42 protein-coding genes and 1 tRNA gene are annotated in these 53,201 nt (G+C 38.6%); 20 read left to right on the forward strand and 23 right to left on the reverse strand.

Features of this window, described 5'->3' with window-relative positions:
• Positions 1–1,067: 1,067 nt before the first annotated feature.
• Both HDE68_RS06035 and prfH read left to right on the forward strand, forming a co-directional pair.
• Entirely contained in the window at positions 1,068–2,468 is a 1,401-nt protein-coding gene (locus HDE68_RS06035) for an RtcB family protein (protein ID WP_183880002.1), read from the forward strand.
• On the forward strand, positions 2,468–3,082 hold the full coding sequence (gene prfH / locus HDE68_RS06040; RefSeq protein ID WP_183880004.1) for a peptide chain release factor H: 615 nt from the start codon (positions 2,468–2,470) through the stop codon (positions 3,080–3,082). Before HDE68_RS06035 ends, prfH begins: the two co-directional genes overlap by 1 nt.
• Positions 3,083–3,119: 37 nt before the next feature.
• Here prfH and HDE68_RS06045 read toward each other — a convergent pair whose 3' ends face one another.
• The 4 genes from HDE68_RS06045 to HDE68_RS06060 form a co-directional block, all read right to left on the reverse strand.
• Positions 3,120–5,429 carry a Tex family protein gene (locus HDE68_RS06045; RefSeq protein ID WP_183880006.1) on the reverse strand — a complete coding sequence of 770 codons (2,310 nt, stop codon included), beginning with the start codon at positions 5,427–5,429 and terminating at the stop codon, positions 3,120–3,122.
• Between the two features lie 141 nt (positions 5,430–5,570).
• Positions 5,571–6,557 (reverse strand): pyruvate dehydrogenase complex E1 component subunit beta, encoded by a 987-nt coding sequence (locus HDE68_RS06050; protein WP_183880008.1) that lies wholly within the window; start codon positions 6,555–6,557, stop codon positions 5,571–5,573.
• Between the two features lie 105 nt (positions 6,558–6,662).
• Complete coding sequence (locus HDE68_RS06055) at positions 6,663–9,572, reverse strand: PD-(D/E)XK nuclease family protein (RefSeq protein WP_183880010.1); 2,910 nt, start codon at positions 9,570–9,572, stop codon at positions 6,663–6,665.
• Position 9,573: 1 nt separating this feature from the next.
• Positions 9,574–12,837 (reverse strand): UvrD-helicase domain-containing protein, encoded by a 3,264-nt coding sequence (locus HDE68_RS06060; RefSeq protein ID WP_183880012.1) that lies wholly within the window; start codon positions 12,835–12,837, stop codon positions 9,574–9,576.
• Between the two features lie 137 nt (positions 12,838–12,974).
• On the opposite strand from HDE68_RS06060, the gene HDE68_RS06065 reads away from it, so the two are divergent.
• On the forward strand, positions 12,975–13,523 hold the full coding sequence (locus HDE68_RS06065) for a thioredoxin family protein (RefSeq protein WP_183880014.1): 549 nt from the start codon (positions 12,975–12,977) through the stop codon (positions 13,521–13,523).
• Between the two features lies 1 nt (position 13,524).
• Here the strand turns inward: HDE68_RS06065 and HDE68_RS06070 are convergent, their stop codons facing one another.
• Entirely contained in the window at positions 13,525–13,965 is a 441-nt protein-coding gene (locus HDE68_RS06070; protein WP_183880016.1) for an RrF2 family transcriptional regulator, read from the reverse strand.
• A gap of 214 nt (positions 13,966–14,179) precedes the next feature.
• Between HDE68_RS06070 and hmpA the strand changes: the two genes are divergently transcribed.
• On the forward strand, positions 14,180–15,391 hold the full coding sequence (gene hmpA / locus HDE68_RS06075) for an NO-inducible flavohemoprotein (protein WP_183880018.1): 1,212 nt from the start codon (positions 14,180–14,182) through the stop codon (positions 15,389–15,391).
• Between the two features lie 246 nt (positions 15,392–15,637).
• On the opposite strand, the gene HDE68_RS06080 is transcribed toward hmpA, so the two are convergent.
• Positions 15,638–17,344, reverse strand: coding sequence for a glycoside hydrolase family 3 protein (locus tag HDE68_RS06080; RefSeq protein WP_183880020.1), 1,707 nt, complete (start codon positions 17,342–17,344; stop codon positions 15,638–15,640).
• Between the two features lie 337 nt (positions 17,345–17,681).
• Between HDE68_RS06080 and HDE68_RS06085 the strand changes: the two genes are divergently transcribed.
• On the forward strand, positions 17,682–18,293 hold the full coding sequence (locus tag HDE68_RS06085) for a porin family protein (RefSeq protein WP_183880023.1): 612 nt from the start codon (positions 17,682–17,684) through the stop codon (positions 18,291–18,293).
• 67 nt (positions 18,294–18,360) lie between these two features.
• Here the strand turns inward: HDE68_RS06085 and HDE68_RS06090 are convergent, their stop codons facing one another.
• From HDE68_RS06090 to HDE68_RS06115, 6 genes are all read right to left on the reverse strand, one after another.
• A complete protein-coding gene (locus tag HDE68_RS06090; RefSeq protein ID WP_183880025.1) occupies positions 18,361–19,671 on the reverse strand; it encodes a carbohydrate porin in 1,311 nt (436 codons plus the stop codon).
• A 100-nt stretch (positions 19,672–19,771) separates the two neighbouring features.
• Positions 19,772–20,359, reverse strand: a complete 588-nt coding sequence (locus HDE68_RS06095; RefSeq protein WP_183880027.1) for a lactate utilization protein C — start codon at positions 20,357–20,359, stop codon at positions 19,772–19,774.
• A 2-nt stretch (positions 20,360–20,361) separates the two neighbouring features.
• Positions 20,362–21,735 (reverse strand): lactate utilization protein B, encoded by a 1,374-nt coding sequence (locus HDE68_RS06100; RefSeq protein ID WP_183880029.1) that lies wholly within the window; start codon positions 21,733–21,735, stop codon positions 20,362–20,364.
• 9 nt (positions 21,736–21,744) lie between these two features.
• Positions 21,745–22,482: a (Fe-S)-binding protein gene (locus HDE68_RS06105; protein ID WP_183880031.1), complete on the reverse strand. Its 738-nt coding sequence runs from the start codon at positions 22,480–22,482 to the stop codon at positions 21,745–21,747.
• Between the two features lie 222 nt (positions 22,483–22,704).
• Positions 22,705–23,292: a TMEM175 family protein gene (locus tag HDE68_RS06110; protein ID WP_260171658.1), complete on the reverse strand. Its 588-nt coding sequence runs from the start codon at positions 23,290–23,292 to the stop codon at positions 22,705–22,707.
• A 34-nt stretch (positions 23,293–23,326) separates the two neighbouring features.
• Complete coding sequence (locus tag HDE68_RS06115) at positions 23,327–24,286, reverse strand: quinone oxidoreductase family protein (RefSeq protein WP_183880033.1); 960 nt, start codon at positions 24,284–24,286, stop codon at positions 23,327–23,329.
• A gap of 175 nt (positions 24,287–24,461) precedes the next feature.
• On the opposite strand from HDE68_RS06115, the gene HDE68_RS06120 reads away from it, so the two are divergent.
• From HDE68_RS06120 to HDE68_RS06150, 7 genes are all read left to right on the forward strand, one after another.
• A complete protein-coding gene (locus tag HDE68_RS06120; RefSeq protein ID WP_183880035.1) occupies positions 24,462–25,211 on the forward strand; it encodes a LytR/AlgR family response regulator transcription factor in 750 nt (249 codons plus the stop codon).
• 375 nt (positions 25,212–25,586) lie between these two features.
• Positions 25,587–26,309 carry a histidine kinase gene (locus tag HDE68_RS06125; RefSeq protein WP_183880037.1) on the forward strand — a complete coding sequence of 241 codons (723 nt, stop codon included), beginning with the start codon at positions 25,587–25,589 and terminating at the stop codon, positions 26,307–26,309.
• Positions 26,310–26,312: 3 nt separating this feature from the next.
• Positions 26,313–27,395, forward strand: coding sequence for a sensor histidine kinase (locus tag HDE68_RS06130; RefSeq protein WP_183880039.1), 1,083 nt, complete (start codon positions 26,313–26,315; stop codon positions 27,393–27,395).
• A 13-nt stretch (positions 27,396–27,408) separates the two neighbouring features.
• Positions 27,409–28,491, forward strand: coding sequence for a sensor histidine kinase (locus HDE68_RS06135; protein WP_183880041.1), 1,083 nt, complete (start codon positions 27,409–27,411; stop codon positions 28,489–28,491).
• A complete protein-coding gene (locus tag HDE68_RS06140; RefSeq protein ID WP_183880043.1) occupies positions 28,491–29,570 on the forward strand; it encodes a sensor histidine kinase in 1,080 nt (359 codons plus the stop codon). Before HDE68_RS06135 ends, HDE68_RS06140 begins: the two co-directional genes overlap by 1 nt.
• A 20-nt stretch (positions 29,571–29,590) precedes the next feature.
• Positions 29,591–30,667 carry a histidine kinase gene (locus tag HDE68_RS06145; protein ID WP_183880045.1) on the forward strand — a complete coding sequence of 359 codons (1,077 nt, stop codon included), beginning with the start codon at positions 29,591–29,593 and terminating at the stop codon, positions 30,665–30,667.
• Positions 30,668–30,694: 27 nt separating this feature from the next.
• Positions 30,695–31,801, forward strand: a complete 1,107-nt coding sequence (locus HDE68_RS06150) for a sensor histidine kinase (protein ID WP_183880047.1) — start codon at positions 30,695–30,697, stop codon at positions 31,799–31,801.
• A gap of 382 nt (positions 31,802–32,183) precedes the next feature.
• Here HDE68_RS06150 and HDE68_RS06155 read toward each other — a convergent pair whose 3' ends face one another.
• From HDE68_RS06155 to HDE68_RS06180, 6 genes are read right to left on the reverse strand one after another with little or no spacing between them, the layout of a single operon-like run.
• On the reverse strand, positions 32,184–33,128 hold the full coding sequence (locus tag HDE68_RS06155) for a hypothetical protein (protein WP_183880049.1): 945 nt from the start codon (positions 33,126–33,128) through the stop codon (positions 32,184–32,186).
• Positions 33,129–33,157: 29 nt separating this feature from the next.
• Positions 33,158–36,550 carry a PAAR-like protein gene (locus HDE68_RS06160; RefSeq protein WP_183880051.1) on the reverse strand — a complete coding sequence of 1,131 codons (3,393 nt, stop codon included), beginning with the start codon at positions 36,548–36,550 and terminating at the stop codon, positions 33,158–33,160.
• A gap of 11 nt (positions 36,551–36,561) precedes the next feature.
• The gene (locus HDE68_RS06165) at positions 36,562–37,386 is read right to left on the reverse strand and encodes a hypothetical protein (RefSeq protein ID WP_183880053.1); all 825 of its coding nucleotides are present in this window, start codon (positions 37,384–37,386) and stop codon (positions 36,562–36,564) included.
• Between the two features lie 6 nt (positions 37,387–37,392).
• A complete protein-coding gene (locus HDE68_RS06170) occupies positions 37,393–37,905 on the reverse strand; it encodes a hypothetical protein (protein WP_183880055.1) in 513 nt (170 codons plus the stop codon).
• Positions 37,880–39,160, reverse strand: coding sequence for a hypothetical protein (locus tag HDE68_RS06175; RefSeq protein WP_183880057.1), 1,281 nt, complete (start codon positions 39,158–39,160; stop codon positions 37,880–37,882). The genes HDE68_RS06170 and HDE68_RS06175 overlap by 26 nt, the downstream gene beginning before the upstream one ends.
• 9 nt (positions 39,161–39,169) lie before the next feature.
• Positions 39,170–40,978 carry a type VI secretion system Vgr family protein gene (locus HDE68_RS06180; RefSeq protein ID WP_183880059.1) on the reverse strand — a complete coding sequence of 603 codons (1,809 nt, stop codon included), beginning with the start codon at positions 40,976–40,978 and terminating at the stop codon, positions 39,170–39,172.
• A gap of 1,161 nt (positions 40,979–42,139) precedes the next feature.
• Between HDE68_RS06180 and HDE68_RS06185 the strand changes: the two genes are divergently transcribed.
• On the forward strand, positions 42,140–43,288 hold the full coding sequence (locus tag HDE68_RS06185; RefSeq protein WP_183880061.1) for a serine hydrolase domain-containing protein: 1,149 nt from the start codon (positions 42,140–42,142) through the stop codon (positions 43,286–43,288).
• A 170-nt stretch (positions 43,289–43,458) separates the two neighbouring features.
• Here HDE68_RS06185 and HDE68_RS06190 read toward each other — a convergent pair.
• The 3 genes from HDE68_RS06190 to HDE68_RS06200 form a co-directional block, all read right to left on the reverse strand.
• Positions 43,459–43,546: transfer RNA gene (locus tag HDE68_RS06190), tRNA-Ser, on the reverse strand.
• Positions 43,547–43,613: 67 nt separating this feature from the next.
• Positions 43,614–45,044: a pyruvate kinase gene (gene pyk, locus HDE68_RS06195; protein ID WP_183880063.1), complete on the reverse strand. Its 1,431-nt coding sequence runs from the start codon at positions 45,042–45,044 to the stop codon at positions 43,614–43,616.
• A gap of 139 nt (positions 45,045–45,183) precedes the next feature.
• Positions 45,184–45,603, reverse strand: coding sequence for an IPExxxVDY family protein (locus HDE68_RS06200; RefSeq protein ID WP_183880065.1), 420 nt, complete (start codon positions 45,601–45,603; stop codon positions 45,184–45,186).
• A gap of 165 nt (positions 45,604–45,768) precedes the next feature.
• Between HDE68_RS06200 and HDE68_RS06205 the strand changes: the two genes are divergently transcribed.
• The 3 genes from HDE68_RS06205 to rnc are packed head-to-tail and all read left to right on the forward strand — an operon-like array spanning position 45,769 to position 48,050.
• Positions 45,769–46,005 (forward strand): acyl carrier protein, encoded by a 237-nt coding sequence (locus HDE68_RS06205; RefSeq protein WP_008508386.1) that lies wholly within the window; start codon positions 45,769–45,771, stop codon positions 46,003–46,005.
• A 29-nt stretch (positions 46,006–46,034) separates the two neighbouring features.
• Complete coding sequence (gene fabF / locus HDE68_RS06210; protein ID WP_183880067.1) at positions 46,035–47,288, forward strand: beta-ketoacyl-ACP synthase II; 1,254 nt, start codon at positions 46,035–46,037, stop codon at positions 47,286–47,288.
• Between the two features lie 33 nt (positions 47,289–47,321).
• Complete coding sequence (gene rnc / locus HDE68_RS06215; RefSeq protein WP_183880069.1) at positions 47,322–48,050, forward strand: ribonuclease III; 729 nt, start codon at positions 47,322–47,324, stop codon at positions 48,048–48,050.
• 10 nt (positions 48,051–48,060) lie between these two features.
• Here the strand turns inward: rnc and HDE68_RS06220 are convergent, their stop codons facing one another.
• Positions 48,061–48,780, reverse strand: a complete 720-nt coding sequence (locus HDE68_RS06220) for a hypothetical protein (RefSeq protein WP_183880071.1) — start codon at positions 48,778–48,780, stop codon at positions 48,061–48,063.
• 178 nt (positions 48,781–48,958) lie between these two features.
• On the opposite strand from HDE68_RS06220, the gene HDE68_RS06225 reads away from it, so the two are divergent.
• Genes HDE68_RS06225 through nadD form a run of 3 tightly spaced genes read left to right on the forward strand, consistent with a single transcriptional unit; the run spans position 48,959 to position 51,008 of the window.
• Positions 48,959–49,822, forward strand: coding sequence for a YicC/YloC family endoribonuclease (locus tag HDE68_RS06225; RefSeq protein ID WP_183881704.1), 864 nt, complete (start codon positions 48,959–48,961; stop codon positions 49,820–49,822).
• Between the two features lie 24 nt (positions 49,823–49,846).
• Positions 49,847–50,416, forward strand: coding sequence for a guanylate kinase (gene gmk / locus HDE68_RS06230; protein ID WP_183880073.1), 570 nt, complete (start codon positions 49,847–49,849; stop codon positions 50,414–50,416).
• Positions 50,417–50,432: 16 nt separating this feature from the next.
• A complete protein-coding gene (gene nadD, locus HDE68_RS06235) occupies positions 50,433–51,008 on the forward strand; it encodes a nicotinate (nicotinamide) nucleotide adenylyltransferase (RefSeq protein ID WP_183880075.1) in 576 nt (191 codons plus the stop codon).
• 22 nt (positions 51,009–51,030) lie between these two features.
• Here the strand turns inward: nadD and HDE68_RS06240 are convergent, their stop codons facing one another.
• A complete protein-coding gene (locus HDE68_RS06240; RefSeq protein WP_183880077.1) occupies positions 51,031–51,738 on the reverse strand; it encodes an SAM-dependent methyltransferase in 708 nt (235 codons plus the stop codon).
• Between the two features lie 352 nt (positions 51,739–52,090).
• Between HDE68_RS06240 and HDE68_RS06245 the strand changes: the two genes are divergently transcribed.
• Positions 52,091–53,201: DUF6600 domain-containing protein (locus HDE68_RS06245; protein ID WP_260171659.1), on the forward strand; the 1,111-nt coding region annotated here is incomplete at its 3' end.

The raw sequence follows: 53,201 nt of genomic DNA on the forward strand, positions 1-53,201 counted from the left end.
CACAATCCTACTTTACAGCCTTTCAATCCTCAGCACTCATCTTTTTCACTGTTTCCCTTCCTCCGAAGCGGGATGCAAATGTAGGAAAATTTAACCACAAGCCAAACAATATCCCACTATTAATTGTATGCTTAACCTAACTGCATGGTTTACAACCATAAAAACTTTAAACCAATTCAACAAAGAAAGAATATTTAATCGAATACCCGTATTCGACCTTGCAAATTCTTATACCATGCTATTTAAATCGCATAATTTATACCAAATACCATTCTGGTATAATTAACTCAAAAATCTTAATCAGATCCAATAGGGGCCAAAATTACAAGCACTATATTCAAGTTATGCCTAACAAATACCAGAAACAATGTTTAACCAATATTAAACCTATACACTCCTTATCATTGATACGGGGTTGAAACATAGTCACAATATAGTCTAAGAATACCTTTAACATTGCCTTCCCTATTGCCTGACCCCGATTCTACCTGACTTGATTACGGTTTTGTACTGATTTTGCTTTACCTCATTATCTGATATTCCCTGATCTGTTTTACCTGATCAAATCCTATTTCTCATTCTGCCTTATATACTATCTATAAATACTCTAGCTAAAACCCCACTGAACACCTCTGTACTTCGTTAATTAAATCCATTATCTGATCCACTGTCAAACAATAAAAAAATAAATTGGGCGCAATCAATTTTCTTATGATACCTTTGTACCAATTCCTTATGGTTTAATCATTTTAAAATTAGGAATCATGACAGAACAACACTACATATCGCCCCTATCGCTCATTGCCTAAATCAGGCTGACGTTTATTCCTATAATTAATATTTTCCGGAATGATACAATTGATTATAAAAACATAGTCAACGCAATTCGTCTGCCTTAGATTCAGGTATTTCATCGAAATTCTAAAGGGGAATTATCCTTTAACAGGATCAACTTTGAGTTTTACCAGGTATCAACAGGGAAATTCAACTCATATCAATATCAAAGCCGCACAAAATCAGGAATTTTTATTCCCCGTTTCCGGCAATAAGCAACAATTTAAAACGCAATGAGCAATTTAAAGACAAAAGAACTCAGTAAAATGGGCTATACCAATGATCAAGCGAGAAGTCTGGTCATTAATACCATATCTAAACACTATAAACATCATTCCATAGCTGCCATTACTGAACTATTAACCCATATTATAAATAACCCGAAAGATTACCTTAATCATGAACATCTGGGCAAGATTGCCGAAACACTTACAGGAAAAACAAAATCACGTGATTTTGAAGCATTTTCCCTTTTACCACAACCTGGTCCCTATAAAGTTTATGGGACTAACGAAATAGATACAGGCGCAAAAAAACAAATGCAACTCGCTATGTCACTCCCTATAGCTTTGCAGGGAGCATTAATGCCAGATGCACATACAGGCTATGGCCTGCCAATTGGAGGGGTTATAGCGACTGACAATGCAATTATCCCCTATGCCGTTGGTGTAGATATAGGCTGCAGGATGTCACTTTCTATTATTGATGAGCCTGCCAGCTTCTTTATGCGCTATAGCCATCAGCTTAAACAAGCACTTAAAAACCACACCCATTTTGGAATGGAGGGATCACTGGATGTTCAGCCCTACCATGAAATACTGGATAGTCCTGTTTTTAATGAAACAGAATTTTTAAAACGCCTGCAGGGAAAAGCCGCCAGACAACTGGGAACTTCAGGCAGTGGAAATCACTTTGTCGAATTTGGGGAAATTGAATTATTCGAAAATAACTCCATGAAACTGCCTGCAAAGAAATACATGGCGCTGCTTTCACACTCTGGCAGCAGAGGTCTGGGCGCTAATATTGCAGGTCATTATACGCAGATTGCAGTAGAAAGATGCAGACTTCCAGGGGAAGTACAAAAGCTGGCATGGCTGGATTTAACAACAGAAGCAGGAATCGAATACTGGATCAGCATGAACCTTGCAGGAGAATACGCAAAGGCATGCCATGATACAATTCATCAGACGCTGCTAAAATCTCTTGGGCTGCAAACTTTAGTGAACATTGAAAATCATCACAACTTCGCCTGGAAAGAAAAACTGGCAAATGGACACGAAATGATTATTCACCGTAAAGGAGCAACACCAGCACATGAAGGAGAAATGGGAATTATTCCTGGAAGCATGACTACCCCAGCTTATCTCGTATCCGGAAAAGGAGCCAGTTTATCACTTAACTCTGCATCACATGGTGCCGGCAGAGCAATGAGCAGAACAAAAGCAAAGCAGAATATGACAGCTTCGTCCCTTAAAAAAATACTGAACAATGCAGGAGTAACATTAATTGGCGGTAGTGTTGAAGAAAGTCCAATGGCTTATAAGGACATAGAAAGAGTCATAGCGGCACAAAAAGACCTCATTGAGGTACAAGGTAAGTTTTTACCAAAAATTGTTAGAATGAACAGAGACTAATGAAAAGCATTATCATACAAATTTCCTCAGGGCAAGGTCCTGAGGAATGCTGCAGAGTCGTAGCAAAAGTACAGGAAATGCTGATCAGGCAGGCAAAACAGTTAAATATACAGATTGAAGTACTTGAAAATATTAAAGGTGAACTCAACGGAACCTTACGTTCTGCTGTTTTACTGGCAAAAGCCGAAGAACTATCTGACTTCATCAAAGAATGGCGCGGATCAATTTTATGGATCGCAAAAAGCCCGTACCGCAGTTTTCATAAACGTAAAAACTGGTTTGTTGGCGTAGAAATCTTTGAAAGTCAGGAAAAACTGAAATGGAACCCTAAAGTAATAACCATAGAAACACTCAGAGCTTCAGGACCAGGCGGACAAAACGTAAATAAGGTAGAAAGTGCGATAAGAGCGACACACAAACCCTCAGGTTTGCAGGTATTAGCTATGGATACCCGGTCACAACTTCAAAACAAAAAACTTTGTCTCGAAAGACTGGAAAAGAAAATAATGGCATGGCAAACAAGCCAACTGATTGATGAACAGCAATTACAATGGCAAAACCATGCAAACTTATCCAGAGGAAATCCTGTGAAGACTATAACTGCTAATTTATAATTATAGCAGGGCTTAAAAGACAGCCCTGCTAAATTTTCTATTTGAATTTATTTCTCAAAGCTTCCAGCTTTGTCTGCAAATCGCCTTCTGGCTGTGCTTTCACCTGCTGTGGCTTTGGCCGGTTATTTTGAGGTCTGTTACCTGCGTCCCCCCTGTTATTTTCAGGTTTTCTGTTAGCGGCAGGCCTTTCTGTCTTATTACGTGCAGCTGGCTTAGGCGCATTTTCGCTTTTCATCGATAAAGAAATACGTTTTCTAACTACATCAACTTCTTTCACCGTCACTTCTACCTTCTGACTAACTTTTACGATATCATTAGGATTAGCCACAAATTTATCAGCAAGCTGACTGGTATGGACTAAACCATCCTGATGTACTCCTATGTCAACAAAAGCACCGAAATTGGTAATATTTGTTACGATACCAGTCAATTTCATACCCACTTTTAAATCATTGATTTCATTCACACCCTCTGTAAAACTGAATGCTTCAAAAGCTTCCCTTGGATCTCTTCCTGGTTTAGCCAGCTCGCCCATAATATCATTTAACGTAGGCAGACCTACATTTTCACTGATATATTGCTGCAACTTAATCTGTTTTTGAAGTTTTACATCTTTTAAAAGTTCATCTACAGAATGTCCTAAATCTTTTGCCATCCGGCTAACCAGCTCATAACGTTCCGGGTGTACACCACTTGCATCCAAAACATGCGCCGCATCTCTGATTCTTAAGAAACCTGCCGCTTGCTCATAAGCTTTATCACCCAAACGAGGAACTTTCTTCAAACTCTCGCGGTTTTTGAAAGCACCATGTTCATTTCTGTAAGTCACAATATTTTGTGCAAGCTGTGGTCCTAATCCTGAAACATAAGCCAAAACTTGTTTAGAAGCCGTATTTAATTCTACACCAACCGCATTTACACAACTCATTACAGTATCATCCAGTGATTGCTGAAGTTTAGTCTGATCTACATCATGCTGATATTGTCCAACACCAATAGATTTAGGATCGATTTTAACCAGCTCTGCTAAAGGGTCCATTAGCCTGCGGCCAATAGAAACTGCACCACGAACGGTAATATCCTGCGTTGGAAATTCTTCGCGGGCTACTTCAGATGCAGAATAAATAGATGCACCATTTTCATTGACCATCACGATCAATACACCAGGCAGGTTCAGACCTCTGATAAAAGTTTCCGTCTCTCTGCCTGCAGTACCATTTCCGATGGCAATAGCTTCCACTTCATGTTTAGCACATAGCTTTTGGATAGCATCCGCAGCATTTTTTATATTTCCCTGTCCGGTATGCGGATAGATTGTTGTATTCTCTAATAATTTACCTTGTCTGTCCAGACATACCACTTTACATCCTGTACGGAAACCAGGGTCTACTGCCAAAACATTTTTCTGGCCCATTGGTGCAGCAAGTAATAATTGTCTCGCATTTTCAGCAAAGACACGGATTGCTTCTTCATCAGCTTTCTGTTTAGCCAGCAAGCGAAGTTCTGTTTCCATCGCTGGTCCCAGCAAACGTTTATAACAATCATGTAAAGCCAGTTCCACTTGTTTAGAAGCAGCTCCGTTACCATGAATTAGTTGTTTTTCTAAAATTTCGATTGCCCCATCCTCTTCAGGCATCGCCTCTAATTTCAATATAGATTCATTTTCTCCGCGTCTCATTGCTAAAACACGGTGAGAAGGCGCAGATTTCACCGATTCTTCCCACTCAAAATAATCTTTATATTTTATCCCCTCTTCTTCTTTTCCTTTAATTACCGAAGACTTCAATACTGCCTTTTGCTGAAAATATTGACGCATATCGGTACGTACCTCAGCATTTTCATTGATCATTTCGGCAATAATATCCCTTGCACCAGCCAAAGCTTCTTCAGTATTGGCTACACCAAGCTCAGTATTCAGATATTTAGCTGCTTCTTCATCAGGATTTAATTTTCCCTGCTCAAAAATCAGGAGCGCTAAAGGCTCAAGTCCTTTACGTCTTGCTTCTGAAGCTCTTGTTTTCCTTTTCGGTTTGTAAGGAAGATAAATATCTTCAATCGTCGTAATGTTTTCTGCCGCATTGATTTGAGCTTCAAGCTCTGGTGTCAGTTTACCCAGCGTAGTTAGTGCTTTCAGAATAGCTTCACGTCTTTTATCAAGTTCACGCAATTGCTGGAAACGGTCACGAACCGCAGCCACCTGTACCTCATCTAAGCTTCCGGTAACCTCTTTACGGTAACGGGAGATAAATGGTACAGTTGCTCCTTCATCTAATAATTCAATAGTTGCAATAACCTGTTTTTCTGAGACTGCTAATTCTGCAGCAATAATCTTTGAGTGATTATTCATGTTAAAATATTGGGTGAGGTTTTAAGAAACGACAAATAGCCGGTTCCAATGAATTTAAATTTCTTTCAGGGTAAAGGTAAAAAACAAAAAATCCCGCATGGGGTTAGCCAGCGGGATTATATATAAACAATTCTTAATAACTTATTTTGTTACGTACATTACTTCTTTCACCGCTTTAATTACACGTTCAGCATTTGGTAAGCTGGCAGCGATTAAAGTTGGTGCATATGGTAATGGTACATCAGCACAAGTAATACGTAAAACTGGTGCATCTAAATGATCGAAAGCATTTTTTTGTACGTTAAAAGCAATTTCAGAAGAAATAGAAGCCAATGGCCATGCTTCTTCAACAATTACTAAACGGTTTGTTTTCTTAACAGACTCAATGATTGTATCATAATCGATAGGACGTACAGTACGTAAATCGATTACTTCAACACTGATTCCTTCTTTAGTTAATTCTTCAACAGCAGGATTAACAACACGGGTCAGCATTTTACCAAAAGTAACGATCGTTACATCAGTACCTTCCTGAGCGATTCTTGCTTTTCCGATTGGAAGGTAATATTCTTCTTCCGGAACTTCACCTTTATCACCGTACATTACTTCCGACTCCATGAAAATAACTGGGTCCGGATCAATGATAGCTTGTTTTAATAATCCTTTTGCTTCGTAAGGAGTTGAAGGAACAACAACTTTCAAACCTGGACAGTTTGCATACCAGTTCTCAAAGTTTTGAGAGTGCTGTGCACCTAACTGACCTGCATTACCTGTTGGACCACGGAATACGATTGGAATAGAAAACTGTCCACCGCTCATGGATAACATTTTTGCAGCTCCGTTGATAATCTGATCGATTGCAACCAGGGAGAAGTTGAATGTCATAAATTCTATGACTGGAATTAACCCATTCATTGCAGCACCAATACCGATACCGGTAAAACCAAGCTCAGCAATTGGGGTATCGATGATACGTTTGTCACCAAACTCATCAAGCATTCCCTGACTTACTTTGTATGCACCATTGTATTGCGCAACTTCTTCGCCCATTAAGAATACGTTTTCATTCTTACGCATTTCTTCGCTCAAAGCTTCACGCAAAGCTTCTCTAAATTGAATCTCTCTCATTGTATATTCAAATGTTAACTGCCGGCAAATATAACTATTGTAACGTAATAATAAAGTTTGTTTTAATTACATTACAAAGCGATTATTATTATTGCTATTGTTGCCCTACTTCCCGCAAAGGGACAAATAAGGACAATATGTACAATTATCGACTATTGTTGTATGTATAAAAGGGATTTCAGGATTAAATAGTTCCTCCAGTTTTTCTCTTAACAGCCTGCTAAAATCTATTTTCAGACTTTCTAAATGTTCGGCCTGCAACTGTAATTTCCTGCCTCTTCCCTCAGAAAAGTTAAATAATGTACCCTCTTTCCTCATCTTACGGATCAGATACAAATTAGGCTCCATCCCGGTTATCCCTCTGGACTGTTCATAGACATAAGTGTAAAAAAGAGTTTGGATCAGGGCTTTGTTCTGTTTATCAGTTTCTGCATCAAAAATCTCTTCCAGAGAACTATATTGAAGCTCATCACGCCCCGTTTTATAGTCAACGACCCTTGTTACCCCATTTTTCTGATCTACTCTATCTATAATCCCATGTAAAGTAACCTGTCTTTCTACACCAGCGACACTGATCTTAAAATAAATTTCATCTTTGCTTTCCAGCCCTATAATAGAAAATGGGGCTTCTTTTTCGTCATGGTCCAGAATTACATTGGCATATTCAGATACAATGGCCAAAACCACCTGCTGCATTCCATTTGCAGTCAGAGCCTGTTTTTCATCGTCATACATCACCTTCACAAAAGCTGTTTCAGCTAACCTGGGCAGATATTTCCGCTGTTCAACAATGCGTTCTTTAGTAATATAAGGGCTTTCTGTTTTTAGTTCTTCATAAAATTTCTCCAGTACAAAATGGAGCATTGAACCAATATAGTTGGCTTCCAGGTTCTCAGAGAGTTCTTTTGGCTCTTCTATTTTAGCGATATATTTATAAAAAAACTGAACCGGGCAGTTGAGATAGGTAGTCAGGGCCGTTGCCGAGATCCTTACCGAAGGGTCCTGCTGATCCAGATACAGCCCTAAACGTTTTAATATTTCTCCTTCTTTTTTAACATTGACGGTGACCGGATGCTCTGTTGCTACAGCCTGCGACTGGTCATAATAAGTAAAGCTATGACCACTTTCAAACTCCAGCTGTCTTAAAAACCTGCTTGGTTCACCTGTGGTATTGTCATCTGCCTGACCATTATAAACCAGGCTTATTTTTCTTGAACGCTGCAATAACCGGTAAAACATATAAGCCGATATCGCATCCTGATTTTCAAGTACAGGCAGGCCGTAAGCTCTCCTGATGCTATCGGGAATAAAACTTGGCGAGGCGCTGACCTGTGGTAAAATACCTTCATTAACGCCTAATATATAAACATGATCAAAATCAAGGCTCCTGCTTTCCAGTAAACCCATAACCTGTACACCTTCCAAAGGCTCTCCGCTTAAAGGAACAGCAATCCCCTGTACCGCTTTTTGGATCAGTGATAAAACAAAAGGTAAAGGTAACCGGGAAGTAAACTCTGCAAGTGTATCATGTAAGCGGTTTAACTCTTTAATCGTGGCAATAAATAAGTCTACCTCGGTCTGTTTTAATGTTTTCTCTTCTACCTGCTGCGTTAAAACTAATTTTAAAACCTCCTGAAGATTGACAATGGCAGAAGTCCCTGTATTTCTTTTTGTAAAAAATAAGGCTGCTAGTTCTCCTGAGCGTTGCAATAAAGGAATATCTACCTCAACTAATTGCTTATTTAAGATCTCCAGCTGTAAAGTATTCCGTGTTTCCTGCGAAATACCTACAAGCGGATGTGATAAAAATGCTTCTACCTCTCTATGGTTTACAGTATCTTTTTTTCCGCTGGCTAATTGTGATTGTACAGAAAGCCATATATCTGCCAGTCCAAAAATAGAGGTCGCCAGCAAAGGATAACCCATGGTAACGTTCAGTTCTACAGCTAACCGCTTCCCTTCTGCGTTGTAATGCGTAGGAATAGTCTGCAAAACAGGCAAGAGTAAACTTTCATCTGCAAGGATTAAAGCTATTTTACCTGCATTATCTGCGTCTTCCAGTATAGGGTAATCTTCTTCCAGTTCTTTTTGCAGGATTTTTGCCTGTGTGGTCTGTCCTTGTGTCTTGTAGACTTTAATTTCTTTTTTCTGCGCTTTAATCAGGGGCCTGCTCTGACCAAGCGCATTAGGTAAACCCAGCCTTTGTATATTTTTACGGAGGAATAATCCCGCTTCCTGGGTATCATCCTCCATATAATAAGTATCTGTATCAAAATAGAAAAGTGCTTTTTCAGCTTCATTCCAGCGTTTGAAGATGGCAGCTTCGGCATTGCTTAAGGCATTAAATCCGGTAAATACTAATTTACCATCTGCAAAATCATCAATAAAACCAGGCTTTTCTGCAGTTCCATTAGCCAGCTTCCGATATACATGTGCCATAGAAGTCAGCCCTTTTTCGGCCAGCGCCTGATGGAAACCACGATATAACTTAGGCATCCTGCGCCACATCCTGATAAACTGCTCCTGGTGATTTTTCTGTTTCCCTGTGGAAAACGATGTCCAGAACTGCTCCAGAAATTGCTGCTGTTCTATTGTGAGATGCTGAAAATCCTTTTCAATGACGGCAATATCTTCCAGTTCTTCAAATAGCTGATCTGAATTGACCAGATCATTATCAATCTGTGCAAAGTCACTCAGTATAATCCTGGCGACAGGATAAAAGACATCAGGATTAATTTCTTTTGCCCCCTCAGCTTTCAGCAGTTCGTTGTATTGCTGATGCAGCGTAAAAAACTGCGTAAAGCCATCAGCGATCAGTAAATCTGTAGAAAGTGCAAAAAATTCCTGAATTGTATAAAACGACGGACTCCAGAAAGGTTTGCCTATGGTGTCTGCCAAATGATGCTGTAAATAAGATACAGGTCTTTTATTGTTAAATATTACAGCAGAATTGTGCAGTTTATTCCCTAACCTGCCTACTAAATCTTCTGCAACTTCTTTTAAAAATGCTTTCATCTTAAACCAGAATCAATTCGCCAATTGTGGCATAAAATAAATAGGTACTTACTTTCGGATAACCCATTTCCTGCAAAAGACTACGGTAACCATGTACTTGTTTCACATGGTTGCGGCTTTGTTTTTTTGTAAACTTATAATCAATCACAATCACTTCATCTTTTGCCGTAAACAAGACTTTATCAGGGCGGTAACTTTTACCTGTAATATCTATAATGCTCTTTTCATTGATACTCTGAGTACTATTCAATAATAAATTCTGAAGATCAGCATGCTGCAAAACATTAATAGCCTGCTTTTTGAAATCTGCAATCTCTTTTTCTTTAAAAAAGCCTTCAGTTAACATCTGGCCTAAAACCTCGTCCACTTCGCCTGTATCCGCAGCGCGGGCCAATACCTCATGTAAGATACTTCCTTCACGTCCGGCACTATCATTTAATAACATATCCAGCTCTTTTTTTCTGAGGTCACTATTAAAAACTTCGCTGAGCCTTTCTGATAAAGGATATTCTTTCAGGTTGATCAATACCGGTCCGACAGGTTTTGCCCCTCCACCAGAATTTTTTTTCACCACTTCTTCTTCCAGGAGAAATTTCCCGTCAGCAGTCAGCTGGTCTTCAAATATCCTGATCAGCAAATCGCCAATAGTACTGACGGTATCAGTCTTTTTTCCTAAACAACTAATATATAAATATTCCTTAGTCCGGGTAGTGGCTACATAAAGCATATTCAGCGCATCCATATTATTATAAAGCAATTCTTCATAATAAGGAATGGCAACGGCCGATGCCCCTAAGCTGGAAGTAAATTTCAAAGGAATACTCTGCAACTGATGATATGGGGTATTTGCAGCAGGTACCCAAAAGATAGTATTGATTTTACCATTGATATCCCAGTTACAAAACGGGATCATGACTACTTTAAAAGCAAGCCCTTTAGATTTATGAATTGTAATGACCTGTACTGCATCTGTACTTTCGGACGAAGGCAGTGTTTTCCGGCCTCCTTCTTCTTTCCAGTATTTTAAAAATGAGGTAATCCCTTTTTCACCCTGACGGCCGATATTCCCTGCAAGATCCCTTAAAGCAAATAAATAAGGCAGATGACTGGAATAAGCAGCTTCGTTCAGGCCATAGGCCGAAATCAATTTCTCCAGTAACTCTGGTAAAGGCTGCTGCATCCAGCTGCGCCAGTTCTCACACAAACCAGCAGGTAATAGGTCTTTCAGTTCTTCCAGCTGTTTACTCTTCAGGTTAAATAAAGAGGCAGGATCAAGCGTCCGCTGTTGCAGCTGTGCATATAAACTGATACAATTTGCTTTATATAAAGCCGTATTGGCCGGCATCCCTGCCATAACCATTAAAGTATCAATCAATATTTTTACTGCCGTATTGTTAGCAATCAGCAGTGCTTCGCCCGAAATCACATTGATGTTATGCTCCATCAGGATATCCACTACTGCAATCGCTTCTGAATTGGAACGGACCAATACACAGGCATCACCTGGCTGATAACGTTTTTCTTCTACCAAAAGCCTTTTAAGGGTTTCAACCATTTTGCGCAGGGCTTCTGCTTTGAAGCTTGTTTTATTTAATGGGGCGTCGTTTTCATCTGTTTTCAGTACATTAAAATCTATTGTGCCGCCATCCGCTGTCCTAGTTGTAAGCTGCTGTTCTGCTTCTGCATAAACATCAGTGATGATATGGTTAAAGCCCTTTTCTTCCCACCATTCATTCAAAGCAAGCTGGGCTGTCTGCCCTTCTACTGTACTATTAATGTTTCTCTGCATTAATATAGGCAGGGCTTTGAACAGAATATTATTAAAGTTGATAATGTTTTTGGTACTTCTGTAGTTTTCTTCCAGGCTGGAATCTACTACATAAGCACTACCTATATCTTTTTTTGCCTCCTGGTGAAGAATATTCCAATCTCCATTACGCCATCTGTAGATAGATTGTTTGACATCTCCTACAATCAGGTGGTCGATCAGTTTACCATTTGCTTCTGCCAGCGCATTTTTTAACAAAGGCCTGAAATTACCCCATTGATTAGCCGAAGTATCCTGAAACTCATCAAATAAAAAGTGACGGTAACGGCTGCCGGTCTTCTCCCATATAAATGCGGGGTTATCATCGTCATCGCCAGTAATCCCTTTCAGAAGATTCTGTGCATCACTAATCAGTAAACTTCCGCTTTCCTCTCTGTAGGTTTTCAATAAAATGGCCATCTCCTGCATCAGGCGCAGGTAATATAAATTCTTATTAAAGGCCTGGGCGAGAATATAATCAGGCAATCCTTCCGTATAAGTTGTATACAGCTTTCGGATCACCGGATTCAGGGCATCATATAAAGAGGTATCACTTCCTGGTTTAAACCATTCATCCGGTTCATCGATAAGTTTGGCTAAGCTTTCCAGTTTAGCGAAATCCTCCTTTTTTTCCAGGTCAAAGTCTTCATCCACAATCTTTTTTAAATTATTAAGCGGAGACCTGGATTTTCCTTTCAGGTTATCCGGATTAATTCGCGAAGATTCAAAAATCTCCAGGGCTTTTGCAGATAATTGCTTAATTGTATCCTGAAACAGTTTAATCTGTTTCTTAGTGTCTTTATGGTAATTGCCGAACAGTGCATTCATATCGGTATGCTGAACCAATTCCTGGATCGCATTGTCGAATGGCTGATAGCGTTCTTTAAAAATCTCCCCTGCAAGATCTGTCAGCTCAGATCTGTAATTCCAGCTTATATTATTACTGATCCTGTCTAAAGCCAGGTCAATGATCCATTGCAATAAATCTGGATTAACATCTAATTGTTCATCCAGTTTATCTGCCAGTTCATTTTTCACCTTATCAAGGTTCATCTCCAGTTTATAACCGGAGTCAAGTCCAAGTTCAAAGGCAAAGCCCCGGATTACTTTCTGGACGAAACCATCAATAGTACTTACTGAGAACCGGCTGTAATCGTGGAGGATTCTTTTATAAATTCTGGCTGATTTCTCCTGTAATGTGGCTGCATTTAAATCAGGGTGTGCCTGTAAAACCAGTATTCTATAGTCATCGACGTCCTGATCTCCCGTAGCAAAGCCCCTTAACACTTCCATGATACGGGTTTTCATCTCTTCGGTAGCCTTATTGGTAAAGGTCACCGCAAGTATCTCCCTGTACTTGGTTTCACCAGACAGTAAGAGTGTTAAGTAATGTGCCGTAAGGCTGAATGTTTTACCTGAGCCTGCCGAAGCTTGTAATATTTTGAGTGGTTGAGGCATTTGGTGAAGTTAGGACATTTTTTAAACAGACTCTTATCATCTCATGACAATTTCCTTTCAGGAATTGTATACATTTAGGTTTCTTTGAATTTAGCTTAAAAATTCAAAGAACAACAAAATTATTAAAACGATTGAAGATGAAGAAACTATCATTAGTTCTATTAGCTACACTGGCGATTTCGACCGCAACCTTTGCACAGGCAAAAAAAGTTACAGCACAAAAAAAAGAAGTAAAAGTAAAGGAAGAAGTAAAAATATATAATCCTGATGCGGATGCAAAGGCAGATATTACTGCTGCTGTAGCCAAAGCTAAAAAAGAGAAAAAACATGTATTCATCCAGGTTGGCGGAAACTGGTGTTCATGGTGTATTGCCTTTCATCACCTGGTAGATAATACGCCAGCTTTAAAAGCGTATTTGAATGACCATTATGAGACTGTACTGGTAAACTATAGTAAAGAAAATAAAAATGAGGCTATCATGGCTAGTCTGGGTTATCCTGGCCGCTTTGGTTATCCGGTTTTTGTAATCCTTGACGGTGATGGTGAGATATTACACATCCAGAACTCAGGTTATCTGGAAGAGGGAAAAGGACATAGTGCAAAAAAAGTGACTGAATTTCTTCAGGGCTGGACTTATGAAGCTTTAGATCCGGCGACTTATGCTCAAAAAGACACTAATAAATAAGTTATTTCTTTAAGGATAGCATTCCATTCATCAGTTCATCGTTGAACTCTCCAATTTTAGTTTCATGGAGCATAATATGAATCTTATTTCTGATATCCTTAAATTCATTATGCAATGGGCAGGGGTTAACCTCTGAACATTGCTTGAGGCCTAAACCGCATCCATAAAAAATATCATTTCCATCTACAGCTGCGACAATATCGCTCAGTGGCCTTTCTAAGGAGGCACTATCCAGATAAAACCCACCATTGGGGCCTTTTGTAGACTGCACAATTCCCCTGCGGCTTAAATCCTGTAAGATTTTTGCCAGGAATGGTTCAGGCGAATCGATCCCTACTGCAATTTCTTTAATGCCTACCCGACCGGTTTGTCCGGCTGTTCTGTGTGCAATAAAGAAAACTGACCTGATTGCATACTCACATGTTTTTGAAAATATTCCCATCTCTGATTGTATAACAAAGATAACAATAAATTAACCATAGAATGGTTGTTCATTTTTAGTCATTAATCTCAGACTGAATACAAAAATAATAAAAGACTATTTTATCTTTTATTATTTTTCACTACCTTTGACCTAACAAATCATACCCCTAAACCCATTTCAGCTGCAAAGGCGCAGCTAAATAAAAGACAAAAAGGTATTTATATATTTTATTATGACTGACGAACAAAAAAAACTCATCACAGCGACAGTACCAATTTTAAAAGAAAACGGCGTTTTATTGACTACACATTTCTATCAGAGAATGTTTACGCACAATCCAGAGCTCAAGAATATATTCAACATGGGAAATCAGCAGAGCGGGAAACAACAAACCGCTCTGGCTATGGCAGTATTAGCCTATGCAGAGAATATAGCCAATCCTATGGTTCTGCTCCCGGTGGTAGACCGCATTGGGCATAAACATACCAGTTTAGATATACGTCCTGAACACTATATCATTGTTGGTAACCATTTAATTGAATCCATTAAAGAAGTTTTAGGTGATGCGGCAACCCCTGCAATAGTAGACGCCTGGGTCTTAGCCTACCAGCAACTGGCCAAACTGATGTCAGGCCATGAGGCACATCTTTACGAAAACCAAACCCAGCAAACCAATGGATGGACAGGCTGGAGACCTTTTAAAGTGGGCAGAAAAATAGTAGAATCAGCCGAAATCACTTCCTTCTACCTCTATCCTACCGACGGTGGAAAAGTTCCTGCCCATCATCCTGGTCAGTACCTGAGTGTGCGTACCTTCCTTCCTGACTTAAACTTAAAACAAGCGCGTCAATACAGTATTTCAAGTGCTCCCAACCACGAATACTACCGCATTTCTGTTAAAAGAGAAAAAGGCCGGAACATAGATGCAAATGGCCTGATCAGTAATCACCTGCACGATTACGTCAACCAGGGCGATATCATAGACATCACCTCTCCGGCAGGAAATTTCGCGCTTACAGAAAATCCAACCGCACCAATAGTTCTGATTAGTGGCGGCGTAGGTCTTACCCCGTTGATGAGCATGCTTCAAAGCCTGACAGAAAACGATCACAAACACCCGATTACCTGGTTACACGGTTGCAGGAATAAATCAGTTCACGCATTCAAAGATCAGTTAAATCAGATCACTACCACAAAAAGCAATGTAAAGCAGCATACCTTTTATAATGTCGTTACACCCGAAGATATCGCAAACGGTATCCTGGAAGGTCATCTGGATATTAACAGCATTCCAGAATTACCCAATCATCCGGACACAAGTTATTTCATCTGTGGCCCATCAGCATTCATCCAAAAACAGTATCAGGATCTGCAGGACATTGGAATTGACAAAAAATCAATCTTTTTCGAAGAGTTCGGTCCGCAGGTGCTGCAATTAAGCTAACCCAAAGGCTGCATCTCACCAACAGCAATTGACACCAACCAGCATATCAAAAGCTATTTGCGCAAAACAGCGAATAATTACCTGAACAAAGGCAACAGAAAGGGGGCGATTTCCAGGAAAGGAGAAGCCCCATAGGTGGAGGATTGAAAATCTGATAAAAAAACAAGCCCTGCTATATTTCGGCATCAGAACTCTTGAAAAGAGGGCGTAGCCGGAATATAGCAGGGCTTGTTTTTTTCCCCAAGACTAAAATCCGGAATTAAATTTGAAGAAACTACTGACAGTCACCGGCAATTTTCCACTTGCGGCCTTCACATTTTCAATAACCTCTGCTGCGGCTTTCTGCATATAATCTTCCTTCTGATAAGCAACAACCAAAGACTTCGCATTTTCAATCCCCGGCAAACCCGCTAAATTATATGGATTAGCAAAAAAGGCAAAAACAGCATTCTTACCCGCCATATCTCTGATTAACATCCTCAGATCACCACTCAGTTCCATTCCATTTCCCGGACGTAATCTCGTATCGTGAATCCCTATAATAACCTGATCAAACATTCCCAATTCCTTCACAACTTTAGCAATTGCATTTGCATTCGCATTTTTGTCCAGACTAAAAAACACAGAATTCTTATAAAAACTACCCAATTCACGCTGGAACACCGTTACACCCGGAGTACCTATACTGATTACAGCAGTTCTTTTTTCCTGAGCTAATGCTTTAATCCCTCCATTACCATTTAAAACCGTCATAGACGCATCGGCAAGCTGCTGCAACAAAGCCAGACTTTCAGCCCTGTTCACCTCAGCACCTACATGCTGCGTATTGATCGTGTCTCTTTTATATACACCAGTCCAATATTTAGCTAATAATATTTTACGCACACTCTCATCAATTCTTTCCATGCTGATTCTTCCGTCCCTTACCGCACTGCGGACCAGCTTAATCGCTCTCTTACTATTCTCTGAAACTTCCAGAATATCATTTCCAGCAATTACCGCCATTAAATCGGCTTCACCATCTTTAAAATTCTTAACTACTCCTTTCATCTCCATCGCATCTGTTACAACTAATCCCTTAAATCCTAATTCACCTTTAAGCAAATCTGTTACAATTGGCTTTGATAAAGTAGAAGGAAGATTAGGTGTATTATCCAGCGAAGGGATATTCATATGCGCAACCATTACCCCCGCAGCACCTTCTTTGATTAATTCCTTAAAAGGATATATCTCCAGACTATCTAATCTTGCCTTCGTAAAATTAAGCTGTGGCAGATCATAATGTGAATCTACATCGGTGTCACCATGTCCTGGAAAGTGTTTCAGCGTAACCAGTAAACCGCCATCCTGCATCCCTTTCATGTAAGCACCAGCCTTTTCTGCTACATTATATTTGTTCTCTCCAAAAGACCGGTAATTGATAATAGGGTTTTTAGGATTGTTATTAATATCTGCATCGGGCGCAAGATTCATCTGCATCCCAATCCTCTTATAATCTTTGGCAACCTCTAAACCCATCTTATAAATCAGCTCCTTATTCTGTATTGCTCCCAAAGCCATCTGATAAGGATAAGAAATTGTACTATCCAAACGCATACCCAGACCCCATTCACCATCAGAAGCAATCAATAAAGGTGTACGCGCCAGCTCCTGATACTTATTTGTTAAAATTGCCTGTCTTGCTGGCCCTCCCTGAAAGAAAATTAAGCCTCCGATACGTTCTTTTCTGATTACACGTCCAACAGAGTCTTCAAAAGCCTGGCCCTTATTGGTATGCGCCCTGACAAAAAATAACTGCGCAATCTTATCACGCTTCTTTAATTTGTGAAGGACAGAGTCTACCCAATGGTTGGGATCGTCAAGACTTTGGATATAGGATTTCTGTTGTGCCTGGCTAGAAAAAGCAATAGAGAACAAAAGAATAAAAAATAGGGGGAACCGTTTTTGAGTCATGGAAAAGATATGGTTAGCAGTCCAAAGTTAATTAAAAGCAGCAAACCAATAGAACTAAGCTACTAAAAGCTGGCAGCAAGGGGCATCTGATAGGAATAACATTGAATTGTATCAAATTTGATACAGAAAAAACAATTTATCTAAAAAAAACATCAGTTCTGAATAAAGACTCAAAGTTTTGTTTATCAGCATATAAACCGCTTATCTGATATTTTTCCCTTTCACATCTCCAGAACTGGCACATTTATTTCTATTCACACCGCGTTAATGAAAATTAACAAGATAAGGCAGGTATATTTTATGCTTGCTTAACCACTATCTTAAATAAACATATCACATGAAAAAGATCCTTATTTTGGCTTTTGGCCTTTTTGTAGCTACTGCAGCAAATGCACAGGATAGAATTAAATTCGGTATAAAAGCCGGTGTAAATCTCTCTGACATTATCAAAGGCGATGGCAACAACAACTTCGACACCAAAGTAAAACCAGGTTTTAATGCAGGTGTTACTGTAGAAATTCCTCTAATCGCAGGATTGGCATTCACTCCAGAGGTACTGTACTCACAAAAAGGGTATAAATTAACCTCTCCAGTTGGAGAATTCAGACAAACAACAAACTTTATCGATGTACCTATTCTGGCAAGTTTCAGATTAGGAAGCAGCTTTAACATCGTTGCGGGTCCTCAGGTTTCTTTTCTGTTGTCAACTAAAAACAAGTTTATAAACGGATATGGAAGCGTAGAACAAACTAATGTAGAAAATGATTCAGACAGATTTAAGAAAAGTCTGGTTGGTGGTGTAATTGGTTTCAGATATGATGTCAATGATCAATTTGACATACATGGACGTTACGCTTTAGACTTCCAGAAAAATAATGAAAATGGAACTTCAAATACACCTGAATACAGGAATCAGGTATTCTCTTTAGGTGTAGGTATTAAGTTCTAATCCTATTCCAATACCTATGGGAAAACGGCCCTTGTTTCTTTAATTAGAAACAGGGCTATTTTTTTGCTTAAAACTCGACATGTGCCCTCAAAGAGAAAACATGTACCGGTCCGCGGTCTTTATTGTAGGCAGGATTTAATATAAATTGATAATCAGGAGACAGGAAGAATTTTTTCTGATAAACATTTACTTTATAATAGGTTTCAGCGATCATTTCAGGTGCATAATTTAATTTTCCATCACCGATGATGAAGCCATATCCACCATGTGAGAGATAATCACGATGTGCTGCAGAGATCCCGTTGCCGACAAAGGCAAGACCAATTTCTGCATCTTTCTGATTCCAGGCATCCCCTTTCAAAATTCCGCCCAGACTAATGGACCTGTCAATTTCGGTAAAGGCCCAGGTTTCTGTTTTACCATCATTATAGCTGGTTTTAGCAAATACGCCAAGATTAGTATTTATATTCTGTTCAATATTAATCCCAAAACCATATTTATTTCTTCCATAGGCGCGGGTATCGGTAATATCAGGAGCTGTAGGGTTTTGTGCAACCGCTAAACGATAATTACCCATCATTGCGGCATTATCATATCCTAATACACGTATAGTTCCTTTTTCTCCGCCAATCTGGTATCTCTTTTCGTATTCAAGCGTAAAAGCATGTGCTTTACCTATTTTACCATCCCAGACTGCGCCATTTGCAGTAGTTGTAACCATTGTAGTTGCTAAACGTAAAGCCCAGGTAGGTTGCCCCAGTTCCAGGACAACTCCAAATACATAACCTCTTGTGTTTGCTGGGTAGTCCCAGGCCCCATTAGCCATTAAAGACCAGTTCATAAACTGAGATCTGGCATCATGGCTAAAAGCATTGTTGTCAAAGAAATCACTTAACCCGAATTTACCCGCAGTAATAGAAAAATACTTCTTTTTCCTGTAACCAGATAGCTGATTTGCATCATCGGCTATGGTATCAACTTCTTTTCCCCAGCCAAAAGTCTGCACCAGGTAAGCTCTGGCAATATAGATAGCAGGTTCAGGAGAGCCTATTCTGAAAGTTTCTCCATTAGGGAACCCTGCCACACCCAGCGCCTGACTGAATCCCTTACCTCCAGACATTTCAGGGTTGAAATAAGCCTCAGCCCCTTTCCATAATCTTGCACCGCCAAATAAGGTGGTTGTAAATGAAGTAGCTGTTTCGTGTGCAGTGGACAAACTGTTATCACCAGAATACAAAGCATGGAAACCAGGCTTAGTCTGGGTAATCACTGTTTGCTGAAAATGTAAGTTGAATCTTTTTTTTAACAGACTATCTGTCTGTGCATAAATTGGCCCGGCCAGTAAAATAGCTATACCCAGTAATATTATCTTCTTCATAGGATCAGCGCAAAGATATTAGAATACAATGTTACTGAGATTAAAACCACATTAAAGAAAATCTTTTTTAACAAGTTGTTTAGAAATGCTTTAAACCATTTCAGGCATAGACAAATATCGTCATGCTTCTTGGTCCATGTGCTCCTAGTACGAGAGATTGTTCTATATCTGCTGTCTTAGAAGGCCCCGCAATGAACGTTCCGAATTCATAATCTGCCTCTCCTATTTTCTGATAAGCAGTATGCATGTCCGGAACAAGTGCAGCAAGGGGGATCACCATGACGATATGTTGTGTAATAAAAGGCAGAACCCTTATACCCATCTGCTCTTCAGTAAGCCATAGTGCAGAATTTTCTGCAACTCCTAAACCGGATTTAAAAATAGCGACATCCACATCGGCATAACTATGCGGATCGGCATGCAGTTCAAAAGCAGGAATCGCTGCCGAAACAAGTTCTTTTACAGTAGACAGCACACGTTTTTCTTTTGAAAACCTTGCTTCAATTAATGGCAGTATGGCTGCAAATTCATCCACCAGATGTACTATGCTACCTATTCCTTCGGCCATTGTTTTGAATTTAGCCTGCAATTCCAGGGCTTCTATACGTTCCAGTGGTATTGATGCAGGCAGAGGAACTGGTTCAGGCTGATTTTGTCTTAACGCGGCTAGTATTTGATCTCTGCTCATCTTTATTTAACGTTCTTTTTATACCATTCTCCAAATGATTCTTTTGGTGCTTCGGGCATCTCTCTTTGTTTATACCATGGATTAAATTGGTTATTAACCGCAAAGGGTATGTGTTTTAAAACCCATCTTCCTGCTTTTCCTGCAGTGCGGTAAATACCAGGCGAAGAAAGCGTATAGTTCATTAGTTTCATGCTCATCTTTTTAGATGAAGTGGCATAACCTTCCTGAACAATAACCTGTCTCCATTTATAAAGTTGCTGATGAATATCAATCTTTACCGGGCACACATTAGAACAAGAACCGCAAAGTGTAGATGCAAAAGGCAGATCCGCATATTTTTCTCTATCCAGATTAGGAGCGAGAATAGCACCAATAGGTCCCGAAATTGCATAATTATAACTGTGACCGCCACTTCTTCTATAAACCGGGCAAGTATTCATACAGGCACCACAGCGGATACACTTTAAAGAAGCGCGAAAATCTTCACGTCCCATTTGAATAGTACGACCGTTATCGACCAGCACAATATGCATTTCCTGTCCAGCCCGTGGTTTTTTAAAATGACTGGAATAAGTCGTAATCGGCTGTCCGGTAGCACTTCTGGCTAATAAGCGCAGAAATACACCTAAGTGTTTGCGTTTAGGAATGATCTTTTCAATTCCCATACAGGCAATATGCACATCCGCAAGGTGAGCGCCCATATCAGCATTTCCTTCATTTGTGCAGACTACAAATTCTCCTGTTTCCGCAATCGCAAAGTTAACACCCGTTAAAGCCGCTTTTCTGGTTAGAAATGTTTCTCTTAAATGCTGTCTTGCTGCTTCGGTAAGTATCTGCGGATCGGAAGTTCCGGCAGGCACACCAAGATGCTCGTGGAATAAATCACCTATTTCTTCTTTTTTCTTATGGATACAAGGTAAAACGATATGACTTGGTGGTTCTTTCGCCAACTGAACAATCCGTTCTCCTAAGTCTGAGTCGATGACTTCCAGTCCCTGTTTTTCTAAATATTCGTTTAAGTGGCATTCTTCAGTGAGCATGGATTTGCTTTTCACCATCTGGCGGATGCCATGTTTTTCCAGGATACCATGTACAATCCGGTTATGTTCGGCCGCATCTGCAGCCCAATGCACAATAATTCCATTGGCTAAAGCCTTTTCTTCAAAGCTGACCAGATAATCGGCAAGATTGGATAGCGCATTGTTTTTAATCTGTGAGGCTTTCTCTCTCAGCATTTCCCATTCGGGAATACTATGAGCCGATTTGTCCCTTTTCTGCCTGATCCACCATAAGGTTTCATCATGCCAGTTGACACGCTGTTCATCTTTATTGAATATTTCCGATAGCTCAGGATGGGTTTTGGTTTCTGTATTCATCAAGCAATTTTATCCTGCATTTAGTATTTCTGCAATATGCATCACCTTCACTTTACTCTTCTCTCTTTTTAAAATCCCTTCCATGTGCATCAGACAGGACATATCAGCACCTGTAATATATTCTGCTCCATTGGTCAGGTGATCTTTTACCCTGTCTTTTCCCATTTTCACAGACACCGCTTCTTCAACGACACAAAATGTACCTCCAAAACCGCAGCATTCATCTGTTCTTTTCAGCTCGATTAGCTCCAATCCTTCAACCTGCGCTAAAAGCTGCTGGGGTTTAGAAAAATATGGCGCAACCAATTCACTCATTTGTGTGAGTAGTAAACCACGCTGTCCATGACAGCTTTGATGTAAACCTACTTTATAAGGAAATTTCGCTTTGAGATTTTTCACTTGTAATACGTCAACCAGAAATTCTACAAGTTCATATACCTTTTTCCGTATTCCTGCCGCCTGATCCTCTGAATTTACCGTATGCAAATGCTCTTTCACATGTAAAACGCAACTTCCTGAGGGGGATACAATATAATCGAACTCCGCAAAATTATCTACAAATAACTGATTACAGTCTCCGGTCAGATGTTCAAAACCAGAATTGGCCATTGGTTGTCCGCAGCAGGTTTGCCCGGCCGGATAAGTCACATCTAATCCCAATTTTTTAAGCAGCTGATAAGTTGCAATACCCGCATTGGGATAAAACTGATCCACATAACAAGGTATAAAAAGACCTATTCTCTTCATAAGGTAAAATATTTGGTAACAGCATCATATTTTAATCCAATGATCAGGTATACATTTCGTATTCCATGTTTTACATGAGCTGTACTGCAATATCAAAAATTAACTGCTGATATGCTAGTCAATCTTTAGAAAACACACAAAGATTAATTCTTTAAAAGTAGAAATTCCTGCCGGGTTAACTGTACCGTACTATCTTGGCCTGCCCTATTAATGTGTATAAAATTATTTCTCCTCAGCCAAACCTTTTTCAATACGGGAATCCGGGATGAACCAAATGATAGCAACCAATACATACAGGGCAAAACTAATCCATGAATTAACCATAGAAAGTGCTATTGCTGTAAGGTATAAGGCAACAGAAATCATCCCCTTGCTGCCTATTCCAATGGCTTTACTCAGATTTGAGTTTTCCCCTTCATGTTTGATCAGCGAATTAGACAGAAGAGAATAAGCAAATGCATTCATCACCATTATGAAGCCGTAAAGTGCTATTGGCCATTGACTAAAATGGTTCTCTCCCATCCATGCAGTAACAAAAGGAATTAAGGAGAGCCAGAACAGCAAATGTAAATTAGCCCATAAAATACGTCCGTTTACAGATTTTGCTGCCTGAAGCATATGATGATGATTATTCCAGTAAATACCTACATAGATAAAACTTAAGATATAACTGATAAATACAGGGATGACCGGGATTAATGCTTTCAGGTCGTCACCGCCATGTGGTACTTTCAATTCCAGTACCATAATTGTAATAATAATGGCAAAAACACCATCACTAAAAGCTTCCATCCTTCCTTTATGCATCATCGTTTTTCAAAATATAGAGTTGAATTTAAAGCAATTAAGGTACCATAATTATTTTACCCGTACTTTTTCTGCTCTCCAGAAAGTCATGAGCCGCTTTTCCATCTGATAATTTAAAAGACGCAGGATCGGACAAAGAAATCTTTTTAGTACTGATCCATTCAAATAACTGGCCTGATCTTTTTATCCGTTCTGCTTTTGAAGTCAGGTAACTCCACAAATCACCGCCTGTGAGGGTTTTGGAACCATCCATCAGCATTCTTGGATCTACAAAAGCAGGATCTCCGCCACTCATCCCAAAAAACACAACCTGTCCGCAATCTTTAGTCACCTCAAAACTATCCTGTAATGTACTGCCGATACTATCATAAACTACGTCCACACCGCCCGCAGCAAATAAAGTGACTTGTTCTTTCCAGTTATCACTGTATAAGTAAACCTGATCAGCTCCGTTTTGCAGAGCGATAGCCGCTTTTTCTTCCGAAGAAGTCAGCCCAATGACTGTACCGCCCAAAATCTTAGTGATTTGTGTGAGCAGCTGCCCCACTCCTCCAGCGACAGCGTGAATTAATACGATCTCTCCGGGTTTAGTGTGATGACTGTCTGTAGCCAGATATTGTGCTGTTAGTCCCTGCAATAAAACTGCAGCGGCAGTTTCAAAACTAATATCTTCTGGTAAGGTTAAAGCATGGCTAACAGGTACTGCGACATATTCTGCATTAGCAAAAGGTACATCTGCAAAAGCAACTCTGTCCCCAATATTGAATTCAGGGTGATTATTCGCATCAGCAACGATGCCGGCACCCTCATAACCAGCAATATAAGGTGGTTCTCCGGTCAGGTGATAATTTCCCTTCCTGCGGTAAATATCCGCAAAGTTCAGGCCTATGGCTTTCATCTCCAGTAATATTTCTCCTTCTTTTAAAACTGGCTGAGGTATTTCTATATAGGCTAATACTTCTGATCCGCCAAAGCTGGAAAACGTTAGTGCTTTCATATTCTTTTATTAAATAACTGCTAATGTATAACAATGGATATAATCTTGTTTAAAAACAATCAGCTGTATTGTAATTTTTAATGTTCAATTAACAGGAATCTATTGTAATTTAGTTTTTTTATAGCTTAAGAAATCCAGAAACTACCATACTATTATTACCTATTATTACCTATTCATGATATTAAACTGTGTGATCATAGAAGATGAAAACCATGCAATTGAATTGCTGACAGATCATATTCAAAACATGCCTAATTTAAGTCTGCTGAAGGTTTACTCGCAGCCTATAACTGCCATGACAGAGATAACTGAAGAAGATAATATTGACATCATTTTCCTAGATATTAATATGCCCGGCATGTCGGGAATGGATCTGGCCAAAATACTAAGACCAAAGACCCGCTTTTTATTATTCACAACGGCTTATCATCAATATGCAGTAGAAGCTTTTGAACTGGAAGCGGATCAGTATATTATAAAACCCGTTACTTTTCCTAAGTTTATAGCAGCGATAGAGAAGATCATTAAGAAAATCGGGAAAAGCCAGTCTACGGTTCTACCCAAATCAGAAATATTCATTAAAACGGGTGTATTAAATAAAGTAACCAAAGTTAATCCCGCAGATGTAGTTTACCTGGAAGCAAGAGATAATTATATTATTGTCCATACCGATAAGGATAGTATTATTACCTATCTTACCTTAAAAGAAGCACTTCATACTTTAAATCAGTTAGATAACCTGCTACAGGTGCAAAAATCATTTGTAATCGCTAAAAACAAGATCGAAATAGTGGAAGGGAATGTGATTATCATGGATAAAGGTATCCAGATTCCTATTGGAAACACTTACCGGAAATCTTTTTTTGATTACGTTAAAAAAAACACAGTAGTTTCTGGACGGGTTAAGCCTCCTAAATCATCATAGCCTGATCAGATCAATATGAAAGCTGCTTTACTTGTTTTCTTAGATAAATATAAATACCATTTTCTAACCTGGAGTGTATTTATCTGCTATGAAATAATTATTAAACGTATAGGTTACGGAGATCAGACACCATTCAAGAACTATATTTTCCATTACACTGTAAATGTCTCGATCTTTTATCTTCATGCAAATTTTCTTCTGAAATGTGATTTAAAGAATAGAAGCAAGGTTTTTAAATATAGTCTGATATTTCTAATTCCCTTTGAACTTTTATTATTTGTCATCTTCAAATACGCTGGTGATTCAATATTTTATCAATATATAGGAGTCAAAGAAACAGCAGGCTTTATAATTGGCTCCAGAAATTACTATATCATGAGTATATGGAGAACCGTTCTTTTTATGGGTTACGGAACAGGGTACTATTTTTTAAAGTATAATCAACAGCAAAAGGATATTGTAGAAAAACTAAAGCAGCAGGAACTTCAGCAAATCATATTGGATAAAGAAATTAAGAATGAACTGATACTGACACAAAATGCTTTACTAAGGGCACAGATCAATCCTCATTTCTTAATTAATACCCTGAGTTATTTATATAATGAGACCCGTAAGCAAACCCCAAAAGCTGCAGAGACTATTTTGTCCCTAACTGATATTATGCAATATGCCTTAAGCAAGGAGGAGTCATCCGGATATATTAAACTTGAAAAAGAAATCTGCCTGATAGAAAACTTTCTTCTTTTGCATCAGACTATCCAGCCAGAGCAAACCCCATTAAAAATAAGCTATAACAAAGAAGCCTTGTCTATTTTGTTCATTCCCCTGCTTTTAATGACGCTAACAGAAAATATCATCAGACACAATCAGTTAAATACCCCACTAAAACCCGCGGAGATCAAAATCAGATACAAGAATTCAATTTTATGCATTGAGACCTCCAACCATGAACCTATAATTGAGCATCCGGATGATCGCGATACTGGCTTAAAAAACATAGTCAAACGGTTATTCCTGGCCTATGGCGAAAATGCTACCTTTTATTCAAATCTTGATACAGAAAATTATTTTTATACCTGTACAAGAGTACAGTTTTAGATTATGAAAAGTCTGATACTTAATTTCGCCAATCAATACAAGTACCATTTCCTGGTATGGGGGCTATTTTTTGCTTACGAAATAATCCTGGTAGGTATGCTGACGGAAAAATTAGCAGCACCGGAAATCTACATATTCCATTATATTTTTTATGTTTTCTTATTTTATTTCCATGCAAATGTCGTCCTCGAATATATTCTGAATTCTCCCAGTAAGGCATTTAGATTTAGCTTATTATTTTTTGTTTTACTGGAACTGGCTGTCTTCATTTGCCTGAAATATGGCTGCGAGGTTATATTCTATAAATATGTGGCGCATATTCTCTTAGAAGAAGATTATAAGGTTGACAAACAACTTATCATTGGTTTTACCTGGAGGCCACTTTATTTTCTGTGTTATAGTACTGGGTATTACTTTTTAGTCCATAGCCAGCGTCAGAGCCAGCTTGTAGCCGAAATGCAACAACAAGAATTAAACAGGATTATCCAGGAGAAGGAAATTAAGAATGAGCTGATTTTAACTCAGAATGCCTTTTTGAAAGCGCAGATCAATCCTGATTTCTTAATTAATGTGCTCAACTATTTACATCATGAGACCCTGCAGACCTCGCCAAAAGCTGCAGAAAGCATTCTCTCTTTGTCAGACATTATGAAGTATGCTTTAAGTACGGAAGCAGCATCTGGAAATGTCTTACTGGAGAATGAGATCAGGCTTATAGAAACTTTTCTTCTTTTACATCAGGCAAGACAAGTACACCAGGCAGAATTAAAGTTAACCTATAATCAGGCTTGTTTACCTATCAGGTTTGTCCCCCTGATACTTATGACGCTAACGGAGAATATTTTAAAACATGGCCAGCTTAATGACCCAAATAAACCTGCCGAAATTAAAATAAACTATGAAAATTCAGTCCTCCGTATCGAAACATCAAATTACGAATCCAGCAGTAGCCAGATTCCCGGTCATGGTATTGGTTTAAGAAATATTAAAGAGCGCCTGTCACTGGCTTACGGAGAATCCGCTTCTTTTAATTATCATCTCGATTCAAAACGTTATTTTAATACTTCTATTGTAATCCAGATTTAAGCTCCCCGATAAAATGAACGGTATTATTCTTGCTTTCCTGAAAAAATATAAATACCACTTTCTGGTCTGGAGCGTCTTCGTTGCCTACGAGATATTTATACGCTGGCTGCATGGTCCTGAAATGGCTCCCGCTATAGTGTATATCGTTGCTTATACTCTGGGTATTTCCATTTTTTATCTTCATGCACATGTCATACTCAAATATACACTGGAGACAAAAAGCAAATTGCTTAAGTATGGCCTGCCGCTATTCATCCTGGTTGAAATCCTTTTTTATCTTGTCATAGAATATCTGATCAGAAAATATATTTATGAATATATAAGACTTAAAAGCACTGAATTAACCAAGCCTGTCCACCTATATATCTTTGCAAAGATCTGGAGATATATTTATGCAATAGGCCTTAGCACAGGTTATTATTTTTTTCTGCATGATCTTCGGCAAAGACAGCAGGTGAAGAAAATGAAACAACAGAAGCTTAAAACAATTTTATTAGAAAAAGAAATTAAGAATGAGCTGATATTAACTCAAAATGCTTTACTGAGAGCGCAGATCAATCCACATTTCTTACTGAATACCCTCAGTTATTTATACAATGAGACGCGCAAATTAGCACCAAAAGCAGCCGAAAGGATTCTTTCTTTATCTGATATTATGCAATATGCTTTAAGTAAAGAGGCGTCTTCCGAATATGTGACCCTGGAGAGTGAAATTAAACTGATAGAGAATTTTCTTTTTTTATATCAGTCAAGACAGGCCTATAAAATGCAATTGAACCTGTCTTATAATAGTGAAGCGCTATCTGTTATTTTTATCCCCCTGATCCTGATGTCACTTACTGAAAATATGATTAAACACGGTCAGCTTGATAACCCGCTGAAACCTGCGGAGATTAAGATAGTTTATGATAACGCTGCCTTATATATTAATACGTCAAACCCGGAAGCGATGAAGAATCCGGTTTCCAATTATAATACAGGCTTAAAAAACATCAGCAACAGGCTAGCAATGGCTTATGGAGAAAAGGTAGTCTTCAACTCTCACCTTGATTCACAAAATTATTTTCACACTTATATCAAACTTGAATTAAACTGATGACTGATTCCTTGCTGAACTTCTTAAGTAAATATAAATACCATTTTATAGTATGGGGTATTTATACAGCCTATGAAGTAATCTTTACAGGAATACTTGCCGGGAAATTCACCACTATAGATTATTATATTTTTTATAGCACTTTTTACATCCCCCTATTTTATTTTCATGCAAATGTCTTATTAAAATATACTTTGCAGAATAGAAAGGGTGTCAGGCCGATTCTTTTATTCTTTGCTGTTTTAATTGAACTGGCACTTTTTATCTTATTAAAACATGGTTCTGAAATATTAGTTCAGAGATATTTAAAGCATAATATGCAGTACGGACAACATATCACCCTGACCAATTTGGCAGAAATGGTGTGGAGACCCATGTACTTTCTGGGTTATAGTACAGGATATTATTTTCTTAAACGTGTCCGTCTCCAAAGACAACTGGTGGAAGAAATGCAGGAACAGGAACTTAAAAATCTGATACAGGAAAAAGAAATTAAGAATGAACTGATATTAACTCAAAACGCATTCCTCAGGTCACAGATCAATCAGGATTTCCTGCTCAACACTTTGAGTTCTTTGTATGATGAAACGCGTGAATCTGCTCCTAAAGCAGCAGAAAGTATTCTCTCCTTAGCTGATATTATGCAATACGCACTCAGTAAAGAAGCCTCATCCGGATTTGTAAAATTGGAAAAAGAGATCAGCCTGATCGAGAACTTTCTTCTTTTACACCAGGCAAGACAGGTACATCAGCCGCAATTTAAATTTTCTTATACAAAGGAATCCCTGTCTATCTCTTTTATTCCCCTGGTACTCATGACGCTGACAGAGAATATCTTAAAGCATGGTAAACTGGATGATCCAACGCAATCTGCTGAAATTAAGATAACTTATGCAAATTCTATCCTGTGTATTGAAACCTCAAACAAAGAATCTGGCCACAGTAAGATACCCAGTCATGGTATTGGCCTGAAGAATATCAAAGAACGCCTTTATTTAGCTTATGGAGATGCGGCATCTTTTAACTATCACCTGGATTCAAAGAACTATTTTTATGCCTCCATTGAGGTGCAGACCTAAGCCATTCTATATTTAAAAAAATGAAGGATACCCCTTTCTTAAACAAATACAAATATCATTTTCTGGTCTGGAGCATCTTTATTGCTTATGAACTGATTATGGAACGATTTATCGGACTTAGACTAAGCGCTGTAAAAGAGTATATCTTTGCCTATTCTCTAGGTATCTTCTTCTTTTATTTTCACGCTCATATCCTGCTTACCTATGCAGTGAACACAAAAAGAGCATTTTTTAAATACAGTATTCCACTCTTAATTCTAATTGAACTTACTGCCTATTTAATCATCAGTTTCTTTGGTGAAAAATATCTCTATACACTCAGAGATGCAAGCTATGCTAACGAAGAACCACTGTCACTCAAACTATTGATCATTACAAAAGTGTGGCGGGGAACTTATTTTATAGGTCTCAGTACTGCTTATTATTTTTTTAAACGTAATCTGCAGCAAAAACAGCAGATCAAAAGAATGAGGCAGCAGGAGCTTAAAACAATTCTGTTAGAGAAAGAGGTCAAGAATGAGTTAATGCTCACTCAAAATGCGATCCTGAGAGCGCAAATCAACCCGCATTTCTTAATTAATACATTAAGTTATCTCTATAATGAGACCCGGAGATCAGCACCAAAAGCGGCTGATAGTATTTTGTCTTTATCTGATATTATGCAATATGCTTTGAGTAAGGAAATCTCGTCCGGACAGGTGAAACTCGAAAATGAAATTAGCCTCCTGGAAAGCTTTCTTCTTTTACATCAGGCCAAACAAACCTATCAGGTACACCTGGAATTATCTTATACCAATGACGCTTTAACACTTCATATTATTCCGCTGATACTTATGGCGCTTACTGAAATCATCATTAAATATGGTCAGCTCGACAATCCTCATCAACCTGCAAAACTCCGTATAAACGTAGATAATTCAATCTTATATATTCAAACTGCTCACTATGAAGTTGCCGGGAACCAAATTTCATTCTACGACTCAGGCCTGAAAAACATCCGTACCAGATTGTCAATGGCTTATGAAGAAAAAGTCGGCTTTCACTATCACCGCGATTCACAAAATTACTTTCATACGCATATCCAATTGCAATTTTAAGCCATGATGACTGACCTGCTCATTTTTTTGAAAAAATACAAATACCACTTCCTCGCCTGGGGTATCTATCTCACTTATGAAATAGTTTTTCTATGGTTGTTATTGGGCGCATTTGCAACACCCGGAGCCTATGTATTTACTTACTTTTTTTATATCTTATCGTTCTATTTCCATGCCGAAATACTCTTGAAATATACGCTGGAAAGCCCAAACAAGCTTTTCAAATATAGTTTACCCCTTTTAATATTAATTGAAATATTGCTCTTTGTCTATATCAAACAACAATCAGACCTGCTGTTTTACAAGAATTCGGATACCAGTAATTTAAAGGGATACGAATTCTGTATAACCAGTTTATCAACTATAACTTACCGGTTTATTTATTTTATGTTCTATGGAACCGGATATTATTTTTTATTACGTATCCGCAAACAAAGACAGCTGGTAGAAGAAATGGAAGAGCAGGAACTTAAAAACCTGATTCTGGAAAAAGAAATTAAAAGTGAGCTGGTTATTACACAGAATACGTTTCTCAGATCACAGATTAATCCTGACTTTTTGATTAATACTTTAGCTTATTTATACAATGAGACTCTTGAATCTGCGCCAACAGCTGCTGAAAGTATTCAGTCTTTATCTGATATTATGCAATATGCATTAAGTAAAGAGGCCTCATCGGGCTTTGTAAAACTGGAAAAGGAAATTAGCCTGATAGAGAACTTTCTTCTTTTACATCAGGCAAGACAGGTAAATCAGGCACAATTAAAATTCACGTATAATAAAGAGTCTCTTGCTATGGATTTTATACCGCTGATATTAATGACACTGACAGAGAATATCTTAAAACATGGTCAGCTTAATGATCCGGAAAGACCCGCCGAAATAAAAATAAACTACGCTAATTCTATTTTGAGTATTGAGACCTCAAACCGGCAAGTCACTAATAGCGCACTACCAAGCTATGGTATTGGGGTAAAGAATATAAAAGACCGCCTCTCCATAGCTTATGGAGAAGCTGCCACTTTTGATTATTATCTTGATCCACAAAGAAATTTCCACGCCTCTATTCAGGTCCGGATACAAAATAGTTCCTCTAAAACAAATATGTCCCATCTTCAGGTACCACATATCTAAAAGATAAATTATGCTGTCTATTGAATTTTGGATCTGTGCTCGGCTTTCTGTACCATGATTGGCCGCTTCAAGGTGAACAATATAAATACTTGCTTTAGCAGCATAATCACAAACTTTCAGTATATCAACCAAAGGGTTCCTTAGCTTAGTATTTGTATTCATAAAAGGTTCATAAATACCTTTTGGAGCCAGTGGAAAGCTATCATACTTTATTATTTATTTGATCAGGAAAGAACTGCAGACGTTCCTGTTAAAGGTCTATTACAAGCTCTCTGATAAAGGCAAAGCCCTTGCTCCGGTTTAAGTGCTCTGGAGTTATGGGCTAATGAGTATGCGCAGCAAGAGGTGGATTTATTGAGCTCAGGATAAATAGCTTTACCAGCTATTTCTTTTTCAGCACATAAACTTTACTTTTTCCACCACCAAAACTAAGGTCTAAATACGGTGAAGACCAGGTATAACTTTTATTTTCATTTACAATTGTCCCGAAATCTTTCGTTTTGTCTAATACAGCACTTTCAGTATGACCAGCTGCATTCAGATAGTCCAGCATCAATGCACCGCCATTCTCTTTTCCTGAAAGCTGATAGGTCTGATCTATCTGATAACCTTCAGCATGATATATAATAGAATCTTTTGTAATCAAAAGTGATACTTTCTGCTGTTCCCGCCAGTCTTCTTTATCTTCATTTGTAGTAAAACTATAAGTTCCATACCACTTTTCAGAGATTTTACCTGCGGTGGAAACTTTAGTGGGCTTAACCGTTAACTGGGTAACCTGTTTTTGAATAAAACCGTCCCTCCAGGTTTGTTCTTTAGTATGATCTGTACTGGTCACACTCACAGAATCTATAAGGCTCCATTTTCGACTTTTACTATCATAAGTGTATAAATCTTCAGCAAAATCATCCTTCTGATAATAAACAGGATCACCAGTCTTATTATAATTCAGATATTTTTTATCAATTACATATACATAAATATTAAAATCTTCTTTCAGCTGCGCTATACTAAGGTTATTCACTTTCTTTGTTTCACTCACGCTATTATCTTCATTGATATTCAGCGCTTTTTTCGGAATCAGATAAGTGATCAGGTTACCAAAAGTATTCTCTCCTTTAGGATTATAAAGACACCCTGCATCAGCAGTTAAAAAGTAGTTCTCCTCATAAGTGTAGTTCTTACATTTCAGTATCCTATCAAAGTCTGGTGAAGTTATTTCAGCAACTACATGATCTTTTCCTTTAGATTCTGAAGTATTCTGACAACTAAACAGAAAAAAAACAAGTGCAAAAAGCAGCAGGGGTTTCATTTTTGAAATATTCATTTATTTTAAGCTAATAATTGTAATGTAATTTATAATTTTTTCGTGTAATTCTTAGGTCTGAAATATCCTTTAAAACCTGCGTGTCCGTATAACGCTCCCCCCAATCTTTTATATTTCGCCGTCCTTGAACAACCTTTGCCGGCATATCCGCCGTTTTTAACCTGGTTGCTTTCACTTACTGCCCCTCCACTTCCAATAGCTTCCAGAATAGTCACGATATCGCCTTTAGCATCGTACTCGTAAACAATTCCGGTATGCCCTGAACCATCAGATTCCCTGAAAACAAAGATGTCTCCCCTTTGCGGTTTGAAATCTTCGGCCGTACTGCCTGCAACAAGATCAATATTTGTACTTCCTATAGCCGTTCTAAAATCACTTTGCGTAGTCATTACTCCTGTATAAAGTGCCGAATAAGTTGGCATCACGCCTAGTTTATAAAGATAAATTGCGACCGTCTCTGAGCAATCCAGCTTTTTAAGCCCTTCTTCTGAAAGAGAATCTCTCACACCAGACTGACTGTATGGAATATGCTGATCCACCAGTTTTTTCATTTCCTCTAAAACCCCATCTCCAGACTGGTCATTATTCGGTTTTGGAACAGCCCCGCAACTAAATGTACTTTCTTTAAGCCCCAGCCCTTCTGTATACAAACTTTGTATCGCCAGTGCGACTTCCCATACATAAGTCTTCCCGCCTTCCTTTGGCCCCCTTACCTTTACCTTCTTTCCTTTTCTGATTTTTTCTACAAACTCATCATCTTCCTTAAAAAAAGCAGGATTGTTCCGGTAAGCTTTCCCTTCTAAAACGACATAATCTTTTTCGCTGCCATGTCCGCATGCCGCGGGATATAAAACCGCCAGGTACAGATCTGCAAGCGTTTTATATTTATCTTTTTTACCAATCAGGAATTTCTGAACATAGTCCATCTGCTCAACAAAAGTCATCTTAACCAGTTTAGCCTGTGTAGTACCTACAGTCTCTGCAGCGGCAGCCCCAAATTGAATTAAGCCTACATATCCAATCCCATTATCAATCGAAGGGCTAAAAGTCCTGGAGGTCTCCAAAGCCATCACGCTCATGAGCCAATTTGGATCTATTCCTAAATTCTTAGCAACCTCCACGACCTTTTTCCTCTCAGCACAGGTAATTTTATTACCCCAGACCAGATCCTGATCTTTACAGAAACATTTTCCTGCTGTCTGACCGGGAGGCATTTTATTAACCCCTGCCATTGCTTTTCCACCATTTGCTGCAACGGCTTCTTTATACACAATCAGTGAACTATTCAATCCCTTAGTTTTCACCCCGTCTACCACTACATAAAAACTATGTAGATTATCACTGAGACTGCTCCCCCAACTTTTATCTAAAACAAAATCAAACTGGATCAGTCCGCCATTCACTATCGGATAGGTCTTATCATGAACAGACGTATCAGGATAAAGCCCATCAATCCCAAACAAGCGCTCTTTGCGCAGGATTTTAACTCTGGCACTGGAAACAGGAAGGTTTCTTGTCCGTATCCTGCATTTCAGGGCGTCTCCGTATTCTGCTCTCATCACAGGTTTACCTGCTTTTAGAAATTCAATACTGACAAGCTGTTCTCCGGTAACCAATTGCAATTTCTTTTGCGGCTGTAAAACCCCGGTATTCACGATATTGTAATCCTTACTCTGGCAATTCACTTTGAAATAGAAATAAGTGCCTTCCTGAAGCGCTTTACCGTATTTACTGCGTAAGGGTGTAAAATCATATCCTTTTAGGTCAACGATCTGGCTTTCCGGAATCTTCAAGCCAGTGATTACATGCAGTGGTTTCGGTTTGTTCTCTTTGTCCAGATACCCATATTCCAGATCAAAAACCAATCCCTCTGCCGACCTGAAAACCATGGCGGCATGATTAGGCTCATCCCAACCTGTTTTGTCCTTTGCCCCGCCTTCCGGATATTCCCACTGTGCAGTAACCAGCACAGGCATTGCTATAGTAATCTTAACAGCTACCTTAGGCGAAGCCTGAACCATAAAAGGCTGTATTGTAAACTCGCCAGGCTGCTCAAATACATACTCGATAGTTTCACCGGTTTTCGAGCTGAATTCAGCGACCAGCTTACCCTGTGCATCTGTACATTGCCATTTGACTAATGCTTTCTCTGTTTCACGCGCAGGCGATATCCTGAACCGGTCTTTTACCGTGAATTTAATACTGTCTTTTACACGGCCACTTGTTTTAGAGGCACCGACAGATTCAATGCCGTTCTTTAAGGCTTCTATAACTTTGGACTGTTTGGCTACACCATTAAAATAGGCCGTGACGACATAACTGGTATCGTCATTACAAGTAACCTGCGTTGAAGGACCTGTCAGATTTGATAATACGGGTACTCCCGTCCCTTTACTTTTAGTTACAGTCCAGCTGATTGTCTCTGTATTCCCTGGTAAAGAAATGCCGGGAAAAAGACTTTTCAATCTAAATTCAATTGGTTCACCCACCCTTACCTTCTGACTGCCATCTGCAGTGGTAACCGTATCAATTTCATTTGCTTTAATATGGAAGGGCTTAGTTACTTTTTTATCACCCGCTTTTTTACCATAAGCTTCAATCAGATAGGTACCCGGCTCTTTGAAGGTAACTGTAATTTTTTCTCCTGCATCTGTCCTGAGCTGCATAGGCTGCCCTTTTGCATCATAAATAATCCAGTTAACACCTTGTTTCTGTGCATCAGTAGGATTGCCGTTAAAATTGGCTTTAAATTCTATGGGCGTATTGAGCGGCTGGTCTTTACCATATAAAACCGGTTCTACAGATTTTACACTTGCCCCATCTTCATCAGTCTGATTGGCTGCCTCTTTAGTCTGTATAATTTCTTCTGTAACCAAAGGGCCTGCAGCCGCCCATGCACCAGCATTTGCCCTCTCCACTTCCTGAGTGGTTACATTAGCCTGCTGCCCATGCTGAACAATCCTGATATTACCACCTTTAGCTGTGCAGATCGCTGTACTTTTTTCCGTAAGTACATAAGCCCCGCCAGGTAATTCAACATGATCGTAATAGTCTTTCCATTCATATTTTCCGGTACAGGGAACAGGATGATTCGGATTAGGAACTTTACACTGCCCAAAATTAAGGTTAGGAAGTGCATTTTCTTTATTGGTCGCTAATAATTTTGATTCCCCGTTATCATTGATCACATATTTATTATGACTCAATACTTTTAATTCTTTTGGCGAAGGATCAGCTGCTTTATCACAGGTGCATTTAGCGCCATGACAAACCAATAGCTCTGCAGGTGCAGAACTCTCTTCTCCAGCTGCCGGTGGTTCTGCCGCATGAGTTTCCTGAGCTCCGCTTTGGGGCCCGGATGACGGACCGGTACCTTTAGCACTCTCTTTTTCGCTTATAGTTTCTGGTTCTGTACTCCACATAGCAAATAGTATTAGATCGACTTTAGGTTTATTTTCATTATTTTTTCATAGCCAGATCCGGTAGTCAGGGCATAAGTACTCTCCAATGAAGAACACCAGCCAGTTTCTTTACTTACCAGAAAAGAACCGCTTCCTGTAATTTCAGGTTTCCCTTCAGCATCACTGCCTGTTTTAATTTTAATCCAATGGTTCAGCTTTTCACCAAGTTCATTTCCCGTCCATTTTGAAGCAAACCTGAGCTGGTAATAGTCAGCTGATGATTTCATACTCCAACGCTCCTGAAGTTTTACCACTTCTGGCAATAAGCCATATAAATTGCGCTGCAGCTGATTTATACCGGAGTCAAACTTCAATTCATAGATATTTCTGAAATATTCATTTAAAAACAAGTCTTCCATAACCTGAGGGAATAAATTGGGCGAAGGAAGCATTTTAAGATCTACCTTAGTCAGCATCTCATCTACCCAGTCTCCGGTAAAAGAATCAGCTAAGAGCTCACGGAGCATAAGCCACCTTTTCCAAAGCTCATCTTGTTTCTCCAGGGATACAGGCATACCTTTATGTCCGATCTTAAAGTTCAAATGATATAATGCATTGGATACCTGCTGAACAAAAGCATCTGCACGATTCTCTGGCAGATGATGTACTGGTGCTGTTTCCCGGATAACTTTAATACCTTGTTCTCCAGACCAGAAAGACGATTTTTCAGGGATGATATCTACATAAGTAAGCCTGATCAGATTTTTATAATCCTGACCTTTCTTCTCTGTGATTTCGGAGGTAAACATCATTTTGAGCGTCTTTTGCAGCGCTTTATAAGGGATTCCGGTACTCATTTTTCTTTAATTATAAATTGATTTACCGTTTTTAGCTATTGAATTTGGCCTGTCGCTATTAAAGGGCTTACCATCCATCTCATAGCTTTCCTGACATAACAATACGCCATGATCCACCTCAATCGTATTACTGGCAAAACCAGCAATTACATGCTTTTCCTGGCCTATACCAATTAGTATTGTATCTTGTTTTTGCACTAAAGTATGTGCTGAACCTATCCCATAAAGATCCAGATCAACTGACTGATCCGGATGTATAGTTTTTTTAAGTCCAAGCTCTGTTTTTATCGTCTGTCCATTTCGCCTGAGTTCTACTATAACATCCTTAATACTGGATGAATCCCGGCCTGTAAGAGAGATTAAAGGTATTTCGTAATACTTTTTACTTTGACAGTTCGCAGTAACCTGTTCATTAAACTTATTATCGTCGTGTTTTTTATAAGCATAGAGACCAATGGCTGCGATAACCACAATACCAAGCGCAGCCGCCCACTTATTTCTTGATTTTGTAGTAGCCATAGAAATTTGAGTTAAAAACTGCTTTACTGAATGTATCAGCGGGTACCAGTTTACCCCAGCTGAAATAATTAAAGGAACATTCCTTCATCTTCTCATCAATACATAGATTGCCCTCAAAAACTATATAATGCCAGTTGGTCAGATTGATCCAGCTGTCTTTTTTTGAAAGCATATTTGAATTAATGAGCATGATAATCTGGTATCCCTGATTATATTCTTCCTGCATGGTCGTTAATATTTCAGGATATTTGTCAATTGTAGAAATTGCTGTATTGTCGATAATGGTGGTATATCCCATCAGCTCTTTCATAAGCTTTAACATTACTGAACCCCAGTTAATGGCAGAAACAGTCTCTCCGCTTTTACCACTATACCCTAAATTACTTTCACTGCTGCGGGTACTGGCCAAAACGATCCAGTCAACCTTAGGCATCAATAGGGGAACTTTCAATTTAGTTCCGCTGCTATATTCCCTGATCGCGGGATAATCCTCATTTTCAGCAAGAGGGGCCATTTCATACATCGAGCTGGCAGGCTTTATCGTATAGTTATTGAGTTTAATTTCACCTTTCTGGTGCAGTTCAAGCGCTATCTTTTCAAAATCAGCCGGAGCCACTCTTAAAAAAACATAATAAATAGCTGCCATACCACACAAAGAGGTGTTATTCTGATCAATTAAATAATTGCGTTTTAAACGCTCGGCAAGTTCATTTTTGATGTCCTGTCTGGAAAAATACCTGAATCTGTAATGTACCCAGGTTGTGACTGACCCTCCGCTTTCTTTACTGTTTATATAGGCGTAAATAGTAAGGTTACGCCCGCAAAGACCAGGATCCAGCAGAGAAACACCTATTTTTTTACCAGTATGACCATCCAGATCACCTTCTACTTTTCCATTTTCTCCTTCATAACTATATGCCCATTTTATGGTAGAAAAATCAGTAGGTATCTTTCCGTTTTTAAACAGCGTAGCTTCAAAAACGTAAGCCCCGCCGAAAATCAAACCATCTACCAAAGGTCCGGTTCCCTCTGCATTATAACCTTTTTCCAGTTTAGATTTAGTGGCCACGACTTCAACTTCATATTCGTCTGACCCCTTTTCAGGTGGGGTGTAGTTGTCGTATTTAACCTTTTGATTACTTTGTAATCCCATCTCTTTAATGGCACTAAACTCCATATCCCCATCAGTAGCAAACCACCTGGAGCTACCTGAAGTTTCTGAAAGGTTTTTAGAGAAATATTTGATACTGCTCATAATCGTGGTTTAAAACAATTTAACATTACCACCACTTTTATTGATAATCTGCTTTGAGCTATGGAGCTCAATGTTCTCTTTGGTACTGTTGACATTGATCCTTTCGGCTGTTTTCTCTATATGGCTTGCCGTTTTACTGATATTATCATTGGCTACCATCGTAATATTTTCTGCTGCAATGATCTGATCTTTACCCGAATGCAGCGTAGTATTTTCACCAGCAGAAGCATTGATATTATCACCAGCAGTAAAACTAATGTCCTCCTGGGCGCTGATTTCTATATTTTTAGCATGAATACGAATAAATTCAGGAGCAGTGATATCGATACTGGAAGCGTTGGTATCAAACCGGATAATATTATTGTTCTTATCAGTAATGGTAATCGTTTCTTTGCCGTCTGTATCATCAAATTCTACCAGGTGACCACTGCGGGTAGAGATAGATTTTTTAATATTATTGACATCACCACCAGCTCCTGTTTTCCCGTTAAAAATACTTCCCATGACGAACGGCCGGTCCGGATCATTATGTCTGAATCCCAGAATTACCTGATCACCTGTTTCAGGAATAAATACCTGTCCCCTGTTCCGGCTAAACTGGTCACTTGAACCTGCATCAGGAGTTAAGACACGAATCCAGTCTGTCGTTTGATTGTTCTTTTGCCAAAGCATCTGCACTCTGACTCTTCCCATTTGTTTGGGATCGGCATTATCGGTTACAATACCGACCTGAGATACCGCTTCAGGACTTTTCACGTTGTGGTTTGGAACAACATTAACCTCTGCTGAGATCCCTTTAAAGGTGTTTTTATAACGGCCTACATCATTGATAAAGTGAGAAATCTCTGTGATCAGGTACTTACCAAATTCATCCTTATTAAATAACCCGTCAAGCCCTTTTCTGGAAACGTGGATTTCAGCAATATTACCTATACTCAAAGCCGCATTCGTACTTTCTCCGGTTACATCCGAAAGATTGGCTGCATCAGCAGCTGCATGTCTGCTGGTCAATTCATCGAGCTGCTGCTTAGTTTTAACTCTGGGTTTGATTGGATAATTAGCTCTGTCGTTAAAAATATCTGAGCTTTTGCCAACTCCAAATTCTGCATACTGGTTTAGTCCTTCGTGAGCTGCGGGACTATCTGCATTAATCATTTTATCTTCTTCCGAATTGTAAGAAAAATAAGAGAAATTAAGTGTTTTAATTCTCACAGCGGTCCTCATTAGGCTAAGGTCTTGTCCATGTACCAGGCTGACTGTTTTCTGATCATCAGGCTTACCAAAGTGCAATACTTTGCCATCATAGTAGAAGAAATCACCATACTCAGCACTGAGCCTGTTTAAAAACCCGAAGTTACTTTCCTTAAACTGGGTAAGATATGGAATGGTTTCTTTATAGGCTGGCGCAATGTTGACGTCCAGATCGTTGACCGGTACTGACTTGACAGTTTGCTTAACCACATTGGCCAGGCTGGTTTCATTAAAAGAATATAAACGCGTTCCTGTTTCCAATAAAATCGTCGGGGAATACCCTTTTACAACCAGATTACCTCTTAGACCGTGATTCTGCTCTAACCCAACCTCGCAGATAATTCCTTTGAAGTTCATAGTGCCGAAATCAAGACTCAGCACGAACGGCTTACCAATCCATCCTTGTGACTGATCAATTTTATAAGACCCGGTTTCCTCAATGACATCATGATTCAGAACGATTTCAAATTCATGATGCTGGTTAAAGGATTGTGTGATTTTTATTGAAGTGTAATAAAGGATATCTTGTTCCGCAATTTGCAATTCGACGTGAACTTTATGCTCCATGAGTGAAAAGGTTAATTTGGTTAATTATCGTTTTAAATACCTGTGTACAATACAATTATAAATTTCGACTTGCACAAATATTTAGCCAGTTACTCAAGATTCACATTAAATTTAAAACAAAAAACCCCACATTAAATTAACAAACCGGATAAACATGTATTTTAGGTGGTTTAGGGCACTAATGCCTATAAATCAGATCCATAGGAGTCGCAGGACAAATACGAATTACAGATCAGATTTATAGACATTATGTTGCTAAAAAAGCACATATAGATGTATTAACGAACAGACCTTCCATTTACATTATGGAGTTTTGGTAGATTTTATACCCTTCCTGTAGGCCGCGATTATCTTTTTAAATCGGATTTAAAGCCGTAATCAATACAGATTAATGATTCCTCGTAATTTAATCATCCCATAAGTTGAAGACTATTAAACGTCAAACGGATGAAATGACAGGCTTTGATTTACTCAGAAAAGATGGGTATTGCCACAGGATTTAGCTAAAGATTATTCTTCCCCAATTTAGCGAAATCCCCAGGTATAAAATGGATTATTGCAAATAAAGTTCAGGGAATAATTGGGTCTTTGTAAATTACAAGCTTTAACAAAATATATGGATGAACTTATAAATAGTTTGCTCAAATACAATAGGCTAACCAAAGAGGATATCGAACTGATCAAAAGTAGGGTACAGGTAAAATACTTAAAAAAGGAGATTTTTTTTGGAAGCCGGCAAGATAGCCAGGGAGATCGGATTTGTCAATGATGGTGTTTTAACAGTAAAAAACCATCTGAAGTCAGTTTCACCTCTGTTGCGCATTCCGAATTATTGTTTTTTTCAGAAAAGGCCATAAATGAACTTGCAGACGCAATTCCGTTATTGAACCCGCTTATTATTCAAATATCATTGACTATATTGGATAATAAATTTAAAATAAGCGACAACATGCTCAGACAGGACGAAAAAACAAGATACTTTGATTTTTTGAAAATATATCCCGGTCTGGCTAATCAGATTCCTTTGTCAGCGCTGGCCTCATATCTGGGTATCAGACAGTTTTCGTTAAGCAGGATAAGAAAAAATACCTTTTAGTTTTTGTCATTTGGCAAAAACTAAAAGGTTCGTTAGGTCTAATTTTGATGGATAATTAAGAAAATATGTCAAAGAACCAATTGTCTGAAAATAAAATAAACCAGGCTGATATCAGTAACTGGAGAGCATGGCCATTCAACCGATCGGCCTTTCACAAGGTAAATGAATTTATCACAACAGAAGTCGTGGAAAACGATGCCACGTTTACCAGTGAACTAAAAAATACGCCAAATCCTGACATAGAGAGTATTTTGCGGCCCCACCTTTCTGATATGGAAACCGATTCTATCGTGATACTGCATAAGGGCGAAGTCGCCTATGAGTACTATGCAAATGAAAATGAGCGGCAAACACCGCATATCCTGATGTCAGCTACCAAATCGGTTGTCGGATTAATTGCCGGCATGCTTGAAAGCAAAGGTTATATTGACCTGAACGCCTTCGCTTCAGTCTATATCCCACAGATTATAGGGACTGTTTATGAGCAGGTAACATTGCAGGAGCTGCTTGACATGCGTACGGGAGTTATATTCAATAAAACTCAGCAGGAGACTTATGACCTGGCCACAAATTGGGTGCCGATACCAAGTGGGTGTAATCAGTTAAATCTATTAGATTTTTTTTCAAGCTTAAAAGACGCTGAAAAAATAAAAGATGACCCTTTTAGGTATGTATCTGCAAATTATGATCTTTTGGGGCTGGTGATCGAAAGGGCGACAGGAAAAAAAATGAATTCGATATTGAGTGAGTTTTTATGGAAGCCAATTGGTGCTCAGAGCGACGCTTACCTGACCGTCGACATAGATAGATTCCCGAGATCTACAGGTGGTTTTTGCACAACGATTATGGATTTTGCTAGAATAGGTCAGCTCATTGCAAATGGCGGCACATTAAACTCAAAACAGATTATTCCAATTTCGGTAATTGAGGATATCATGAACAATGGTGATCATGAGGCCTGGAGGGATGGCCAATGGGGTAAAATGTGGTTGCCGATAAGCAATCAGATGAGTTATCGCAATGGGTGGTATGTTGATAATAAAGAGCCAAAAATGTTATTTGCAATGGGTGTTTTCGGACAGAATCTATTTATTGACCGGGCCAATAATATTGTGATAGCCAAATTCTCATCATGGAAAGAAGAGACGGATTACCGTGCATTAGCCCTGACCCATCAGCTGGTAGGCAAAATCAGAAATTCGCTGATGGCTTAAATTATTAAGGACATCGATACCCGGACAAAATAGGACAGGCTAAGTTCTTTTGGACCATTTTATACCGTGGTGAAAATTATAGAAGTTGTGGGTATTTATCTGAATATTGCTAAAAAAAGCCTGTAGATTAAATATCTACAGGCTTTTAACCATTTTAATGGTGTTTGTTGCGGAGAGAGAGGGATTCGAACCCTCGATACCCTTTTGAGGTATACACACTTTCCAGGCGTGCTCCTTCAACCACTCGGACACCTCTCCTGTTCGGGGATGCAAAAGTAGTATTTTTTTTGATTGTTAAATTGGAGCCTGCCTGATTTTTTACAAATTAATCAATCACAGTAACTTTTACCATGTTTGTTTTGCCTTTACTTTCCATTGGAATTGCAGCAGTATTGATTAAAGTATCTCCTTTTTTGATCAGTTTCATTTTTACCAACAGACTGTTTACATCTAAAATAGTCTCATCAGTACTTTCAAACTTATCGTAAAAGAACGCCTGAACACCCCAGACTAAGCTTAAAGTATTTAATAACTGTTTGTTATTTGTGAAAATATAAGTTAATGCTTTTGGTCTGTGTGCTGAGATTTCGAAAGCAGTATAACCACTTACAGTCATAGAAACGATACCTACAGCATTCGTTCTGTTCGCTAAAATACAAGCAGAATCACAAATTGCATCACTTAAGAAAGTTGGAGAATCTGCTTTTAAAGCCTTATCGATGTGGAAAGGGTAGCTGTTTGCTTCAATATTCTGAATGATTTTTTGCATCGTTTCAATAACGATCAGAGGAAACTCTCCTACTGAAGTTTCTCCGCTCAACATTACTGCATCTGCACCATCCAATACTGAATTAGCTACGTCATTCACCTCAGCACGTGTTGGTCTTGGTGTAGTAATCATACTTTCCAGCATCTGGGTAGCAATAATTACAGGTTTAGAAGCAGCAATACATTTCTCAACGATCATTTTTTGCAACAAAGGAACTTCTTCCATTGGCATTTCAACACCAAGGTCACCACGGGCAACCATGATACCGTCCGAAACAGCAATGATTTCATCAATGTTATCAATAGCTTCAGGCTTTTCAATTTTAGCAATTACTCTTGCGCCTTTACCTCTTTGTTTGATAATATCTTTTAATTCAATGATGTCTGCAGCATTACGAACAAAGGAAAGACCGATCCAGTCTACGTCATTTTCTAATACGAACTCAAGGTTTTTACGATCTTCAACAGTTAAAGAAGGAATAGAAACTTTAGTATTTGGTAAGTTTACACCTTTTCTTGAAGTTAAGATACCACCATGAACAACTTCACAAACAACCTCATCTTCGTAGTTTGTTTCAATCACTCTCATTTGCAGTTTTCCATCATCTAAAAGGATGATTTCTCCTGGTTTAACATCTTTAGGGAAGCTAGTATAAGTAATATAAATACGTTCTTCATTACCGATGCATTCTTTAGTAGTGATGATTGTACGCGTTCCATTAACTAAGTGTATACCACCATCTTTAACAATTCCGATCCTGATTTTAGGGCCTTGTAAATCAGCCAAAATACCAACATTATAGTTGTGTTTTTTGTTGATTGCACGAATCGTATCCAGGACTTCCTGGTGATCAGCCTGTGAACCGTGTGAAAAGTTAAGTCTGCAAACGTCAAGTCCTGCATTAAACATGCTTAATAAAACGTCTGGTTTTGCTGAGGCCGGACCTAGCGTGGCTACAATTTTTGTTCTGGAATGAAAGGGTTTCATTTGAGTTATTTTATTTGTTACGACTAACAAAAGAAGGTTTTAGCTATTAAAAACCACTGTTAGCCTGGTTGATTCTGTTATTTAACTAAATAATGTTAGATTCAAATATAGTGTATTTAATACACCTTACATATAAAATTTATATTACCAAATTCTCATTGGATTTTAACTTGAGTGGATCAATCTGCGCAGCTACCTGAATATCAGGCAGTTTGTTAAGGCCGGAAATAATATAATCAAGATCTTCTTTATCTATGTATCCCTGAATAATCATAAAATAATCCACTTTATTCATTTCAGGAATCAAAAACCCCTCACTACTGCGGTTACCGAGGATAAAAAAATCATTATCCCCCTGCTCCACGTAAAAAAAATACTTCGAAAAGGCAACCGGAGGCTCGTCCACATTAAAAAAGACCTCGTGATCTTCCGCTTTTTCGAAATTTAAATTAAGCCTGGTATTGATCTTATGGCAGAGCACATAATCCTTTAAGGAGGCTGTGATTGCGATTAAGACAAAATCAAGATCTAATGAAAGTTTTAAATATGTTTTGTTCAAAGCAGGTAAGTAAGATATATTTTAGGATACGAAATTATAAAACTAATTTTGCTTTATCATTTGAAATAAAAACATTAAAATTGACAGAGAAATAAAAACATTTGAAATGTGTCAGAATTTATTTTTCTTTGCACTGAATTATTTAACCCATTAAATTATAACATTATGTCTGATATTGCTTCAAGAGTTAAGGCTATTATCGTTGAAAAATTAGGTGTGGATGAGAGCGAGGTTACCCCAGAAGCTTCTTTCACTAATGACCTAGGTGCGGATTCTTTGGATACTGTAGAACTTATCATGGAATTCGAAAAAGAATTCAATGTAGCGATTCCTGATGATCAAGCTGAGACTATCGGTACAGTTGGTCAAGCAATTGCTTATCTAGAGAAAAACGTAAAGTAGAACATACGGCCTCCGTATAATCCGTATAAATGGAATTAAAAAGAGTAGTAGTTACAGGTTTAGGTGCACTCACTCCAATTGGCAATACTATCCCAGAATTCTGGGATAATTTGTTAAAAGGGGTGAGTGGCGCTGCGCCGATTACAAGTTTTGATACAGAAAAATTCAAAACAAAATTTGCCTGCGAGCTGAAAAACTTCAACCCTGAAGACTTTTTAGAAAAAAAAGAAGCTCGTAAATTAGATCCTTTTGTGCAATACGCTATAGCATCAACAGACGAAGCGGTGAAAGATGCAGGATTTGATTTCTCGCAAATGGACACCAATCGTGTTGGCGTTATCTGGGGTACTGGTATTGGTGGGATAAAAACATTTCTGGAAGAAATGAGAAATTATTTTGCGGGTGATGGAACTCCCCGTATTAATCCTTTCTTTATTCCAAAGATGATTATTGACATCGTGCCAGGTCATATCTCAATAAAATATGGCTTACGTGGCCCTAACTTTGCTACCGTATCTGCCTGTGCCTCTTCAACTAATGCAATGATCGATGCTTTCAATTACATTCGTCTTAATATGGCAGATGTGATTATCAGCGGAGGTTCTGAAGCGATTATTAACGAAGCTGGTATTGGTGGTTTTAATGCAATGCACGCTCTTTCAACAAGGAATGACGATCCTTCAACTGCTTCCAGACCGTTTGATAAAGACAGGGATGGATTTGTAGCTGGTGAAGGTGCCGGAACAATTATTCTGGAAGAGCTAGAACATGCAAAAGCACGCGGCGCTAAAATTTACGCTGAATTAGTTGGCGGTGGAATGAGCGCAGATGCGAATCATATTACAGCTCCGCATCCGCAAGGGTTAGGCGCTAAAATGGTAATGACCAATGCATTAAGAGATGCAGGGATGGATACCGGAGACATTGATTATATCAATGTTCATGGAACTTCAACCTCATTGGGAGATATCAGTGAAACCAGTGCAATTGTTAATCTATTTGGCGAAGATGCCTACAAATTGAATATCAGCTCTACTAAATCAATGACTGGTCACCTTTTAGGTGCTGCTGGTGCAGTTGAGGCTATTGCTGCGATTCTTGCTGTACAAAACGACATCGTACCTCCAACAATTAATCACTTCACCGATGATCCTGCTTTTGATCCTAAATTGAATTTTACTTTTCATGAGCCCCAAAAACGATTAGTGCGTGCTGCATTAAGCAATACTTTTGGTTTCGGTGGTCATAATGCATCAGTAATTTTCAAAAAATACAAAGAGTAAAAACGTCACGGAATATCGACCTTAATAAATTTAATGCCCCTATTTGACCTATATAAGCTCCATTTATCACCCGATAAAGAGTTTATAAAAAAGCTGAAAAATATGTTAGGCTTTGTGCCTGGAAATACCGTTTTGTATAAAATGGCATTCAGGCACAGGTCTGTGGCTAAAGTATTGAAAAATGGGAGTCGGAGCAGTAACGAACGTTTAGAATTCCTGGGCGATGCTATCCTCGGCGCTGTTATCGCAGAATTACTCTTTAAAAGCTACCCTTACAAAGAAGAAGGTTTCCTGACCGAAATGCGCTCTAAGATAGTTAACAGGGTAAATTTGAATCAGCTTGCCAGAAAAATGGGCTTTGATCAGCTCATCGTTTTCGATCAGAAAATGGTGAATATGCAAACCAAACACCATTCTATGCTTGGAGACGCTTTTGAAGCATTAATTGGTGCCGTATACCTGGACAAAGGGTATAATTTCACTAAAGAGTTGTTGCTGAAACGTATTGTCAAGCCTTATATCGATATTCATACCCTTGAACTGACCGAAACAAATTTCAAGAGTAAACTGATTGAATGGTGTCAGCGTCACGCCAAAGATATTACCTTCGAAATGATGGAAAACAGTGAAGGCGACAGTGCCAAATTATTCACTATCCAGGCTATTATTGATGGCGAAAGTTACGGTATCGGAAGAGACTACAATAAGAAAAATGCAGAGAAGCAAGCCGCAGAGAAAGCCTGTGAAGCATTATCCTTATAAAAACAAATCATTATTTCTTTTTTAAAGTGTCTGTATACTTTTTATAAGTATCTCTGATATACTTTACAGCGTCATATTCTGTCCAGTTTTTAGCTTTCTGGTAGTCAGGGCGATAGTTCAACATAAAATCCTCCAGCTCTTTACCACTCAGATCCGTATTCTTTTTGATTAAAGATTCATTAAAATAACCATCAATCTGAGTTTGCTGTAATTCTCTGTTATAATAATTCCCAAATCGCTTTGCATTCTTAGGCGTACGCCCAAAAAGCTCGTATAAAGCAGTTATAGGTGCAAAAATATAAGAAAGCAGAGGTGGCTTTCCACCATAAAAAGATCCTTTATCTCTATAATCCTGTTTTAGTTCATCCAGTTCAGTTTTTTTTGATTTACCTCTGATATTCACCTCCTGTAAGGTTGTTCCAGCCCCATTATCAAGATAAACGATCAGATCTTTATTAGATAAAACAATGATTTCCTTATCCGAATAGTCCTGCTTATAAATAACCAGCGTATCCCCCAAATTAGCTTTCACCTGGAAAAGTCCAAGATCATTACTGCTTACTGTAAATTTAGTCCGCAAATTAGAAATCTGTGCCATTGCAATACGGTTCGTTGTACCTTTAGCCATTACAACTCCATTCAACTGAAAATCCTGCTGTGCAAAAACAACAGTTACTGAAGCAAATAAAAATGTGAAAACGAATAAAGTTCTTAAGATTGTACGGATCATTTTTCTGCGGTGTATGCGGTAAATTTAACTATTGTTTGTCAATCTGCCATGCCAAAAATCGGCAAATGACTTTAGAAAGGCTATTCAAGAGATGAAAAATTTCATATCCTGACCTGAGCCTGTTTAAAATAGGTTCTCATTTTAACAATAAATTATATCTTTGCACATGATAAAATCAATGACAGGTTATGGCCTGGCCTCTACAGATCAGGAAAATACAAAGTTTTCCGTAGAGATAAAATCCCTGAACAGTAAGTTTTTAGAACTAAATCTAAAACTTCCGAGAGCGTATGCAGATAAAGAACTTTTACTGCGTAATATCTGCAGCAAGGATATTGAGCGGGGTAAAGTGAATGTTTCTATCAATATCGAGCGTAGTGAAGAAAACCTGAAAGGTGCAACTATCAATGCAGCTTTACTAAGCAAATATTATAAACAGTTAGAAGCAATCAACATTGATTTAGGTGCCAACTCAGGTAACCTGCTTCAGGCTGTATTAAATTTCCCTGATGTCATCAGCTACACTGAAGAGGTAGTTAATGAAGGTGAATGGGATATTTTACAGCAAACATTTAATACTGCTTTAGCTAATTTCAACCAGTTCAGGGAAACTGAAGGTGCTGTGCTGAAACAGGATCTTGAGCTTAGAATTACCAATATTCTTGGATTTTTTGCACAAATTGAAGTTTTAGCTCCTTTAAGAATTCCGCATATCAGAGCAAAACTGAATCAGTTGCTGGAAGAAGTATCCGGAAAGGTTAACGTTGATCAAAACCGTTTAGAGCAGGAATTAATCTATTATATAGATAAACTTGATATCACGGAAGAAAAAATCCGTCTGAAAAGTCACTGTGATTATTTTACTGAAACGCTGAAAAGTAAAGATGCGAATGGTAAAAAACTTGGTTTCATCTCTCAGGAAATAGGCCGCGAAATTAATACCATGGGTGCAAAAGCAAATGATGCACAGATACAGCAATTAGTTGTAGGCATGAAAGAGGAATTAGAAAAGATTAAAGAACAGTTGTTAAACGTTATTTAAGACGTCAGCAAGATTTACACACCAATGATACAAGGCAAACTTATTATATTTTCAGCACCATCAGGAGCAGGAAAAACAACAATCGTTAAACATTTACTGGAGAAGTTTCCATCACTAAGCTTTTCTATCTCAGCCACAACCAGAGAATTACGTGGTGATGAGAAACATGAAAATGACTACTATTTTATTTCAAAAGAATCATTCTTACACAAAGTTGCACACCAGGAGTTTGTAGAATTTGAAGAGGTTTACAATGGTACTTTCTATGGTACTTTACGTTCAGAGATCGAAAGAATCTGGAACGAGGGTAAACATGTTATTTTTGATATTGACGTAGAAGGCGGTTTACGCTTAAAACGCAAATACGAAGAAGATGCATTGGCAATCTTTGTGCAGCCTCCATCTTTAGAAGTCTTAAAAGAGCGTTTAAGCGGTCGTGGTACTGACAGTGAGTCGAAACTTCAGGAAAGATTTGTTAAAGCAGAGAAAGAGCTTAAATACGCTGATAAATTTGATGTTATCCTTAAGAACTTTGATTTGGATACTGCCTGTGCAGAAGCAGAAAAATTAGTCTCTGATTTCCTAAATAAATAAACAGCTTATAGAAAGAATGGCGAAAACAGGTTTATTTTTTGGTTCTTTCAACCCAATTCATACAGGTCATCTGATTATAGCCAGTTATATGGCTAATTTCACTGATCTGGATGAAGTATGGCTGGTGGTCTCCCCGCAGAATCCGCTAAAAAATAAAAAGGGGCTTGGCAATATGTACGACAGACTTGAAATGGCCCGGTTAGCTATTGAACCGGCAGAGCAGCTCAAGGTAAGCGACATAGAATTTAACATGCCCCAGCCTTCTTATACAATCGATACACTCGCTTATCTGCACGAAAAACATCCTGCTAAAGAATTCGTCCTGATTATGGGGGCAGATAACCTGGCTTCCCTGAAAAAATGGAAAAACTATGAAGTTCTCTTGAAGAACTATCACATCTATGTTTATCCAAGACCCGGATCTGATGTGACTGAATGGATAAACCATCCTTCGATTACATTGACAGAAACACCTCAGATGGAAATTTCATCTACTTTTATCAGACAAGCTCTAAAAGACAATAAAAATATCCAGTTTCTTGTTCCTGAAAATGTAATCGCATTTATGGACAGTAAAAATATGTATCGCTAATTAGCCTGGTTTAAACCAGCTTTTAACGGTAAATAAGGAATATTGTTGGTTTTTTATGAAGATCTATTTTCTCCTGACGCCATTGCCCAACAGACTGTGTTCTAATATACTCATCTTCTCCTGTGATATTACTTGCCACACAAAGTAAAGTCTGTGCCGCCGTGTTTTTGATAATATCCTCGTATAAATGATTGTTCCTGAAAGGGGTTTCAATGAACATCTGAGTCTGTTTATTTTTTTCAGCAAGCTGTTCAAGCTCTTTAATTTTCTTTACTCTTTCTACTTTATCAATTGGCAGATAACCGTGGAAAGTGAAGCTTTGACCATTGAATCCTGAAGACATCAATGCTAGTAAAAGTGAATTAGGACCTACTAGAGGTACAACCTTAATTCCACGTTTATGCGCTTCAGAAACAATTTCTGCACCCGGATCAGCTACACCAGGACAACCTGCCTCACTCATCAGACCTACATCTTTTCCCGTCATCAATTCTTTAAAATAAGGGACCATAGAGTCATTACGTTTATGTTTACCATAATCGTGAATAGTTAAATCACTCTGTGGAATTTTTAAGCCTGCCTCTTTTAAAGACTTCCTTGCGGTTTTTTCATTTTCTACGATATAAGTGTCAATAGCATTGATAGTATCGATCAGATATGGAGTGAATGACTTCGCAGAGGCATTTTCTGCCAATGGAACAGGAATCAGGAATAATACACCTTTCTTCATTTGAATTTATTATTTTTTTGGTATAGTTTATGTAGTACTGAGATGAATTCCGTCTACACCGGTTTAGTGGGTATAAGGGCTCTTATTAACAGTATTAATTTATTTAAATTTTAGCATTTACTCCTGCAGATTGCATTAGTTTGGATTACAAAGGAAAAGAATTAATATTTGGAAAGAGAAAATAAGAATCTAAATATTAAGTTTAACCGTTTAAAGCCCATAATTACCGTGTCCCTCTATGCAATTCTTAAATTGCCAACCCCAGAATCTTACCTTATTGCATAAAACGTTAAACCATTGTTCATTTTTTTACTCATAGATATAAGTTAGGTTATATTATAAATACACACAAATGAAAAACATGATCAAATTGCCAGCTGTCATACTCGGGCTTATGCTCCTGTTTACTGGCATCACACAAAAAGCGGTGGCGCAGGGTTATGATGACATTTCTCTGCAATCATTTTACGATGAACTTTCACCTTATGGAACCTGGATACAGGATCCTCAATACGGAAATGTCTGGCGTCCTGATGTAGATCAGAATGATTTCAGGCCATATTATACAGATGGCCGCTGGGCGATGACCGAGTACGGAAACACCTGGGTATCAGACTATGACTGGGGATGGGCTCCGTTTCACTATGGCCGTTGGGTAAATAACAGATTTAACCAATGGGTTTGGATTCCCGATACTGTATGGGGACCTGCATGGGTTAGCTGGAGAAGCGGTGGCGGATATTACGGATGGGCGCCTTTAGGCCCGGGTATAAATATTAACATCAATATTGGCGGTGGCGGCTATAATACGCCAAGCAACTGGTGGAATTTTATTCCGCAACGCAGTATTTACAGCAATAATTATCCCCGTTACTCAAGCAGGAACATAACGATCATCAACCGTACAACGATTATTAATAATACTTATGGCCATGGTGACAGGAATACGTATTATACTGGCCCCAGAGCCGATGATGTAAGAAGAGCCACAAACAGAGATGTAAGGGTCTACAACATTTCCCGTTCAGACAGACCTGGAAGGACAAGTATATCGAATAATAATATTAATATCTATAATCCAAGATCTGATGGCCGTAGCGCAAGATCTGCTGATGGAAATAATCAGAGATCAGGGAATGTTGACCGTTCAGGCAGAAACAATGGAATTACTCCTGGCAGAGGTGATATCAATAACTCACGTTCAGGAAGTGATATGAACAGAGCAGCAGGTCAGGCCGACAGGACACGTTCTGGAAGAGGAAGTACTACAGATCAAAATCCTGCAGCAATTAATGATGCAAGAAGTCAGCAAGTACGTGATGCGCAGTCGCGTCAGCAACGTGGTGACATTCAACAACAGCAACAACAACGCCAGCAGCAGGATCAGCAGCGTCAGCAACGTGATGCCCAGCAACAGCAACAACAACGCCAGCAGCAGGATCAGCAGCGTCAGCAACGTGATG

Source organism: Pedobacter cryoconitis, assembly GCF_014200605.1.
Lineage (GTDB): Bacteria > Bacteroidota > Bacteroidia > Sphingobacteriales > Sphingobacteriaceae > Pedobacter > Pedobacter cryoconitis_B.

Coding starts and splice junctions, on each gene's coding strand:
- gmk (WP_183880073.1), top strand. CDS start 49,847: ATGATACAAGGCAAACTTATTATATTTTCAGCACCATCAGGAGCAGGA.
- HDE68_RS06050 (WP_183880008.1), bottom strand. CDS start 6,557: ATGAGAGAGATTCAATTTAGAGAAGCTTTGCGTGAAGCTTTGAGCGAA.
- HDE68_RS06205 (WP_008508386.1), top strand. CDS start 45,769: ATGTCTGATATTGCTTCAAGAGTTAAGGCTATTATCGTTGAAAAATTA.
- HDE68_RS06080 (WP_183880020.1), bottom strand. CDS start 17,344: ATGACTCAAAAACGGTTCCCCCTATTTTTTATTCTTTTGTTCTCTATT.
- HDE68_RS06115 (WP_183880033.1), bottom strand. CDS start 24,286: ATGAAAGCACTAACGTTTTCCAGCTTTGGCGGATCAGAAGTATTAGCC.
- HDE68_RS06090 (WP_183880025.1), bottom strand. CDS start 19,671: ATGAAGAAGATAATATTACTGGGTATAGCTATTTTACTGGCCGGGCCA.
- HDE68_RS06135 (WP_183880041.1), top strand. CDS start 27,409: ATGAACGGTATTATTCTTGCTTTCCTGAAAAAATATAAATACCACTTT.
- HDE68_RS06035 (WP_183880002.1), top strand. CDS start 1,068: ATGAGCAATTTAAAGACAAAAGAACTCAGTAAAATGGGCTATACCAAT.
- HDE68_RS06165 (WP_183880053.1), bottom strand. CDS start 37,386: ATGAGTACCGGAATCCCTTATAAAGCGCTGCAAAAGACGCTCAAAATG.
- prfH (WP_183880004.1), top strand. CDS start 2,468: ATGAAAAGCATTATCATACAAATTTCCTCAGGGCAAGGTCCTGAGGAA.
- HDE68_RS06065 (WP_183880014.1), top strand. CDS start 12,975: ATGAAGAAACTATCATTAGTTCTATTAGCTACACTGGCGATTTCGACC.
- HDE68_RS06180 (WP_183880059.1), bottom strand. CDS start 40,978: ATGGAGCATAAAGTTCACGTCGAATTGCAAATTGCGGAACAAGATATC.
- HDE68_RS06240 (WP_183880077.1), bottom strand. CDS start 51,738: ATGAAGAAAGGTGTATTATTCCTGATTCCTGTTCCATTGGCAGAAAAT.
- pyk (WP_183880063.1), bottom strand. CDS start 45,044: ATGAAACCCTTTCATTCCAGAACAAAAATTGTAGCCACGCTAGGTCCG.
- HDE68_RS06100 (WP_183880029.1), bottom strand. CDS start 21,735: ATGAATACAGAAACCAAAACCCATCCTGAGCTATCGGAAATATTCAAT.
- HDE68_RS06140 (WP_183880043.1), top strand. CDS start 28,491: ATGACTGATTCCTTGCTGAACTTCTTAAGTAAATATAAATACCATTTT.
- HDE68_RS06045 (WP_183880006.1), bottom strand. CDS start 5,429: ATGAATAATCACTCAAAGATTATTGCTGCAGAATTAGCAGTCTCAGAA.
- HDE68_RS06220 (WP_183880071.1), bottom strand. CDS start 48,780: ATGATCCGTACAATCTTAAGAACTTTATTCGTTTTCACATTTTTATTT.
- HDE68_RS06225 (WP_183881704.1), top strand. CDS start 48,959: ATGACAGGTTATGGCCTGGCCTCTACAGATCAGGAAAATACAAAGTTT.
- HDE68_RS06175 (WP_183880057.1), bottom strand. CDS start 39,160: ATGAGCAGTATCAAATATTTCTCTAAAAACCTTTCAGAAACTTCAGGT.
- HDE68_RS06085 (WP_183880023.1), top strand. CDS start 17,682: ATGAAAAAGATCCTTATTTTGGCTTTTGGCCTTTTTGTAGCTACTGCA.
- HDE68_RS06095 (WP_183880027.1), bottom strand. CDS start 20,359: ATGAGCAGAGATCAAATACTAGCCGCGTTAAGACAAAATCAGCCTGAA.
- HDE68_RS06120 (WP_183880035.1), top strand. CDS start 24,462: ATGATATTAAACTGTGTGATCATAGAAGATGAAAACCATGCAATTGAA.
- HDE68_RS06110 (WP_260171658.1), bottom strand. CDS start 23,292: ATGATGCATAAAGGAAGGATGGAAGCTTTTAGTGATGGTGTTTTTGCC.
- rnc (WP_183880069.1), top strand. CDS start 47,322: ATGCCCCTATTTGACCTATATAAGCTCCATTTATCACCCGATAAAGAG.
- HDE68_RS06160 (WP_183880051.1), bottom strand. CDS start 36,550: ATGTGGAGTACAGAACCAGAAACTATAAGCGAAAAAGAGAGTGCTAAA.
- HDE68_RS06145 (WP_183880045.1), top strand. CDS start 29,591: ATGAAGGATACCCCTTTCTTAAACAAATACAAATATCATTTTCTGGTC.
- hmpA (WP_183880018.1), top strand. CDS start 14,180: ATGACTGACGAACAAAAAAAACTCATCACAGCGACAGTACCAATTTTA.
- HDE68_RS06105 (WP_183880031.1), bottom strand. CDS start 22,482: ATGAAGAGAATAGGTCTTTTTATACCTTGTTATGTGGATCAGTTTTAT.
- HDE68_RS06185 (WP_183880061.1), top strand. CDS start 42,140: ATGTCAAAGAACCAATTGTCTGAAAATAAAATAAACCAGGCTGATATC.
- HDE68_RS06055 (WP_183880010.1), bottom strand. CDS start 9,572: ATGAAAGCATTTTTAAAAGAAGTTGCAGAAGATTTAGTAGGCAGGTTA.
- fabF (WP_183880067.1), top strand. CDS start 46,035: ATGGAATTAAAAAGAGTAGTAGTTACAGGTTTAGGTGCACTCACTCCA.
- HDE68_RS06155 (WP_183880049.1), bottom strand. CDS start 33,128: ATGAATATTTCAAAAATGAAACCCCTGCTGCTTTTTGCACTTGTTTTT.
- HDE68_RS06070 (WP_183880016.1), bottom strand. CDS start 13,965: ATGGGAATATTTTCAAAAACATGTGAGTATGCAATCAGGTCAGTTTTC.
- HDE68_RS06060 (WP_183880012.1), bottom strand. CDS start 12,837: ATGCCTCAACCACTCAAAATATTACAAGCTTCGGCAGGCTCAGGTAAA.
- HDE68_RS06170 (WP_183880055.1), bottom strand. CDS start 37,905: ATGGCTACTACAAAATCAAGAAATAAGTGGGCGGCTGCGCTTGGTATT.
- HDE68_RS06130 (WP_183880039.1), top strand. CDS start 26,313: ATGAAAAGTCTGATACTTAATTTCGCCAATCAATACAAGTACCATTTC.
- nadD (WP_183880075.1), top strand. CDS start 50,433: ATGGCGAAAACAGGTTTATTTTTTGGTTCTTTCAACCCAATTCATACA.
- HDE68_RS06125 (WP_183880037.1), top strand. CDS start 25,587: ATGAGTATATGGAGAACCGTTCTTTTTATGGGTTACGGAACAGGGTAC.